Source organism: Streptomyces sp. NBC_00236, from assembly GCF_036195045.1.
Taxonomy (GTDB): Bacteria; Actinomycetota; Actinomycetes; order Streptomycetales; family Streptomycetaceae; genus Streptomyces.
Genome location: NZ_CP108100.1, coordinates 8,224,649 through 8,282,319, shown reverse-complemented (window position 1 = coordinate 8,282,319; position 57,671 = coordinate 8,224,649). Strand labels below are relative to the sequence as shown.

46 protein-coding genes and 8 pseudogenes (2 of these 54 running past the window's edge) are annotated in these 57,671 nt (G+C 68.1%); 24 read left to right on the top strand and 30 right to left on the bottom strand.

Annotated features, from left to right (window positions below):
• Positions 1-414: the final stretch of an aldo/keto reductase gene (locus OG446_RS36835; RefSeq protein WP_328898534.1), read on the top strand. 579 nt of this gene lie to the left of the window's left edge; only the last 414 of its 993 coding nucleotides appear in the window; its start codon lies off the left edge, out of view; its stop codon occupies positions 412-414.
• Here OG446_RS36835 and OG446_RS36830 read toward each other — a convergent pair.
• Positions 375-1,400: a helix-turn-helix domain-containing protein gene (locus OG446_RS36830; RefSeq protein ID WP_389262169.1), complete on the bottom strand. Its 1,026-nt coding sequence runs from the start codon at positions 1,398-1,400 to the stop codon at positions 375-377. The genes OG446_RS36835 and OG446_RS36830 overlap by 40 nt on opposite strands.
• A gap of 90 nt (positions 1,401-1,490) precedes the next feature.
• On the opposite strand from OG446_RS36830, the gene OG446_RS36825 reads away from it, so the two are divergent.
• From OG446_RS36825 to OG446_RS36810, 4 genes are all read left to right on the top strand, one after another.
• Entirely contained in the window at positions 1,491-1,886 is a 396-nt protein-coding gene (locus OG446_RS36825) for an MmcQ/YjbR family DNA-binding protein (protein ID WP_328898117.1), read from the top strand.
• Complete coding sequence (locus tag OG446_RS36820; protein WP_328898116.1) at positions 1,883-2,251, top strand: MmcQ/YjbR family DNA-binding protein; 369 nt, start codon at positions 1,883-1,885, stop codon at positions 2,249-2,251. Before OG446_RS36825 ends, OG446_RS36820 begins: the two co-directional genes overlap by 4 nt.
• A gap of 100 nt (positions 2,252-2,351) precedes the next feature.
• Entirely contained in the window at positions 2,352-3,665 is a 1,314-nt protein-coding gene (locus tag OG446_RS36815) for a replication-associated recombination protein A (protein WP_328898115.1), read from the top strand.
• Between the two features lie 1,658 nt (positions 3,666-5,323).
• The gene (locus OG446_RS36810) at positions 5,324-6,055 is read left to right on the top strand and encodes a DUF6193 family natural product biosynthesis protein (RefSeq protein ID WP_328898114.1); all 732 of its coding nucleotides are present in this window, start codon (positions 5,324-5,326) and stop codon (positions 6,053-6,055) included.
• Between the two features lie 534 nt (positions 6,056-6,589).
• Here the strand turns inward: OG446_RS36810 and OG446_RS36805 are convergent.
• Positions 6,590-8,014, bottom strand: coding sequence for a non-reducing end alpha-L-arabinofuranosidase family hydrolase (locus tag OG446_RS36805; protein WP_328898113.1), 1,425 nt, complete (start codon positions 8,012-8,014; stop codon positions 6,590-6,592).
• Positions 8,015-9,015: 1,001 nt separating this feature from the next.
• Here OG446_RS36805 and OG446_RS36800 point away from each other — a divergent pair.
• The gene (locus OG446_RS36800; RefSeq protein WP_328898112.1) at positions 9,016-10,446 is read left to right on the top strand and encodes an endo-1,4-beta-xylanase; all 1,431 of its coding nucleotides are present in this window, start codon (positions 9,016-9,018) and stop codon (positions 10,444-10,446) included.
• A 269-nt stretch (positions 10,447-10,715) separates the two neighbouring features.
• Here the strand turns inward: OG446_RS36800 and OG446_RS36795 are convergent.
• Together OG446_RS36795 and OG446_RS36790 are read right to left on the bottom strand one after the other, a co-directional pair.
• Positions 10,716-11,260 (bottom strand): annotated as a pseudogene (locus OG446_RS36795) (leucine zipper domain-containing protein); the annotation flags it as partial.
• Between the two features lie 184 nt (positions 11,261-11,444).
• Positions 11,445-12,323 carry a LysR family transcriptional regulator gene (locus OG446_RS36790; RefSeq protein WP_328898111.1) on the bottom strand — a complete coding sequence of 293 codons (879 nt, stop codon included), beginning with the start codon at positions 12,321-12,323 and terminating at the stop codon, positions 11,445-11,447.
• Between the two features lie 87 nt (positions 12,324-12,410).
• Here OG446_RS36790 and OG446_RS36785 point away from each other — a divergent pair, with 87 nt between their 5' ends.
• Positions 12,411-13,136, top strand: coding sequence for an SDR family oxidoreductase (locus OG446_RS36785; protein WP_328898110.1), 726 nt, complete (start codon positions 12,411-12,413; stop codon positions 13,134-13,136).
• Positions 13,137-13,438: 302 nt separating this feature from the next.
• Here the strand turns inward: OG446_RS36785 and OG446_RS36775 are convergent, their stop codons facing one another.
• Positions 13,439-13,846 (bottom strand): contact-dependent growth inhibition system immunity protein, encoded by a 408-nt coding sequence (locus OG446_RS36775; protein ID WP_328898109.1) that lies wholly within the window; start codon positions 13,844-13,846, stop codon positions 13,439-13,441.
• A gap of 127 nt (positions 13,847-13,973) precedes the next feature.
• Positions 13,974-14,405, bottom strand: a pseudogene (locus OG446_RS36770) (NF041680 family putative transposase); the annotation flags it as partial.
• 6 nt (positions 14,406-14,411) lie between these two features.
• On the opposite strand from OG446_RS36770, the pseudogene OG446_RS36765 reads away from it, so the two are divergent.
• Together OG446_RS36765 and OG446_RS36760 are read left to right on the top strand one after the other, a co-directional pair.
• Positions 14,412-14,639, top strand: a pseudogene (locus OG446_RS36765) (SMI1/KNR4 family protein); the annotation flags it as partial.
• A 23-nt stretch (positions 14,640-14,662) separates the two neighbouring features.
• Positions 14,663-15,208: a hypothetical protein gene (locus tag OG446_RS36760; RefSeq protein ID WP_328898108.1), complete on the top strand. Its 546-nt coding sequence runs from the start codon at positions 14,663-14,665 to the stop codon at positions 15,206-15,208.
• A gap of 96 nt (positions 15,209-15,304) precedes the next feature.
• On the opposite strand, the gene OG446_RS36755 is transcribed toward OG446_RS36760, so the two are convergent.
• The 5 genes from OG446_RS36755 to OG446_RS36735 all read right to left on the bottom strand — a co-directional run bounded on the left by OG446_RS36755 (position 15,305) and on the right by OG446_RS36735 (position 20,647).
• Complete coding sequence (locus OG446_RS36755) at positions 15,305-15,523, bottom strand: YcxB family protein (RefSeq protein ID WP_328898107.1); 219 nt, start codon at positions 15,521-15,523, stop codon at positions 15,305-15,307.
• A gap of 1,116 nt (positions 15,524-16,639) precedes the next feature.
• Positions 16,640-18,133: a sensor histidine kinase gene (locus tag OG446_RS36750; RefSeq protein ID WP_328898106.1), complete on the bottom strand. Its 1,494-nt coding sequence runs from the start codon at positions 18,131-18,133 to the stop codon at positions 16,640-16,642.
• The gene (locus OG446_RS36745) at positions 18,130-18,825 is read right to left on the bottom strand and encodes a response regulator transcription factor (RefSeq protein ID WP_328898105.1); all 696 of its coding nucleotides are present in this window, start codon (positions 18,823-18,825) and stop codon (positions 18,130-18,132) included. The genes OG446_RS36750 and OG446_RS36745 overlap by 4 nt, the downstream gene beginning before the upstream one ends.
• Positions 18,826-18,860: 35 nt before the next feature.
• On the bottom strand, positions 18,861-19,733 hold the full coding sequence (locus OG446_RS36740; protein WP_328898104.1) for an ABC transporter permease: 873 nt from the start codon (positions 19,731-19,733) through the stop codon (positions 18,861-18,863).
• Positions 19,733-20,647, bottom strand: a complete 915-nt coding sequence (locus OG446_RS36735) for an ABC transporter ATP-binding protein (protein ID WP_328898533.1) — start codon at positions 20,645-20,647, stop codon at positions 19,733-19,735. The genes OG446_RS36740 and OG446_RS36735 overlap by 1 nt, the downstream gene beginning before the upstream one ends.
• A gap of 1,027 nt (positions 20,648-21,674) precedes the next feature.
• On the opposite strand from OG446_RS36735, the gene OG446_RS36730 reads away from it, so the two are divergent.
• From OG446_RS36730 to OG446_RS36720, 3 genes are all read left to right on the top strand, one after another.
• Entirely contained in the window at positions 21,675-22,766 is a 1,092-nt protein-coding gene (locus OG446_RS36730; RefSeq protein WP_328898103.1) for a hypothetical protein, read from the top strand.
• A gap of 191 nt (positions 22,767-22,957) precedes the next feature.
• The gene (locus OG446_RS36725; RefSeq protein ID WP_328898102.1) at positions 22,958-23,818 is read left to right on the top strand and encodes a DUF3592 domain-containing protein; all 861 of its coding nucleotides are present in this window, start codon (positions 22,958-22,960) and stop codon (positions 23,816-23,818) included.
• Between the two features lie 274 nt (positions 23,819-24,092).
• Entirely contained in the window at positions 24,093-24,608 is a 516-nt protein-coding gene (locus tag OG446_RS36720; protein ID WP_328898101.1) for a hypothetical protein, read from the top strand.
• 198 nt (positions 24,609-24,806) lie between these two features.
• On the opposite strand, the gene OG446_RS36715 is transcribed toward OG446_RS36720, so the two are convergent.
• Complete coding sequence (locus tag OG446_RS36715; protein ID WP_389262175.1) at positions 24,807-25,055, bottom strand: transposase; 249 nt, start codon at positions 25,053-25,055, stop codon at positions 24,807-24,809.
• A gap of 143 nt (positions 25,056-25,198) precedes the next feature.
• On the opposite strand from OG446_RS36715, the pseudogene OG446_RS36710 reads away from it, so the two are divergent.
• Both OG446_RS36710 and OG446_RS36705 read left to right on the top strand, forming a co-directional pair.
• Positions 25,199-25,407: pseudogene (locus tag OG446_RS36710) on the top strand (hypothetical protein); the annotation flags it as partial.
• A 41-nt stretch (positions 25,408-25,448) separates the two neighbouring features.
• Positions 25,449-25,835, top strand: a complete 387-nt coding sequence (locus OG446_RS36705) for a DUF3592 domain-containing protein (RefSeq protein ID WP_328898100.1) — start codon at positions 25,449-25,451, stop codon at positions 25,833-25,835.
• Between the two features lie 110 nt (positions 25,836-25,945).
• On the opposite strand, the gene OG446_RS36700 is transcribed toward OG446_RS36705, so the two are convergent.
• The 3 genes and pseudogenes from OG446_RS36700 to OG446_RS36690 all read right to left on the bottom strand — a co-directional run.
• Complete coding sequence (locus OG446_RS36700; RefSeq protein WP_328898099.1) at positions 25,946-26,419, bottom strand: GNAT family N-acetyltransferase; 474 nt, start codon at positions 26,417-26,419, stop codon at positions 25,946-25,948.
• 244 nt (positions 26,420-26,663) lie between these two features.
• The gene (locus OG446_RS36695; protein ID WP_328898546.1) at positions 26,664-26,843 is read right to left on the bottom strand and encodes a hypothetical protein; all 180 of its coding nucleotides are present in this window, start codon (positions 26,841-26,843) and stop codon (positions 26,664-26,666) included.
• A 32-nt stretch (positions 26,844-26,875) separates the two neighbouring features.
• A pseudogene (locus OG446_RS36690) lies at positions 26,876-27,138 on the bottom strand (transcriptional regulator); the annotation flags it as partial.
• Between the two features lie 591 nt (positions 27,139-27,729).
• On the opposite strand from OG446_RS36690, the gene grpE reads away from it, so the two are divergent.
• A complete protein-coding gene (grpE, locus tag OG446_RS36685) occupies positions 27,730-28,458 on the top strand; it encodes a nucleotide exchange factor GrpE (protein WP_328898098.1) in 729 nt (242 codons plus the stop codon).
• 2,192 nt (positions 28,459-30,650) lie between these two features.
• On the opposite strand, the gene OG446_RS36680 is transcribed toward grpE, so the two are convergent.
• From OG446_RS36680 to OG446_RS36670, 3 genes are all read right to left on the bottom strand, one after another.
• On the bottom strand, positions 30,651-31,451 hold the full coding sequence (locus tag OG446_RS36680; protein ID WP_328898097.1) for a maleylpyruvate isomerase family mycothiol-dependent enzyme: 801 nt from the start codon (positions 31,449-31,451) through the stop codon (positions 30,651-30,653).
• A 1,254-nt stretch (positions 31,452-32,705) separates the two neighbouring features.
• Positions 32,706-33,506, bottom strand: coding sequence for an endonuclease/exonuclease/phosphatase family protein (locus tag OG446_RS36675; protein WP_328898532.1), 801 nt, complete (start codon positions 33,504-33,506; stop codon positions 32,706-32,708).
• 408 nt (positions 33,507-33,914) lie between these two features.
• The gene (locus OG446_RS36670) at positions 33,915-34,490 is read right to left on the bottom strand and encodes a hypothetical protein (RefSeq protein WP_328898096.1); all 576 of its coding nucleotides are present in this window, start codon (positions 34,488-34,490) and stop codon (positions 33,915-33,917) included.
• Positions 34,491-35,290: 800 nt separating this feature from the next.
• Here OG446_RS36670 and OG446_RS36665 point away from each other — a divergent pair.
• Positions 35,291-35,878, top strand: a complete 588-nt coding sequence (locus OG446_RS36665; RefSeq protein WP_389262763.1) for a sugar O-acetyltransferase — start codon at positions 35,291-35,293, stop codon at positions 35,876-35,878.
• Between the two features lie 54 nt (positions 35,879-35,932).
• On the opposite strand, the pseudogene OG446_RS36660 reads toward OG446_RS36665, so the two are convergent.
• Together OG446_RS36660 and OG446_RS36655 are read right to left on the bottom strand one after the other, a co-directional pair.
• Positions 35,933-36,106, bottom strand: a pseudogene (locus OG446_RS36660) (IS5/IS1182 family transposase); the annotation flags it as partial.
• A 97-nt stretch (positions 36,107-36,203) separates the two neighbouring features.
• Positions 36,204-36,776, bottom strand: a complete 573-nt coding sequence (locus OG446_RS36655; protein WP_328898094.1) for a sigma factor-like helix-turn-helix DNA-binding protein — start codon at positions 36,774-36,776, stop codon at positions 36,204-36,206.
• A gap of 292 nt (positions 36,777-37,068) precedes the next feature.
• Between OG446_RS36655 and OG446_RS36650 the strand changes: the two genes are divergently transcribed.
• Together OG446_RS36650 and OG446_RS36645 are read left to right on the top strand one after the other, a co-directional pair.
• Positions 37,069-37,434, top strand: coding sequence for a DoxX family protein (locus OG446_RS36650; protein WP_328898093.1), 366 nt, complete (start codon positions 37,069-37,071; stop codon positions 37,432-37,434).
• 167 nt (positions 37,435-37,601) lie between these two features.
• Positions 37,602-37,928: a hypothetical protein gene (locus tag OG446_RS36645; protein ID WP_328898092.1), complete on the top strand. Its 327-nt coding sequence runs from the start codon at positions 37,602-37,604 to the stop codon at positions 37,926-37,928.
• Positions 37,929-38,000: 72 nt separating this feature from the next.
• On the opposite strand, the gene OG446_RS36640 is transcribed toward OG446_RS36645, so the two are convergent.
• Both OG446_RS36640 and OG446_RS36635 read right to left on the bottom strand, forming a co-directional pair.
• Positions 38,001-38,809 (bottom strand): IS5 family transposase gene (locus OG446_RS36640; protein WP_328898091.1). Its coding sequence is split into 2 segments (ribosomal slippage): positions 38,001-38,470 and positions 38,470-38,809, totalling 810 coding nucleotides; the frame shifts between segments, so codons are not numbered across the junction.
• A gap of 156 nt (positions 38,810-38,965) precedes the next feature.
• The gene (locus tag OG446_RS36635) at positions 38,966-39,991 is read right to left on the bottom strand and encodes an alpha/beta fold hydrolase (protein WP_328898090.1); all 1,026 of its coding nucleotides are present in this window, start codon (positions 39,989-39,991) and stop codon (positions 38,966-38,968) included.
• Positions 39,992-40,368: 377 nt separating this feature from the next.
• Here OG446_RS36635 and OG446_RS36630 point away from each other — a divergent pair, with 377 nt between their 5' ends.
• Positions 40,369-40,986: a TetR/AcrR family transcriptional regulator gene (locus OG446_RS36630; RefSeq protein WP_328898089.1), complete on the top strand. Its 618-nt coding sequence runs from the start codon at positions 40,369-40,371 to the stop codon at positions 40,984-40,986.
• 15 nt (positions 40,987-41,001) lie between these two features.
• Here OG446_RS36630 and OG446_RS36625 read toward each other — a convergent pair whose 3' ends face one another.
• The 3 genes from OG446_RS36625 to OG446_RS36615 all read right to left on the bottom strand — a co-directional run bounded on the left by OG446_RS36625 (position 41,002) and on the right by OG446_RS36615 (position 43,834).
• The gene (locus OG446_RS36625; RefSeq protein WP_328898088.1) at positions 41,002-41,451 is read right to left on the bottom strand and encodes a hypothetical protein; all 450 of its coding nucleotides are present in this window, start codon (positions 41,449-41,451) and stop codon (positions 41,002-41,004) included.
• Positions 41,411-42,928, bottom strand: a complete 1,518-nt coding sequence (locus tag OG446_RS36620; RefSeq protein ID WP_328898087.1) for a site-specific integrase — start codon at positions 42,926-42,928, stop codon at positions 41,411-41,413. Before OG446_RS36620 ends, OG446_RS36625 begins: the two co-directional genes overlap by 41 nt.
• A 549-nt stretch (positions 42,929-43,477) precedes the next feature.
• Complete coding sequence (locus tag OG446_RS36615; RefSeq protein ID WP_269280745.1) at positions 43,478-43,834, bottom strand: MerR family transcriptional regulator; 357 nt, start codon at positions 43,832-43,834, stop codon at positions 43,478-43,480.
• Between the two features lie 243 nt (positions 43,835-44,077).
• Between OG446_RS36615 and OG446_RS36610 the strand changes: the two genes are divergently transcribed.
• On the top strand, positions 44,078-44,983 hold the full coding sequence (locus tag OG446_RS36610; protein WP_328898086.1) for an NADP-dependent oxidoreductase: 906 nt from the start codon (positions 44,078-44,080) through the stop codon (positions 44,981-44,983).
• A gap of 631 nt (positions 44,984-45,614) precedes the next feature.
• Positions 45,615-47,009, top strand: coding sequence for a DHA2 family efflux MFS transporter permease subunit (locus OG446_RS36605; RefSeq protein WP_328898085.1), 1,395 nt, complete (start codon positions 45,615-45,617; stop codon positions 47,007-47,009).
• A 416-nt stretch (positions 47,010-47,425) separates the two neighbouring features.
• On the opposite strand, the gene OG446_RS36600 is transcribed toward OG446_RS36605, so the two are convergent.
• Positions 47,426-47,959 carry a kinase gene (locus OG446_RS36600; RefSeq protein ID WP_328898531.1) on the bottom strand — a complete coding sequence of 178 codons (534 nt, stop codon included), beginning with the start codon at positions 47,957-47,959 and terminating at the stop codon, positions 47,426-47,428.
• 278 nt (positions 47,960-48,237) lie between these two features.
• Here OG446_RS36600 and OG446_RS36595 point away from each other — a divergent pair, with 278 nt between their 5' ends.
• Positions 48,238-48,756: a hypothetical protein gene (locus OG446_RS36595; RefSeq protein WP_328898084.1), complete on the top strand. Its 519-nt coding sequence runs from the start codon at positions 48,238-48,240 to the stop codon at positions 48,754-48,756.
• 62 nt (positions 48,757-48,818) lie between these two features.
• On the opposite strand, the pseudogene OG446_RS36590 reads toward OG446_RS36595, so the two are convergent.
• Positions 48,819-49,019, bottom strand: a pseudogene (locus tag OG446_RS36590) (MFS transporter); the annotation flags it as partial.
• A gap of 17 nt (positions 49,020-49,036) precedes the next feature.
• Positions 49,037-49,515 (bottom strand): annotated as a pseudogene (locus OG446_RS36585) (ArsR/SmtB family transcription factor); the annotation flags it as partial.
• A 241-nt stretch (positions 49,516-49,756) separates the two neighbouring features.
• On the opposite strand from OG446_RS36585, the gene OG446_RS36580 reads away from it, so the two are divergent.
• On the top strand, positions 49,757-51,289 hold the full coding sequence (locus tag OG446_RS36580; RefSeq protein WP_328898083.1) for an alpha/beta hydrolase domain-containing protein: 1,533 nt from the start codon (positions 49,757-49,759) through the stop codon (positions 51,287-51,289).
• Between the two features lie 391 nt (positions 51,290-51,680).
• Here the strand turns inward: OG446_RS36580 and OG446_RS36575 are convergent, their stop codons facing one another.
• Both OG446_RS36575 and OG446_RS36570 read right to left on the bottom strand, forming a co-directional pair.
• Positions 51,681-52,232, bottom strand: a complete 552-nt coding sequence (locus tag OG446_RS36575) for an AAA family ATPase (protein ID WP_328898082.1) — start codon at positions 52,230-52,232, stop codon at positions 51,681-51,683.
• 251 nt (positions 52,233-52,483) lie between these two features.
• Positions 52,484-54,304, bottom strand: a complete 1,821-nt coding sequence (locus OG446_RS36570; protein WP_328898081.1) for a CASTOR/POLLUX-related putative ion channel — start codon at positions 54,302-54,304, stop codon at positions 52,484-52,486.
• A 483-nt stretch (positions 54,305-54,787) separates the two neighbouring features.
• Between OG446_RS36570 and OG446_RS36565 the strand changes: the two genes are divergently transcribed.
• A protein-coding gene (locus OG446_RS36565; protein ID WP_328898080.1) for a discoidin domain-containing protein crosses the window boundary here: on the top strand, positions 54,788-57,671 show its 5' portion. 281 nt of this gene lie beyond the right edge of the window; the window shows 2,884 of its 3,165 coding nt (coding positions 1-2,884); it begins with the start codon at positions 54,788-54,790; its stop codon lies off the right edge, out of view.

Sequence of the window (57,671 nt, the reverse complement as noted above, 5' to 3'; positions counted from 1 at the left end):
CTGCGGGAACTCGGCATCGGTCTGGTGCCCTACTCCCCGCTCGGCCGCGGCTTCCTCGCCGGCCAGGCCAAGCCCGCGAGCGAATACCCCGCAGACGACATGCGCAGCTGGGACGAGCGCTGGCAGGGCGAGAACTACACGTACAACGTGCGCGCCATCGAACAGCTCAAGACTCTGGCCGCCACCAAGGGCATTACTACCGCCCAGCTCGCGCTGGCCTGGCTGCTCGCCCAGGGCGAGGACATCGCGCCCATCCCCGGCACCCGCAGCACCAAGCGCCTTGAGGAGAACGCCGGCGCCGCCGACCTCCAGCTCTCCGCCGCCGATCTGGCCCGCATCGCTGAGATTCTTCCCCACGGCTCGGCAGGCAGCCGCTATCCCGCTGCGCTGCTGTCCAGTTTCACCACGGACTGACCGCGCCCGGAGTCATCGCCGCCTGACGGGCAAGGGGCCTGCGCTGCGTTTCCGTCACGCGTTTCGGTCCTCACCGCGCGGGCCGCGAAGGCGGCCGGGGTGAGGCCGGTGCGGTCGCGGAAGAAGCGGCCGAAGTTCGCGGGGTCGGTGAAGCCGAGGTGGTCGGCCACGGACCGGGCATCCCATCGGGCGCTGCCCAGCAGGCGCCGGGCTTCGAGCAGGCGCCGCTGGTCGATGAGCTCACGCACTCCCTTGCCGGTGGTTTCCCGGGCGGCGCGGCTGAGGGTGCGGACCGAGCAGCCGAGCAACTCGGCGTAGTCCGCGGCCCGGTGCAGTTCGCGGAAGTGCAGCTCCAGGGCGTCCGTGAACCGTCCGTAGGCGTCCCCACGGCTCCTGCCGGCACTCGTGTCGGCGGGGGTGATCCCGGGGGCGTTGGCGAGGCGCAGCAGCAGCGATTCGAGCAGGCTGCGCCGCAGGGCGTGGTGGATGCCGAGGGGGCGGCGCCCGAGTGCGCGGTGTTCGTCCAGAAGCTGGAGTGCCGTCCGCTGGAGCCAGGCGGCGTCATCGGGGTGCGGGCTCAGCACGGCAGGAGCGTCGTGTGCGGTGAGCGGGGCCAGCAGGCGGGCGATGTCGGACCGCAGCACGTCCGGTTCGAACAGGATGAACGGGCCGCGGGCCGCGCCTGGCGGGTGCCAGCACTGCGCGTGCCCCTGGCGCACCCACAGCCACTGGCCGGGGGTGACGGTCCGCGTGATGTGGTCGACGTCGTGCCGCAATTCGCCCTCGGTGACGGCGATGAGGTAGTGGAACGTGGCGCGGCCGGGACGGGGCGGGTTCCACGGCCAGTCGTCGTGCTGGGCGAAGAAGTCCTCGACGGTACTCACCTCAAGGCCGTACGGAGTGCCGACCGGGGGCTGGAAGCCGTACAGCGAAACCGCGGTCGACGTGGCCGGTCCGCTCGGGCTGGGGTATCGCCTGTCGACCATCACGTGTCCGCAGCCTACCGCCCTATTTGTCAGCTTCAAAGGAAGAATGGGGTGAGCTGCCGCGACCACCCGTGAGGAAGGCAACGCCCCGTGAACGGAACGATCCTGCACAAGACCGCCGCCGACCGCGCTGAAGAGCTCCCCGGATCGCAGCTGGACCATCCCTTCGGCGACGACTGGGAGGTCTTCAAGGTGCGCGGCAAGGTGTTCATGCTGATGACCGAGGTCCCGGGGAGACCCGTCGTGATCCTCAAGGCGGACCCCGGCGAGGCCCACGCCCTGCGGGAGCAGTACAGCCACATCACCCCCGGTTACCACATGAACAAGAAGCACTGGATCACCCTGGAGGGCGGGGACGGCGTCGACAAGGAACTCGTCAAAGAGCTCGTCACCGACTCCTACCGACTCGTCGTCGCCCGGCTGCCCAAGACCGAGCAGCCCGTCGACCCGCACACCTACGGCACCAGCACGCGGGCGGCCCGGTGAGCGCGGCCGGCGACCGCCTCCAGGACACCGCCCGCGAGGCGGCCCTCGCGCTGCCCGGGACGGACCACGGCTACCCGTTCACCCAGCACCTGGACGTGTACAAGGTCGCGGGCAAGGTGTTCCTGATCGTCACCGACGACCCGGACGAGCAGATCGTCACGGTCAAGTGCGAACCCGAACACGCCCGGGCGCAGGTGCACGGCTATGCCTCGATCACACCAGGCCGCTACCTCGACAAACGGCACTGGATCTCGCTCGGACCGGGCCCCGGCATCACCAAGCGGCTGGTCACCAGCGCAGTCGAGGATTCCTACGACCTGGCCGTCGAGCGGCTGCCCAGGCGCGACCGCCCCCGTCCCCGATGAGAACCACAAGCGCGCCCACGAGCCGCTGAGCCCACGTCTGTCAGTGCCCCGTGCAAGGCTCGCCACGCCCGCACATCTTTGCCTGCGATCGAAGAGACCGATGGAACCGACCGAATCGCCCCTGCCACTCTTCGACGAGGAGCCCGCCCGGCCACTCGCCGACCGCCTGCGCCCCACCCAGCTGGATGAGGTCGTCGGGCAGGACCACCTCCTGGCCCCGGACGCCCCGCTGGGCCGCATGGTCGCCCAGCAGCGCCTCGGCTCCGCCATCCTGTGGGGCCCGCCGGGCGTGGGGAAGACGACCATCGCCCGCCTCCTCGCGGACGGCAGCAACCTGGCCTTCGAACCGGTGTCGGCCACCTTCTCCGGCGTGGCCGACCTGCGCAAGGTCTTCGGCGCCGCCCGCAGCCGGCGCACCATCGGCCAGGGCACCCTGCTGTTCGTCGACGAGATCCACCGCTTCAACCGCGCCCAGCAGGACAGCTTCCTGCCCTACGTCGAGGACGGCACGATCACCCTGATCGGCGCCACCACCGAGAACCCCAGCTTCGAACTCAACGGCGCCCTCCTCTCCCGCACCCAGGTCCTCGTCCTCAAACGCCTCGACGAAGCCGCCCTGTCCACCCTCCTCGACCGTGCCGAGGGCCTCACCGGCCACCGGCTGCCCCTGGCCGACGACGCCCGCCGCGCCCTGATCGCCATGGCCGACGGCGACGGCCGCTACCTCCTCAACATCGCCGAACAGCTCCAGGCCCTCCCGGACCCCGGCACCCCCCTGGACACCGCCGCCCTCGCCCACCACATCCAGCAGCGTGTCCCGCTGTACGACAAGGCGCAGGAAGGCCACTACAACCTGATCTCCGCGCTCCACAAGTCGATGCGCGGCTCCGACCCGGACGCGGCCCTGTACTGGCTCGCCCGCATGCTCGACGGCGGCGAGGACCCCCTGTTCGTCGCCCGCCGCCTGGTCCGCTTCGCCAACGAAGACATCGGCATCGCCGACCCGCACGCCATCCAGCAGGCCCTCGCCGCCTGGGACGTGTACGAGCGACTCGGCTCCCCCGAGGGCGAGTTGGCGATCGCCCAGGCCGTCGTGTACCTCGCCACCGCCCCCAAGTCCATCGCCGTCCACCGCGGCTTCAACGCGGCCCACCGCGCCGCCCGCCGCACCGGCTCACTCATGCCGCCCGCACACATCCTCAACGCCCCGACCCGGCTGATGAAGAACCTCGGCTACGGCAAGGACTACCAGTACGACCCCGACACCAAGGACGGCTTCTCCGGAGCCGACTACTTCCCCGACGACATGGACCACGAGACCTACTACCAGCCCACCCGCAACGGTTACGAAGCCCAGATCAGCGAACGGCTACGGCACTGGGCCGCACTCCGCACTCGCCGACGCAGCGGCTGACGCGGACGCGTGGGCAGCGCACAGAGTGTGCACACTGCAGATGTCGCGCACAAAGCGAAGAGGTCTTTCTCAAAAGCAGGCGTCAGCAATTGTCACCAGGCGCCGGATACGGCTGCCGCGACTTCCCTACATCGTGTTCGCAAAGTCAGGGAGCTCCTGGGCAGACAGGCGCTCAGTATCGTCGGGTCCATCACCAGCTGCGCGGCGCAGCAGGCCGCGCGGTGGCCGGCTGGTACTCAGGGTGCAGCGGGTGCGTTGACCCGTGTGGGGTTCTTGAAGTCGGTGAACGTGATCGTCGCTTCAATGTCGGAGTCGGAGACGAAGTGGATTTTCTGGCGTACGCGCACGACTCGGCCCTCGTTGTCGATCCATGCATCTGCGTCGAGGGTCGCAGGTTACGCCCGACTGTCCTGTCGACTGATTCGACGTCTTTCGGGATGAGGCGGGCCGATACGCGTAGAGGTTCGCTGTCCTGGTGCACGAAGGCGCTGTGCGCGAGCATGAGCCGCACGTACTGCGGGAGCCGGTCCGCGAGGATGCCCCCCTTTGCCGCCGACGCAGGGAACTGTTGCCATGGCCCGTGAGTTCCGGTGGCACGCCGGTACACCTTCTGGCGGGTGATCACGACGTCTTCGGTGTGCTGCTCGGTTGTGTCCGTCATGCGTCCTGTGAGGGGCGCGTTGAGGTTGACCCGCCCCTCCATGAGCTGCAGTCGTCTGGTCCCCGACTGCGTGATGGCCCTGAGCTCGGCTGAGTACACGGCGTCGCCGGCTGCGGCCAGCCGATCGCGGACCACCTGCGGGCCACTCTCCCGTGGTGCGGGCTGGCTCGAGGAGCATGCGGAGAGCACCAGCCCCAAAAGCACCAGAGTCAGGGGTGCAGTCCGGCGATGAAACACAGGTGGATCCTCTGAGTGCCGAGCCCGAGCAGGAAACACCGCTCCGGGCCTCAGGTGGATGGTGGACTCATCCTGTCCGGCCTCGGAGATCAGTCGGGGCTCAGGGGGAGGTGGCGTGATCAAGAGTGCGTCAGACAGTTACGGAATTGCCTTCTCCGCCCGCGCAACCTTCCGGTCGGCATCCGCCGCGGCCGAAGCGTTCATCGAGGCTGACCTGCACAGTCGGGCGCCAAGCAAGCACGCTCCACCGAGGTGAGGTAGTGCGCTCAGGGTCCATGTAGCACCTCGTGCGGCGGAGCCCGGCCGTTGGCCTTGACAGACAAACTGCACGTAAATGCGGGCAGGTGCCGTCTGTCAGATCTCCACGCACCACTGGGCGATCATCACAGACCGTGATCCACTTCTGGGCACACTGTCGATGAACGAGAGACCGAGGTCATGACCAACCACTGCTGCGAGGCGAATCGGAAAACGGATCCCGTCCCCGGCAGCAGACTTCGTGCATGTCTACCGATTTCAGCGGGATGGTTGAGTGCAATCCGGGAGCACATCTCGGGGTCTTGATGACGAGGACTCCGCTGGCAGTCCGCCATCGATGTCTGGCTCCTCAACTCCGGCAATGACTATGACGCTCTGGCGTCGCTCTTCGGAATCCGCAACTACTTCGGCTTCCGTCCGCTGGCGGAGGACCGCGGCCTGCGTCTACGGAAGTTGGCGAGCAGCGGTGCTGGCCGTCCGCCGTCCTGGCAATCTCGATGGTATGTACGAGCTTCCCGGCGGCGCGGCGCCGCACGACCCCATGCAGAACTACGTGACGCTCTATCCCGAGGTCGTCCAGGCGGGTTCCCTGCAGAACGCTCTGCAGGAGGTGGCCGATGGTGCGGGCCACCGGCTCCTGGTCGAGCTCACGTCCTCACCGGGCTGGCGCCACGTGGCCGCGTGTGTGGCATCCGACAGCCACTCGGCGTACGTCCTGATGGCGCTCGATGAACGTTGCTTCATCGTCGACTGCTGGACCGACGGCGTCCACATGGCTTCCGGGAGTACCCCGAATCTGACCAAGGTCGTCGGGGCACTGCACTCCTGGCTGCAGCGACCGCGAGTGGGCGAACTCATCGCCCAGTGGCCCTTCCTGCAGACCTGGGATCTGGCCAGGGCCCACGAGCGCGGCGAGGCTGTGCCGGTGCGGTGGCGCCAGCTGCGCAAGGCCGCCGCGCGCACGCCGGACACCGGGTTGCTCGACCTCGTCGAAGCCGCCTTCGAACACGAGCGGCTTCGGGCGCTGTCGCCGGGACGGAGCATGCACTGGCTCACCTTCAGCCGCCGGGCCGCGCCGCCCATCTGTCATGATTTGCCGCGAGCCATGCCGCTCGGGAACGGCCGGTACCGGGTGCGGTTGGCCGATGGACGGCTGCACGAGCTGGACAGTGCGGCAGAAGCCGTGGTGGTCATTATCGAGGGTCTTCCCGACGACGCTGCCCCACGATCTTGAAGGCCGTGGGAGGGCTCCAAGTGCGCAGCCTGGCCGTCACCCTGACCGCCGCTATCCCCACCGGCCGGCTGCGCGGAGATCGGCGATGGAGGGCATGCTGTCCATCGCTTCCTCGGCCCGTCCGTGCCTGACGTGGAGGCGTGGCCGCCTCCCACGCCTCCACGTCGGTACCTGCCCGGACCCGGCCAAGAGCTCTTCGACCTGTCCCCGACTGCTCCAGATCCACACAGTGCTGGATGTCAGTCCGTGCAGATCCGTCGGCAGCGTCGCGCGTGGGCGAGGGCTTCCTTGTACCGGTCTGCCTCATCCATCAGCCAGGAGGTTCGGGCTGCCCGCCCACTGACCGGCGCCTGACGCTGTGTCCGTCTGCCCTCGCCTTCGCCGAGGGCAGACGGACACAGCAGGCCGGCCGATCGACCGGCGTTCCCGGAAACGGTGAGCGTCATCAGCGGGGCGCTCTGGTCGTGGCGTGCCACGCCTGCCACAAGCTCGCGGACCGTACCGCATCCAGGCCGCAGCCGTTGCCCGGAAGGGTCAGCGCTGCAGGGTGAGGACCCCCGGTCGCCATGGCAGCGCGTTGTAGTCCCCGCCCGCGTTCGGAGACTTGCCCTGGTAGAGGAACTGCAGGTTGCAGGGGTCGATGGTCATGGTCTGGTCGGGGTTGTTCCGGACCAGGTCACCGTGGCTGATGTCGTTTGTCCAGTTGGCACCGCTGTTGCTCTTGCCCGCAAAGGGATTGCTCTCGCTGGCTGCCTGCGGGGTCCACGAGCCGTTGAGGCTGGAGGCCGTGAAGGAGCGGAAGTAGCGCCCGTTCGCGCCCATCGCCTCGACGATCATGAGGTACTGGTTCTGGCCCTGGACCTTGTAGACCTGCACGGCCTCGAAGAGGTTGGCCTTCGTGTCACTCATGATCGTCGTGTACGAGGAGCCGAAGTTGCCCGGGAAGTTCCCGATCGGCATGCTCGCACGGTAGATCTTGCCGTTGTCACCGGCGAAGAACAGGTACATGTTCTGACCGTCGGCGATCAGGGTCTGGTCGATCGGGCCGGTGTCGGAGCCCGAGATGGTCCCGGTGAACAGCGGCTGCGGAGAGGACCAGCCGTTCGCGTTGGTCGGATCGCTCGATGTGCGGTACACGAAGGCCGCCGAACCCCACTGGTAGGCCAGCACCCAGATGTTCTTGGGCGCGAAGTAGAACAGTGTGGGTGCCACCGCGGCCTGGCTCATCGCGTTCTGGCCGGCCGACGCCATGTCCGACCAGTTCGTGAAGGGGCTGAACACCATCGAGCCGTACGACGACCCCGACGAGGTCGACCCGTAGACCAGGTGCTTGCCGTTGTGCGTCACCGTGGTGAAGTCCTTCAGCGCGACCCACCCGCTCTTCGGCTGCGCCAGGACACCCGTCGAGGACCAACGGTACGTCGACGGAAGAGTGCATGTGCCGTCCGTCGGCGGCGTCCCGGTCAGGCCGCTCCACTTCTGATTGCTGCCACCGTTGCACGTGCCCAGCTGCACTGCCGTGCCGTTGGCCGTACCGGCGCCCGCGGCCTCCAGGCACAGCCCGGACTCCACACCACGGACCGTGCCGTCGGAGTTCACCCGCCACTGCTGGTTCGCACCGCCGGAACAGCTCCAGATCTGTAGCCGGGTACCGGCTGTGGTGGCGTGACCCGGTACATCCAGGCACTTGTTGCCGTATACGGTCAGCTGGTCGGCGTCCGTCAGCGTCCACTGCTGGTTCGTTCCGTTCCAGCAGTCGTATATCTGCAGGTACGTGCCGTCGGTCTGGACGGCGCCCGGCACATCGAGGCACCGGCCCGATCCGGCACCGCGCAAAGCGCCACTGGCAGCCGCCTGGGCCGGGGTGGCGACGAGCATGGCCGCCAACGCGGCCAGGGCCGCGACCACGGCGGCGAGTGCCGCGGACGAATGTCTGCGGCTGAAACTTCTCCTGTGCATGGGGACTTCCTAAGCTCGAGACGGTTCCGGCTGACCTCGTCGAGGCGAGGCCGCCCGGGCTGTCGGGCCCTGCGGGATGTTCGCCGGCCGGTGAGCACGACGGCATACCGGCCTTCCGAAGCAGGCCACCCGCAAATGACACGCTCATGACATTGCGCAGGCGCGACTCCTTGCATCTCAGCATTCGGGCGGTACGACCCCGAGCCATCCGGCCGCGCGAGGGGCGGACTCGGCGTGTTCGAAATACCGATCAAGGGCCGAAGTGTCGGTCAACCTGAATGATAGGGAGCCCACGAACGGCGTCAACACCTTTCGCACGTATCGCCATCGATGCCGAAACATTTTCATGAACGCCACCGCCAAACCTCCCTCCCGACCTGCCGGGAAGCGGCCTCACCTCACCTCGTCAAGGTGAAACGGTGGCGGGAGACACTCAAGAGGTGCGCGATACAGCCCAGCAGCCCAACAGTTCGCGCGAGGAGTAAGTTCCCCTCCCGACCTACCGAGGTTCGAAAGTTTCGACCTCTCGACAGAAACTTTTGTGTGTCGGGAGTATTGACGCTGCATCGTCATTACCTCAATCATTCCTGTCTGAGAAACCGACCACGGCTCGATACGTCGAACGGCACCAGCCTTGGGCAGTCCGTGCCCACGGCAATTCCACGCACGACTGCCACAGATCCCCACATCTCTGCACCCGCACTTCCCCGCCCCGTTCAGTTCCGTCCGTTCCATTCCGTTCCGGTGAGGTTCGCACCAGCGCATCCTGCTCCTTCTCGCAGTTGGAGAGGCGCAGGAGGCCGCCTGGCGGTCCCCCGGCTGAGCCGCAATGGAGTAACCGTGCCTCTCACGAAGATCGTCCCGTCCCATGACCGCGATGTCCGGTGATTCCAATCCGTCCGGGCACCGGCCCACCCCTTCCGCCCATCCGGCGAACCGGGCGGCCGGCCCGATCCCCCGCATTTCGATCCTTTCGCAATAACCACCTTGGAGGCACAGCCATGGGCTCGTATCCCCTTCCCAGACCCGCTGCACGCCGGAAGATCCGCGGCCTGCTGCCGACGCTGATCGTCGGCGCCCTCGCTGCGGCGTCTGCGCTCGTCGCACCGCCGACCGCGCACGCCGCCGAGAACACCCTCGGCGCCGCGGCGGCGCAGAGCGGCCGCTACTTCGGCACCGCCATCGCCTCCGGCAGGCTGAGCGACTCGACGTACACGACCATCGCGAACCGTGAGTTCAACATGGTGACGGCCGAGAACGAGATGAAGATCGACGCCACCGAACCGCAGCGGGGCCAGTTCAACTTCAGCTCCGCCGACCGCGTCTACAACTGGGCGGTGCAGAACGGCAAGCAGGTGCGTGGCCACACCCTGGCCTGGTACTCCCAGCAGCCCGGCTGGATGCAGAGCCTCGGCGGCAGCGATCTGCGCCAGGCGATGACCAACCACATCAACGGTGTGATGGGGCACTACAAGGGCAAGATCGCCCAGTGGGACGTGGTGAACGAGGCCTTCGCCGACGGCAGTTCGGGAGCCCGGCGGGACTCCAATCTGCAGCGCAGCGGCAACGACTGGATCGAGGTCGCCTTCCGCGCCGCGCGTGCCGCCGACCCTGCTGCCAAGCTCTGCTACAACGACTACAACGTCGAGGACTGGACCTGGGCCAAGACCCAGGCCATGTACTCCATGGTCCGGGACTTCAAGCAGCGCGGTGTGCCGATCGACTGCGTCGGCTTCCAGTCGCACTTCAACAGCGGCAGCCCCTACAACAGCAACTTCCGCACCACCCTGCAGAACTTCGCCGCCCTCGGCGTCGACGTGGCCATCACCGAACTCGACATCCAGAACGCCTCGGCCTCGACCTACGCCAACGTGACCAAGGACTGCCTGGCCGTCCCGCGCTGCCTCGGCATCACCGTCTGGGGCGTGCGCGACACCGACTCCTGGCGTTCAGAACAGAATCCGCTGCTGTTCGACGGCAACGGCAACAAGAAGTCCGCCTACACCGCTGTTCTCGACGCACTCAACGGCGGCACCACCACCACGCCGCCCACAGAGGATTCCGGACAGATCAAGGGAACCGCTTCGGGCCGCTGCCTGGACGTACCGAACGCCTCTACCACCGACGGCACCCAGCTCCAGCTTTGGGACTGTCACAGCAACTCCAACCAGCAGTGGGCATACACCGACGCAGGCGAGCTCAGGGTCTACGGCGACAAGTGCCTGGACGCCGCCGGCACCGGCAACGGCGCCAAGGTCCAGATCTACAGCTGCTGGGGCGGCGACAACCAGAAGTGGCGTCTCAACTCCGACGGATCCATCGTCGGAGTCCAGTCCGGCCTCTGCCTCGACGCCGCCGGCACCGCCAACGGAAGCCCCATCCAGATCTACTCCTGCTCCAACGGCAGCAACCAGCGCTGGACCCGCACCTGAGGGGACCTGTCACGGACGAAGGAGCGAAGCAATGACGGCCTGCGGTACGGCTTGATTCGCCCCTCCAGGAAAACATCGCTGATGGTCCCGGGTCGCCGCCGTATTGGCGGCCCGGGACCGGCATGCGCGCCGCCGCTCCGCGTCAGCTGCCGGACTTCTCGGATCGCCGAGGAGCGGCGGCTCGGGCGGGGCGAGCGCCGGGTCGCCGAGCAGCGCGCGTCCCGCATGCAGGCGTGCCCGGGCGGTGAGACCTCTCGTCGAGTATCCCGACCAAGTCGCGGTCTGCCCCATCGCGCAGATCCCTGAAGACCGCCAGGACCTGTTCTGCCGACCGTGTGCCAGCCGCCGCCGTCAGGGATGCTGCCGAGCTTCCTGATGTCGACGGCCCGGCTCGCCGGGCCGGCTGCGTTCGTAGCGGCGTATCGGCTCGCCGGTCGGCCGGTCCACCCAGGCCAGACGGTTCGGGCCGTGACGGGCCAGACGGTTCGGGCCGTGACGGGTCAGAATCCGGTGCACCGTCGAGGCGGGCAGTCCGAGGATCGGGCCGATTCAGGCAGGACCGAGCTTGCGGGACTGCCGCAGATCCCAGACAGCAGCCTCCGTTTCGGTAGCCGTCCGGTGGGGGTGCAGTGCGGCCGGCTCGAACGGTCGATGAGTCCTGAATCGACATCGGCCTGCCACCGGCGGACCCACTTGTGAGCGGTCGCCCGCGGGATCCCCCTCTCCCCGGCCACATGCGCGACCGGGCGGCCGGAACAGACACGCTGGATCAACGCCCGCCATGAACAGTCAGCCGGGCATCACGGTGGGACACGAAGTCCTCCGTGTGGTGCGTTCGTAGACTGCTCCACCATGCGGGAGGCCTTCGCCTTTGATCAGGACCCGTGTGTCAGCAACGCTCGTGATCAATACACCTGGGCGTTCTCTTCACAGAGGTTGGTGACGTAGAGCTCTGTTCGGTCCCCCGTCGACATCCCGGGATGCTGGTGGCGAGGAGTTCAGGGCGTGGGCGAAGCTGGTGGCGTGTTCCGCAGCCCCGCTGCGGCTCGGACCAGTGCGGCGAGAGCCGATGAGTGGTGGCCGGCTGGCCATGCGAGCACGGTCGTGATGTCCGGGGCGTCGACGACGGGCACCGCGACATGGTCGGGCCACTGCCAGGCGCGGCTGGAGCCAGGGATGACGAGCAAGGTCTTGCCGAGCGCGACCAGCTGAGCGAGCTGTGACTGGGTGTGCACCTCGGGGCCGGGGCCGTCAGGGTAGGAGCCGTCGAGTCGGGGCCATCGGGCGATGGGAAGATCCGGCACGTTGCTGACGTCCGCGAGGGTGAGCCGGGGACGTGCGGCAAGCGGGTGTCCCGACGGCAGGAGGGCGACTTGGCCTTCGGTGTAGAGGTCCTCGGTATCGAACCCGGCCAGGTCGTCGACCGGCCGGTGCATGAGGGCCGCATCCGCGCGCCCGCTACGCAGGAACCGTGCCTGCTCGCCGACCTCGCACAGGACGACTTCGACCGGTGCCGTGTCGGTGTCGGCTGCCGACGCGGCGACGAGTCGTTGCAGCAGCTCGTGGGATGCGCCGGCTTTCGTCACCAGTACGAGTGGCGGCTGGAGATCCGCGGCCCGCCGGGTCCGGCGCGCGGCAGCTGCGACCGCATCAAGGGCTACCCGGGCGTCGCGCAGCAGCACACCGCCGGCGCCGGTGAGGGCCACCCCTCGTCGGTCCCGGTCCAGGAGCTGGACGCCGAGCCGGCGTTCCAGCTGCCGAATGGCCCGTGACAGCGGTGGCTGCGCGATCCCCAGTCGCTGCGCCGCGCGCCCGAAGTGCAGCTCCTCGGCGACTGCAACGAAGTACCGCAGCTCACGGGTTTCCAGGTCGTCCATGCCCGTACCCTATCCACCTTGTGATACCTACCGGGTATCACGACGTACTTGATCGGTATTGGACGAAACGGACGCCACGCGCTGAGCATGGGCAGCATGAACAACACCAAGACAGCGCTGGTCACCGGCGCGAACAAGGGAATCGGCTTCGCCATCGCTCAGGGGCTCGGAACCCTTGGCTTCACCGTCGCTGTGGGGGCTCGTGACGATGCCCGACGCGCTGAGGCCGTGGCGCGGCTGTGTGCCACGGGCACAAACGCCTTCGGAGTCGCCCTCGATGTCACCTCCGAGGACAGTGCCGCCGCAGCAGCGGCGAGCATCGAGAAGGAGGCTGGGCGACTCGACGTCCTCGTCAACAACGCAGGAATCTCCGGCCGGTTCGAGGACGGGGCGCAGGACCCCACGACCCTCGACCTCGACGTCCTGCGCACGGTCCTGGAAACGAACGTCTTCGGGGTTGTACGGGTGACGAATGCGATGCTCCCGCTGCTCAGCCGCGCCGCCTCGCCCCGGATCGTCAACATGTCCAGCAACATGGGCTCGCTGACGCTGCAGGCCGGCCCTGTCATGGCCGCCTACGCACCCTCCAAGTCGATGCTCAACAGCGTCACGGCACAGTACGCCCGCCGGTTCGCCGACACGAACATCATCGTGAACGCGGCATGCCCCGGGTACGTCGCAACCGACTTCACCGGATTCGCCGGTGACCGAACACCCGACCAGGGAGCCGCGATCGCCCTTCGCCTCGCGACACTGCCCGACGAAGGCCCCCGAGGCGGCTTCTTCGACGACGAGGGAGCCGTTGCCTGGTAACTCCGTGCGCGCGGAGAGCGTCGAGGTGGCGGTGGGCGCGTCACGCACTCGCCAGGAACCGGGGTGGACTCCGAACCGACCTGCTCAGCTGGGCCGTTGAGCGGACGTTTGACTGGATGACCACACACCGACGCCCTACCCGTGACTACGAGGCCGAGCCTGCCCGGGTCTGAGACCATGATCCGGTGGGCGATGATCGGCATCATGGTCCGCTGGCTCAGCCGAAATTGCCCGGTCAACGGCTTGGTCCACGGAGTCTTCGGTGTACAGGCCCGGCGTAGGCGATAGACACCTGCAACGCGTCAGGGGTTCTGGGCGTCGCCTACGAACCGCTCGACCTTGCTCTGCAGGTCTGGCGAGAGCCCGGAGAGGCCGCCGACGATGAAGGTCAATCGCTTCGCAAGTTCCGGATGAGCGCTCCAGACAGCTGAGTTCATCGTCAGGACCGCCCGCAACAGATCGCCCTCGTACATGTCGCCTTCGGCCAGCGGGTTGTCATGAAGCACCTCCATCGCGAGCGGAAGAAGCACTGGCAGCCCAATGTCCTGGCCGATCAGCAGCCGGAGTTCCTCAACGGTCAGAGTCCCGACAGGCCGACCCCGCAAGGCATGCGCCGTCGCAATGAGATAGGTGGCGCCAGGCGGGGGCGCCGGCCAGCGATCACGTTCCAGCTCTTCAAGGGACCGACGACGGTCGATAGATACAGTCACCAAACGATTCTCCCGTGAAGCCATGTGATCGGGTGCCGGAGATCATTGCTGATCTCCGGCACCCGATCACAACGCGAGATCTCAACACGATCTGAGCTTGATCCTTATCTACCAGGGGCTTCCGGCAGGAGCTTCCAGGCCTGCCGATGGCCTTGAGGGTCTCGGGGCCTTCGACGGTCTCGCCGACGTCGTAGCGGGGTGCCCGGTGTTTGTTCTTGGCGCCGGGTGGTCGTCCGGGTCCGGTGCCTCGGGGTTTGGGAACACGCGCCGGGCAGGCGAGGTGAGCGCGAATGTTCCTGAACCCCCGGCGGACCCGGGCCGGGGTGAGCCGGTCGGAGACGGTGGGTTTCTCCCGGGGCGGCGGAGGTCGATGGCAGGGGGCGGGCGAGCCGGAGCTGGGTGTGGGCGACGATCATGATCCAGGTCCAGCGGTCCGCCGCTTCGGGAGTGCGGAGTTTCGGGGCGGTCCAGCCGAGGGTCTGCTTCGCGAAGCGAAAGGTGTGCTCCAAGTCGAGCGGCGGAGGAATGCCTGCCAGAAGCGGTCCACGTCGTCAGGGGTTTCACCGGCCCGGGCTCCAGCATCGCCGACGAGTACCTGACGCGGCGTGTGGCGTCTCTCGGAGTGGAGCACCCGCAGTGACCCGAAGGCATCGTGCCGATCCTCACCTGGGGCTGCGCCATGTACGCAGGCGTTGACTGTCTCAGTGAGGACGGTCAAGTCCTGCTCTTCGAGCCGAACCCGTACAGCGGCGGAACGTGGGAGCAGTGCTGGTTCCTCGACTCCGCCAGCCTTTTGACTGGACCGATCACGCCGCCGTGCTGAAACGCGTCCTGCCGCAGTTCGCCCCGGCACTGGTCGCCGGTCGCGCGGATCCTCTGTTCGGACTGGAGGAGGCCGGGTATTCCTTCGCCCGAGGCCGCTGGCAGCAGTGGCCCGACGACCACGCCGCTTGCGTACGCGAGTTTCTGCACGCCTGGTGGGAGCACAGTCTCACCGATCCGAATGCGGTCGTCCCGGCGCACCAGGTCTTCGTCCTGTGTGCCGAGGCATCTGGAACGGTCGGCCCCTGGCTCGCCGATTGGGAGAAGCGGACCGGCGACCTCAGCGACCTCCGCCTGGCCGAGACCGCCGCAGCATGGGAGTACGAGCTCCTGGGAGACAACGTGCCGTGGCACATCGGATGGTACGAGCACGACGAGGAGAAGATGCGCGCCGAACTGGTCGCCTGGCTCCTCGGCCACGCTGCGGTACGGCTTCATGAGTCGGGCGCAGGGGTAGATCTGCAGCACCGGATACGGCTGCTCGGGCTCACTGGTGAAGACCGGTGGACGGATCCGCACTGGCCCGGCCACTGCTACTGACGACTACCAGCGGCAGCGCAGCACAAAGCCTTAAAGCCTTGCGGCAGCGGATTCAGCCGACTCGACCGGCCGATGCGGGGGTTCCCTTCACGTTCTTCACACTTGAGGGGTGTGCTGGTCCAGGATGGCCCGCAGCCGGTCGAGGTCCTCGGCCTCACGCACGCCCTGTTTGGGCAGGACAGCGAGGTACATGATGTTGGGGTCCCGACTCAGCAGGACGAAGTGGCCGACGGTCTCACGGTAGCCCTGGAAGACGGTCCACTCCAGGACCTGCGTGCTGTGGTCAGTCCGGCAGGTGATCCCCGCCGGGGACACAGTGGCGCGGTATTCGCCCTGCCAACCGACGAGTCGCTGCACACTGGCGGCCTGCAGGCGGGGGTACCCGCACACAATCAGAACGACGAACAAGAACAAAGCGGTCGAGACCAAGTCGACTCTTCCGCGACCCACGGTGGGGAGCAACCATTGCCCTACCCACAGAGTGAGAAACACACCTCGCAGCAGCCACCCGGTCCGCTTGATCCGCCACGGACCCGCAGGCCGACCAGTGTGTCGGCAGACCGGGGCCGGTACACCACTTGGACGGCGGTCTGCTCGTCCACGACATCGTCAGACGACTGCGCGCTGTGCACGGCTTCGGCGCTGTGGCCCTCAACCATCGTTTCTCCCCCGCTAGAAGGACTGTGGACCTTACCGGACCTCAGCGCTGGGGCGGACGTCCGCCGTGGCGGGGTAGGTGGTGGTCGAATAGGCTGCACAGCTGGTTGGTGTCGTCCCTGCCCGATTCGCGCTTGGGCAGATAGTGCGCGACGAGCAGGTACGGCGCATCTCCATGTGCGTACCCATGAGGCACACATGGTCATGGGACTCGTCGACGTTGACGGTCCAAGGCCCAAGCAGGGAAACCATCTTGGCGTGCCGTGCGGTCAGGACGCCCCTCCTGACTATGAAGCCGGACAGGCTGCTGAGGAAGGCGCCTCCCGCTGCCAGAACGCCTTCGGGAAGCAACCACACCGCCACTGCGAAGCGCAACGGCAAGAGCAGCTCTTGCAGCCGGACCTTGACCCTCCGCACCCGCCCGCTTGCGCAGAACACGTCGGCCCAATCCGGCTGTCTCAACTCGAATCTCAGCTCGACGACAGCACCTGCCGCCAGGCCTGAGCCACTTGGCCAACGGCTCGGCGACGGTGAAGCCCGCAGTGCATCCAGCCCGTGCTCGAAGTGCTCTGCATCTGGGAGGACGCCGACCGACGGCCTCCGCACGCGTATCGAAAACCTGCAGGCCCGGCTACGGAAGGCCGCGATCCACCTCGAACACCGCGCGATTCCCCCGGAAGACCGTCACCGCTCTCACTGACCGGCTCCCTGCCCAGAACTCCACGGCCGGCCGGTCGGCCCGTACACCCGTACACCACCTCTCGAACCGCCCTCTCATGGGTGCAGAGGCAGCACGATGCGGAAGTTCGCACCCTTACCGAGGGTCGTCTCGATCTCGACGCGGCCACCATGAGCGCGTACGAGGGAGTCGACGATGGCCAGCCCCAAGCCGGCGCCGCCGCCGGGCCGGCCACGGGCGCGGGCCCTGTCCGCCCGGTAGAACCGGTCGAAGGCCCGCTCTGCCTGGTCGGCAGTCATGCCGGGCCCCTCGTCGTGGAATTCCAGGATGGCGCATCCGTCTTTCGTGCCGACGCCGATACGCACCGGAGTGCCGGTCGGAGTGTGCGCGACGGCGTTGCCGACCAGGTTGGAGGTGACCTGATGAAGCCTGGCCTCATCGCCGACGACAGGGGCGGCGGCGGGTGGTCCGCCGCCGGGGCCGGTGAGGGTCACGGGGCGCTGCGGGTCGAGGGCGCGCAGATCGTGCAGGGCGTCGGCGGCCAGCGTGCGTAGGTCCATGGGGGTGACCTGCAGGGTGCGCGCGGCAGCGGCAGTTGCCGCGTCCTCGTCGAGGCGGGCCAGAAGCAACAGTTCCTCCACCAGCCCGACCAGCCGTCCGGCTTCCCGTTCGATGCGGCTCATCGAGGCGTCGACGTCGGCGCGCGCGGGCATGCCGCCCATCCGGTACAGCTCGGTGAAGCCCTTGATGCCGGCCATCGGGGTGCGCAGTTCGTGGCTGACGTCGGCGATGAAGCGGCGCATGCGGTGCTCGGTCTCGGCGCGGGCGGCGTTGCCCTCCTCGATCCGGTCGAGCATGCCGTTGAGCGAGGTGGACAGCCGGCCGAGCTCGGTGCGAGGAGCAGCCAGCTGCGGGACCCGACGGGAGAGGTCGCCGGAGGCGATGGCGCCGGCTGTGGCCTCGATCCGGCGCAGTGGCCGCAGCCCGCCGCGCACCGCGAACCATCCGGCCAGGCCCAGCAGGACCAGGACCGCGGCGTCGATCAGGAGGACCTTCCTGGTGAGCCGGCTCATGGCGTCATCGACGTCGCGATGGGAGCCCGCCACAACCACGCTTCCTTCCGAACCGCCGCTCTCGCCGGCCGTCGTCGGTACGGCGACGGCTCTCCAGGTACCGCCCCCGCTCGCCGCGTCCGCGGTGAAAGGCCTGCCGCCGCGCCCGGCCACCGCCACGGTATCGAGACGGGGCAGCTCGGGCGCGGGACCCGTGGCGGGCCGGATGACCCGGGTGACCCGGCCGTCAGGGCCGAGGACGGCGACGTAGACGTCGGGGAGCCACAGTTGTTCGACGCTCTCGCGGACCTGGGAGGCGTCCTTGCCGATGACGTCCGGCAGCCCGGGAAGTCGTGCGGTGACGGCGGCGACGCCTTCGACCCGCTCGTCCAGTTGGCGGACGAGTTCGCGCTGGAGCTGGTCGATCACCAGGCCGGTACTGGCGAGCAGCGCGGCGACCAACAGCGCGAGGGTGATCGCCAGGAGCCGGCTGCGCAGCGAGAGGCCACGGCTGGGGCGAGCGTCGGCACCCTTCACTGCGGCGGCCTGCGCAGCACGTACCCGGTGCCGCGCACCGTGTGGATGAGCTTGGGCTCAGCATCGTCCAGTTTGCGGCGCAGATAGCTGATGTAGGAGGCGACGATGGTGTCGTCGCCTCCGAAGTCGTAGTGCCACACCAGGTCCAGGATCTGTTCCTTGGACAACACCTGGCCGACGTGTTCCATCAGTACTCGCAGCAGGCTGAACTCGGTGGGCGACAGCGCAACGGTCTCGCCTGCGCGGGTCACCTGGTGACTGTCCGGGTCCAGCATCAGGTCGCCGACCGTCAGCCGGCCGTCCGGAGACCGGCCGCTGGTGCGGCGCAAAATGGCGCGAATGCGCAGGATCAGCTCTTCCAGGCTGAACGGCTTGGTGACGTAGTCGTCGCCGCCGGCGCTCAGCCCGCTGATCCGGTCCTTGGCCGCATCCAGCGCGGTCAGGAACAGCACCGGTGGCGGACCGCTCGGGCCGAGTGAGCTGTCCCGCAGCCGCCGCACGACTTCGAAGCCGTCGAAGTCCGGCAGCATGACATCAAGGACGATCAGGTCGGGGCGCGCGTGCTGCACCGCGGTCAGCGCGTCCGCTCCGGTGGCCACCGACGTCACGGCGAAGCCGGCCAGCTGCAGGCTCGCGGCCAGCAGCTCTCGCAGCGTGGCGTCGTCCTCCACCACCAGCAGTTGCTCTGTCATGGCCGTCCCGTTCATGATCGCCCCGTCCCATCTTCCTACGCGTCCCGCTTGCGGAAGGTGAGAAACGCGGCGGCCAGCAGCGCGGCCACACACCCGGCCATTACCGCGAGCCCGGCCCACGGTGCCAGTAGCGATGGATCCTGATAGCTCGTCATGATCTGGCCGCCGGCGGACGGCGGCCAGTACTTCGCGGTCCAGTCCGACGCCGGCCCCGGCAGTGCCGGACCGAAGGCGGGCACGATCAGCAGGACGGCAAACAGAGTGGTCACCGTAGCCGTGGTGGAGCGGATCAGCGTGCCCACGGCCAGGCCCATGAGCCCGGCCAGAGCCAGGAACAGGCCGCCGCCCAGGATGGCGCGCACGGATTGCGAGTCGGACAGCGCCAGGTGCGGCGCGCCGGCGCCCTTGAGTGCCGCCTGTCCGACGAGGAATCCGCTGAACGTGGTCGCCCATCCGGCGACCAGCGCGATCGAGGAGAGCACGATCGCCTTGGCTGCCAGGACCCGGTTGCGGTGAGGGACGGCGCTGAGTGTGCTGACGATGGTCCGGCTGCCGTACTCGGCCGTGATCACCATGCCCCCCAGGAGCGCGATGGTGACCTGCGCCAGGACGTAGCCCTTCAAGCTGGTGGCCAGTGGGTCGAAAGTCGCCTTGTCCGCCGCCGTCATGACCGCGAACTCGTCGCCCGAGGAGGAGCCGTTGAGCGCGGCGAGGGCGCCCGCCATGAGGAGAGTGCCGAGGATGACGTAGGACGTGGAGCGCATCGTCCGAATCTTGATCCACTCGGCGTGGAGGGCGTGCCGAAACCTGGCCCGGCCGGTCTCCCCCTCGGTGGGCGCGGGGCGCTGCTGTCGGCGTGTCTGTGCCGGCGTGAAGCGGGGGCGGATGGAGGTGAGAGCCTTGCTCATCAGGCTGCTTCCTTCTCGGAGGAGTACTCGATGCTGTCCTGCGTGAGCTTCATGAAGACCTGCTCGAGGGACGTCTGGCGCAGCGTCAGCTCATGGAGTTCGATGCCTCCGGCCGCGGCGAGGGCACCGACCTCGACGGCGCCGGTGCCGGTGACGATCAGCCCGTTCTCGCCGTCAGGACGGGCGTCGGCCCCTGCTTCGACGAGCCGCCGGCCGAGCTCGGCGGCCTGCGGAGTGCGCACCACGACTTCCCGGTCGGTGTGCCCGGCAATGAACGCGGCCATGCTGGTGTCGGCGATCAGGCGGCCCCGGCCGATCACTACGAGGTGGTCAACGGTGAGTTCGGTCTCGCTCATCAGATGGCTGGACATCATCACGGCCCGGCCTTCGGCAGCCATCCGCCGCATCAGCTTGCGCATCCATACGATCCCCTCGGGATCCAGCCCGTTGAGCGGCTCGTCCAGCACGAGCACGGGTGGGTCGCCCAACAGTGCCGCGGCAATGCCGAGCCGTTGTTTCATGCCGAGCGAGTAGGTGCCGGCCGGGCGGCGTGCAACGTCTGACAGCCCGACTTCGTCCAGGACGACCGAGACACGATCGCGACCCAGCCCGTTGCTGGCGGCCAGGGCCAGCAGATGGTGGTAGGCGCTGCGGCTGGGCAGCACGGCGCCGGCGTCCAACAGCGCTCCGAGGACCTTCAGCGGCGCGGGCTGCGCAGCCACGGGCAGCCCGTTGACGCCGGCGGTGCCGGAGGTTGGTACGTCCAGCCCCAGGATCATCCGCATCGTCGTCGACTTGCCCGCACCGTTCGGACCCAAGAAGCCCGTAACCTCTCCGGGCCGGATGGTGAAGCTCAGGTCGTCGACGGCCAGCACGTCGCCGTAGCGCTTGGTGAGCCCGTTCACCTCGATCATCAGATCCTCCAGCATGCGTTTCGATGAGACCGCCACCGTGACCGGCGCGTCCGAGATCCACACTGCGCAAGGCTTCTCGGGCCCATTGAGCAAACATAGGAGCCTTATGTGAGCCGGGCGCCGCGCGATGCCACAACCGTGCAGGTCAGCCGGTCAGGCCCCGAATTCCAAGCGCTGCGTGGCCGGCGGACTCACAGAGAACTCCCATAAAGCCGCCACCCGGTCCCTGCGCTGCCCGACGGGATCCGCAGGACGCGTGTGAAGGACCCGCGTGAGGGATGCGGACCGTACTCGCCGTTCGGCAGGTGCGGCTCGCGGCGCTCCCACTCCAAGTACGTCAGCCGCTCCCGCTCCACGCATGACGGACTACCCGACGTTGTGAACCGGTCCTTACGTGACGGTCCGTCCGGTCCGAGGGGTTCGCTGTGGCACCAGCATTGGCCCCACACCGAACCCCTCGTTTCAGCTCAGGACCCGTCAATCAGTTTCCGCACCTCGGGCGGGAGCGCGGAGCCGGATTGACAGCGAAGCCTGCGGTGAGGCCCTCCCGTTCCGATCACCGATGTCGGCAACTCGATTCAGGTTCCGTAGTTGCTCGTGCACGCGTAGTGGTGGGGCGTCGGCCCCTCTGGATCCGGGCTGAAGCCCGATGCACTGCGATGAGTCCCGGTAGCGGCAGACGGCCGCGACCCCGACGCCGAGGCCCTGCGGCGGGCCTGGGCCCGTTCCTAGCAGTGCCTGGCGGTCCGGCGCCATGCGCCGCCACCGGGCCCCGATCTCGCGAGGTGTCGAGCAGCCGAGCGGCAGACGAGGCGTCACAGATCGACCATCGATGGGTGAACAAGCACACGAAGGTCTTGGCCGACGCGGGAGCTCTCGGTCGTGACTGCGTCTGCCAGGAACTGTGTCAGTTCGTACACCGTCCCAACTGCACGCCCAAGCACCCGGGTCGGGAAGAAACTCACGGTCTGGCGAATGGGCTCCAGGAGCCTACCGGCCGTTACCCGAGACAGGCACAATCGCCTGTGTGACGACCACCAAGGGTGCATTGCCACCCACGACCAACACTCCCGCCACGTTTGTCCTCGGGGTCTTGGCCGGGGGTGCGATCGGGGGGGCGTTGGCCGGTTTCGTCGTCGGCTGCATCATCCAGAACGTGCTGCTGTGCGTCATGAGTGTGGGCCTGCCTGCAGCCTACGGTCTGCTCGTCCTCCTTGCCGGAGTGCCGGGGCGCGCCCGGAGGGCAGCTGTCGCGCCCTGCACAGCGCTCGCGCTGGTGGAGAGTTCGGAGGCTGTTGGGGGCGAGGCGACGAGCGATGTAGCGGTTCGATTCGATCTCTCCATCGTTCCGGACGACGCACCGGCGTTCCGCGTGGAGGTCACGCAGAGCATCAACCTCGTCGCCCTGTCCGACTACCGGGCGGGCAGCATCGCGGTGGTTCAGTACCCGCCCGACCGGCTGTGGCAGGTGAGAATCGTGAAGCGGCCGACACCTGCCTGGGAAGAGCGGGCGGCCGGGGCCTGCCTCGACTCGGTGCCGGGTCCGGCCATGGTGAGTGAGCCCTCCGAGGGCAGTGCCGTCGGCTTCGTCAGGCTGTTCGCCCTGCTACTGGCCGCAGCAGGTGTGGTCCTGCTGTTTCGCGCCGACCTGTTCGGCTCGGACACCCCCACGAAGCCGTCTGCCTCTGTGCGGCCGTCGGGATCCTCCACGTCCTCGACCATGGTTGTGTCGTCGGCGACCGGAACGGTCACCCTTGGCCCCGGCCAGTCGTTTCTCGACAAGGGCGAACTGCGCCGGGCCGTTGACCTGCTGACCAAGGACGCCGGCCAGGCGCTCACCGTGGTGGTGCAGGAACGCCTGCTCTCCGTCGTGTTCGCCCCCACGGGCTCTCATGCACCACGATTCGACCCGGGTTCAGTGCCCTACGAACGGCTCCCTGCCCTGGTCGAGGAGGCCGGCTCCACCCTCGTCGGCCGATCTCCGCAGACGTGGCAGATCACTGTCGACCGCCTCAGCGGCTCCCTCATCATCCGGGTAGGTGTGACCGGCTCCCACGGTTCGGCTTCGCTGGAGGCGAATGAGCGGGGCGAGCCGGTGCGGAACGCCCTGGGCCGCTGAATACAGGCCCCGGCCGGCAACCACGGGCCGTGTCGAATGGATCATCCACGCAATGGGCCTGATGGCCGGGCAAAGCCTTGCGGTGTTGTCAGTCCGCATGTCATGCCTCATCGTCAGCCGATCTCCCGCACCCTGCTTCGGGCCGGAGACGGGTGCGGGCGAGGGTCCAAGAGTTGGCAGGAGAGAGGCATATGGACATACACGGATACCTGACGCTGTTGTGCGCGGTCTTGGGTGCGATGGCGCTGATCGGGTACGGCATGTCGCTGGCCGGGGTGACCCGGGCCCAGCGCACGGTCCGGGTCATGGGCCGGATCGAGCGGGTGCGTGAACCCCGGCACGGAAGCTCTCAGCACGATGGCATACCCGTGGTCGTCTCCTTCTGTGACCCATCCACCGGGCAGGAGTTCACCGTGACGAACGACGATGAGCACGGTGACCGGATCTCCACGGCCTGGACCGGCCGGGAGATCGGTGTCCGCTACCAGCAGGGGAGACCGCACACCTATCGGTTCACCCATGACCTCTGGGCCAACAGGCACGGTCGCGCATGGCCGAACTCCGCGGTCTTCCTGCTCTATGCCGGTCTGGTGGTCCTCGTCGCGATCGACTGGGGCTGGCCGTGGGCCCTGCTCGGCTTCGCCGGACCCTGGAGCGTCGCCGCCGCCCGCTACCTCCCCCGGAATGCACGCGCGACGAGGCGCCGCATCGATGCGCTCACCTCCCAGCCCGTCGTTCAGGGCCGAGTGGTCGCCGTCCTCACGGACACCAGCGCCGACGAAGACGGCCACACCTCCACCAGCCACACACCAGTCATCGCCTTCACCACCCATGAGGGCACGTCCGTCACCGCCTACTGCGCTCATGGGCTGCCAGACCCCGTGAACTCGTACGGTCGGACCGTCACGATCCACTACTCGCCCGAGGATCCAGCCGTCTTCACCCCGGATCTCGCGTCCGAACACAGTTCCCGGAAATTCGACATGATCTGCAGCGCCGTGGTCATTGCCGTTGCAGTGTCAGCCATTGCCGTGGGAGCGGTCATGCTGTGAGCCCGGGTGAGCTGTGTGCGTGATGACGGTCATCGGAATGGCGAACTGGTCCTCCGCATGCGGTCAGCAGAATCGTTACTGGTGGGCAACCCTGATCACAGCGGCACTCCCGGATCCGCGGCCCCCTCCAGGTTGCGCTCCCCGTCCTGCGTCGTGCGCTCCGCCGTTCCGGCGAATTATGAGTGCGGGGCGATCCGTTCCGTTCTGAAGGCCGTTTAGCTGTGAGGCGCAAGCGCGCCCAGGCACACGACGGACGAGGACGTGAGGCAGACAAATGACCGACATGGATCGCAGGAGCATTCTGCAGCTGACATCGGCGGCGGCGATCGCTGGAGGGCTGGTCGTGGGAGCGGGCGGGGCCGCCCACGCGGCGCGCAAGGCCGCCGGCCAGATCGTTCTGCGTGGCAGGCGCACGGGTTCGAACATCCCGGACGTACTCACAGTTGGCGTCCCCTACTTCGTACGGTACGACCTGTCGGACGCGCAGGGTCGCAGCGTGGGCACCGAGAACGCTCACTGCCTGCCCGTCGCCGTGGGGCTGGACGGATCGTTCGTCATCGCAACTCTGGTCCTGAGCCTGGACGACGGCATGATCACGGCTGCCACCGCCTTCCAGCGGCCGCTTCCCGCGGTGACCGAACCGCCGGTCGACGCCCGGCAGTGGTCCCACGTCTTCGCGATCACGGGAGGTACCGGAGCTTACGTCGGCGCCGCAGGCTCGATCACGATCGAGCATCCCGCGAGCGACGAAGACGTACTCACCATCGACCTGACCGAACCTACGTCGTAGGCAGGCCAGGCTGTGGACGAGCAGCAGGGGGAACAGGGAACGAGCTGCGCAGCTTCGATTTCGACGACGGTGTCGCCGAAGTCAGTCTGGTGTTCTGCCGCCTTTCCCCTCTGGCGCCGGTGGTAGGGCAGCGCGGGCGCCAGCCGCGTTTTGGTGGGCGCGTACGACGGTGAGGTCCGGTCGACCGAGATGCCCCAGTCAAATCTCGCCCACCACGTCGGCTGCGGTCTGAGCCTCCGCCAGGAGGCGCTCCCAGGCGCCGTCCGCCGACCACAGCCGACGGCACTCGTGCACCATCCGCCAAGGACCGAACCGCTCCGGTGGATCTCGCCACTGAACCCCGGCCCGCACCCTGTACAGGATCCCGTCGATCACTTGCCGGTGATCACGCCACCGCCCGCACCGCCCATTGCTCACCGGCAAGAACGATTCCGCAACCGCTCCCACTCTGCATCCGTCAGATCACCCCGCCCCATGCCCAACCCAACAAGGTGGAGCGGGTCCTGGGCCGAGTCCGCAAAGTGGTTTGTCCGTTGGCAAGTCGTGGTGCGTCGTCATGAGTTGACCGAAGGCCAACGCCTGCGGCGAGGGGCGGCAGACCGCCGACCTTCGACCGTGAGCTGTATACACCCGCAATGTGGTCGAACGCTGCTTCGCCCGTCTCAAGCAGTTCCGGGCGATCGCGACCCGCTTCGACAAGCTCGCCGCTCGCCACCACGCCGGGCTTCACCTCGCCTCACTCATCCGCTGGCTTCGCGAGCCGGTAACGCAGCCATGGAGGGTCTCGACGGCTGGTTGAATGCTCACCAGTGGCACTGCGAAACTGGGGGAGCTTTGAGGGTGCAGGACACGATCGCTTACGACGGCGTCGCAATTTTTCTGATGCTGGTCGTGGTCTGGCAGATGCGGCGACGGCTGACGCTTCGTTCCCGGGGCGTCGAGGTCACCGCTCGGTGCTTCGATCGTGATTGGCGTGGGAAGGGCGGCCCGCAGTTCCTTCTGAGCTACACGACGCCAGACGGTGTCAAGCGGACACACAGTGCAGGTGAAAACCACGTCCCCGCCGGCACCCGCGAAGGGGACAGCGTTGCAGTCCTCTATGACCCTGTGTCCCCTGGGCGCGCGGAGACGGCACTCGCTTCCCGCAAACCATTCTGGAAGCACTACGACATGGCGGGCCTGGTGGGAGTTGCTCTCAGTATCGTGCTGATGGTGCACGTCCTCTAGATCGGCTGCTACGCGTCGAAAGCGGTCCAGGCCCGCCCTCACACAACGGGGCCAGCGCACATCCGATACATCAGAGCCCTCTCACTCACGCAGTACTTGTCAGACAGGGCCTAGCTCACGGGAAGCGCCACCACGATCTCCTCGTCCTCGAAGTCCCCGGTCGGCTGGAAGCCGAACGAGGTGTAGAGGCGGCCGGCGGACGTATTGTCCGGGTGGTAGGAGAGGCGGATCTCCCGGCACTCCGGCAGCGCAGACAGGCGCTCGATCACGGCGCCCAGGGTTGCGCGGCGCACGCCCTTGCCCTGTTCGGCCTTGCTCACCAACATGCCGCCGATCCAGTGGCTGCCGTCCTCGTCCCCGTACGCCCACATGACGTGGCCCACGACGTCGTCACCAGCGCGGACGCCGAGGGACGTCCACACCTCGCTGTGCTGGGAAAGCAGGAGATAGCGCGCCGCGAGCGCGGCCACGTACCGGCGCTGCTCGTCGGCGGGCGCCACGTCGGCGACATCGCGCCAGTTGTCCTCCGTGATCTCCTCGAGCACCACGGCCCGGCCCTGGAGGTCGATGAACTGCTGCGTCATGCGGTCCCCACATCTGTGTTGGTCGGCGGGGGGGGGTGAGCGTAGCCAGTCACACAGGGGCCCGGGTAGCGGTTTTCCGGTGTCTTACAGTGCGCCCGGAGGTCACCGACCACGCCAGCAACAAAGAGCAGGGCAGCACGATCCGTCGCTACACCATCTGACGGAACAATCATGCCGCCGACGAACGCCTCCGTGAGGTCGTCAACAAGCGAACACCGCCTGAGCCGGGTCGAGCGACGGTCATTCACGTCCCAGACAGACAGGCGTCCTGGGACTGTGGATCCCAGATGACCAGCCGGAATTCCCCAGCGAGCTCCTCGATCGCCTTGAGCGCCGCGTCACTCCGCGAGGAGAAGCTCAGGTTCATGATCACGTGGTCAATGCCGACCGCCTCGCCGGGGGCGAACGTCGCCTGATGCGACACTTGCTGATCTCCCGACAGGGGAAGGTAGCGCGTCCGGCCGGCCGGAACAGTCGGTCGCGCTCATCGAAGGAGAGATGAAGACCTTGCTGGAGAAGATCGTCTGCTCCGAGGCCCGGGGTCCTCGCTCCCGCTCAAGACGGGCGTAGCAGTCGGTCGACAGGTGAGAGAGCGAGGCCACTTCTTCCCGCCGTCGCCCGCCTGTTCTGCGGCGCCCTTCGCGAGGGAGGCCGACGCCTTCGGGTTGCAGCGGCTCCCAGCGGCGGGGGAATTCCGCCGGTCCGGTCCGGTCGATCACCAAGCGGCGTCTACTTCGGTTGCGCACCCCTTTTGCCGCATAATCCGGACCTTGTCCACCCGTGACATCCTCATCGGGACGGCCCAGACCGAGCCACCACCCGACCTGTACGCCGTCACCTCTCCGCAGCCAAGCGTGGCGGGTTCTACGGACCGCGCGGGCTGGGACATACGGGCGGCCCTTCCGACCGGCAGAGGCTCTGCCCCTGCCTCCGCAACAGCGCCGAGGAGGGGCCTACGCGCCCAACGAGCCTCCGAAGAGCTCACGATGGCTACCTTCCCCCCGCAGCTGAGGCATTCGACTCGCCTCCCCTTCCCTCTCTCCCTCAGATCCTGGACAGCCCGCATTCCCAGCGGGACGTGCTGCCAGGCGCCCCCGGCGCCTTCCGTAGGCTCCTGGCATGCCATACGGGGGGGTGCGCGCGAACTGTACGAAGCTCTGACACGGTACGACAGAGAAGAGTCCTACAGAACGATCGTCACACCGTGGCTTGATCGGGCCCAGGACGGCTACCGCTCCTGGCTGGCCACGGCGGCCGAAGACAGCTCGTGGTGGGCCGAGAAGGAATCAGAGCCGGACGGCCGGGAGCTCATGTGGGAGCTCTACGCTCTGCACCGGGTCAGCGACCGACTGCTGCTCACCATCCAGTCTGCCTTCGAGGAGCCCGGCTCCCCGGATTCGCAGCCCTTGCTCTCGGAGCGCCAGTATCTCAGCGTGTTCGCCTCTCTCGGCATGACATGGTTCGAGGACGGCGACGCATTTGACCCGTTCCTTCACGAGATCGTCGACGTCGAGCAGGCCGATGACCCGTACGCGCCGATCGAGATCATCGAGGTCGTCCGGACCGGCCTGACGCTGGGCGGGCTGCTGTTCAATCGGGCCAGCGTACGCATCCGTGCCGGCGTCGAACACGCCCAACGCGGTGTCGCGGACCGCTCTCCGCTGTACTGGGCCTTCCTGCGCCGCCACCGGCCCACGGTCGACCTGTCCCAGGGTTGGGGCAGCAATTCCCAGTGGCGCACCGACTTCCGTCTCGACTACCGAACCCCGGCCGGCGATCGGCTCAACGTCGCGGGGTATCGCCCGATCGACGGCGACGCGGACCTGCACCCCGACCACCCGAACAATCTCAGCCGCGAGGAAAGACTTCTGACGCCCGGTGAGCGGCGCGAGCTGTTGCGCCACCGCTGTCTCCTGCGCGCGCCCGTGGCCGCCGGCGCCCTGTTCGGTTCACCCGGCTGGGAGCGGGATCTGATGCCCTTCGACTGGCAGCTCCCCGGCCCGGGGACTGACGCCGCGCGGCAAGCCCAGGAACCGTGATCGCGACGTTGCCACGCTCTGGAATCACCGCAGAGACCTGTAGGCCGCGCATGACGATACGTGTTTCCGCGACGGCGGGTTGGTTAAGACCCTCTTCTCGAGGTCGGTCTCCCTGTGCACCCTGGTTGTCCAGTTGGCGAGCAGCCGTGAGACGGACGGCGTTCCATGGCCGCCCCACCGCAAATGCCTCGTCCGGCAGGGATACCGCCCACAGAGCCCGGCCTTGTCGTGGTGGTCACGATGAGACCCATCCGGTCCTCGGCACCCGGCGGCAGCTCCGCGAGATGAACGCGGCAGTCCCCTCTTACGGCCACCGGATCGGAGGTTGGAGACGGCTCCGCGCTCAATCTCCTCCGGATGAGGCACCCGTTCGAGCCGGTGCGGACCGGTTGTCGCACCCCGTTGCGATCCAGAACGAGGGATTGGGACGGTGCGGAGCCGTAGCCGGCGTCGAGGGCCACCGTGAGCTCGTCCGGCCGCCGGCCGAGATCCTTCAGGAAATCGGAACGGGAACAGCAGTCGCGAGTCGTGGCGGTTCGCACCGGTCGGGACTCTGTCGAGAGCAAACTGATGGGCGCGGCAGACGGTGGAGTCGACGCTCGGGTGCCACACGATCTCCCCGCCCCATGAACCTTGATCATTCACGACTCAAGATCCACTTTCGATACACGGCGCAGGCCTCCGGGCTCACGGCATACCCTGCGTTCCATGGACTTGGATGCTGAACTCAGTGCTCTAGCAACCCAAGATGACCTGCCCCATGACCTGGTGCGGCGCCTACTCCAACACCCGAGCGCTCGGCACTCGGCAGCACTACTGCGTCGGGATCTGACTGATGAGCTGATCGCGGAGATCATCGAGCTCGGCTCCGTGCGGACTCTCGCCGCGAATTCTTCCGTGCCCGCCCCGATCAGAGCTCGCTTTGCGGAACATCCGGAGCCGGCCGTTCGGTGCGCGGTCGCGGCAAGCGTCAGGGACGAGCCGCTGGGACTGCTGGCCCGCCTGGCGGCTGACCCGGACCCTTCCGTGCGGTCGTTCCTTGCGATGAACGAGCACCTGCCGACGGAGCTGCTCGCCTGCCTGGCCTCGGACTCGGAGACCAGTGTGCGGTCGTCGGTGATCCAGCGCTGGCGCGATGCCCCGGACGACGTCCGCAGGATGTTGCTGACGGATGCCGACGCGGGGATCCGCATCAGCAGTGTTCAGGCAGGCGCTCCTCCGGCAGACCTCCTGCCCGGACTGCTGGCAGATCCAGCCACCCGTGCTGCCGCGGTCGCGTACGCCGTGCCGACCCCTGAGCTGGCGGCCGACCCTGACTCAGATGTCCGTACAGCCGTCGCCGTACATCCGGACCTTCCACCCGGTCTGCGCGATCTGCTGGCGGAAGACGGGGACACCTTCGTCAGGAACTCAATCGCGGCCCGGGGGGACACCCCTCCGGCATTGCGTGAACGCCTTGTGGCCGCCATGGAGCCCAGCGGTCCTCTTACGGAGTGGAGTCTGTCGTTCGGTCTCGGCACCCACACTTGTCCCCCACCAGCACCAGCCCCGCCGAATCGCTCACGGAGGCGGAATCCTTGCTCGCCGAGGCCGGGCTGTAAGCGTGGACGGACGCATCGTCCGGCGCGACCCCACCATCAGCGGTTCACCGCGCCTCCCTTTTGCGAGATCCCGCAGCAGGGTCGTCCCCCCGATGGCCGAGGCCTGGCATCGGCACCCTGTTCGGACATCGTCCCGTCCCCACACTGTGGCGGATGACCGGCCTGGCCTGTGACGCGACAGCCAGACTGTCATCCAGCCTCGGAGGCTGTTGTCTTTCCGAGTCTGGTGACTGCGTTTCCGCTGGTCAGGGGTAGGGGTGGTGCTTGTGTGGGAGTGATGGATCGTCGTTTCGTCGCTCTCGTAGAGGTCGCGGATGCCGTCGGTTGTCGGACTGCTGGAAGAGCAGGAGCTTGCCGCCCGTCGTCGTGTGGACGGGCTGCGCGAGGAAGCCGACCGTATCCAGGCCGAGCTCACGGCGGCCGAGCAGGGGTGGCTGGAGTGGACAATTGCCCGTGCGTGTGTGGGTGCGGTGCTGTCCGCACCGGGGGGCGATTCAGCCGACGCGGCGGCCGCCGGACGACCGGGCAGTGCCGGGAACGACAACAGCTGCTTACCGGCTCGAGGCGCGGCACAACCGCCCCCGCTACGTACTACTTCTCCTCCGGCTCCCAGGCGCGGAGCAGGTCGAGCAACCCTGCGTCTCCGTCAACGTGCAAGGAGTCGGCCTGGATCCGGTCGTACAGGTAGAGGACCAGCTCACTGGCCGTTCCGTGGACGCAGGCGCCGGCTGCGTCCGAGTCCTCGCCGGTCGCGGCGGTGGGCTCGGGGATGCGGGTGGTGCGTGCGCCGTCGCCGTCGACGGTGAGGCGCCAGGAGCGGCCCTCGGCGGCGTGGAAGTCGAAGGCCGTGGGCGTGTGCGGCCAGGCACTCGGCGTTGCGCAGACGGTGAACAGGAACTCCTCCACACCGTCGAGTGCCGGTTCGACCGGCAGCGGCTGCGGGGTGCCCCCGGCGAGCTGGGCGTCGTAGGTATGCACCGCGGTCTCCTGGACCCGGTGCCGGGCGGTCCCGCCGGCGGTCTGCGGTGACTGCGACGCGGGCCACCACGTCCAGCAACCGCTCTCCGGTCCCGCCGCGCGCAGGGCGTCCAGCAGAAGCTGCGTCGACGAGTCCAGCCAGGCCAGCAGGGCCTCACGCTCCTGCGGCACTTCCAGAGCGGCGCGCGCGGCGACGGCCTCTGCCGGGGGCGCGTCGGCGGGCCCCGCGCCGACGATGGCGGCCCAGAAACGGTCTCCCCCACCCAGATGCTTCACCAGATCGAACAGCGTCCACCCAGGGCAGGTCGGCACCTGTGCGTCGAGACCGGGCGCGGCAGCGACCACGGCGCGGAAGGCGGTCGACCGTTCATCGATCAGTCGCAACAGGTCGGGGAACTCAAGATTCTTTTCCACGCCGGATGTCTATCACCGTGCTCCGGTGACCGGACAGCGTTTTTCACAGTCGCCGCCGGTTGGCCATTGCGGACGTCCTCGCCTCCCACCGCTCGGGTGACAAGCTGCGCACTGCTGCGAGGACGACGGTGGTGACGGTACGCCAGGCGTCGTGCCTGTGGGTTCTCTGGTCTCGCCGTGTGGCCAGGCACCTCGGCGACGTGACGCCCCCCAGTGTGCGCGGTCATGCTGCCGCTCGATGTGATGGACGCGGAGGTCACGACGGCGGGGGAAGACCGGTCGGGTCGGGAGTTCAGGTGACTCCCGTTCGACCAGCACTCCTCAAGTTCGGAACGACAACAGCCACTCAGCGCGAGATGAGGCGAGCGAGTGACTCTGTGGGCCGGCAGAACCATCCAAGAAGAGGGTTGGTGACCACGAACCAGTGGACACTGACTCGGCCCTGTTCCTTCTCGAGGATCAATGGGGCGCCATCCCGGTAGACGTAGCGGAGATATTGGCGGCGGACCGGCGCTCCGGCCAACAGCAGCACCGGTGAGGCAGCAAGGAGGGTCACGGGGACCAGAACTCTCGCCGCGGTGAGCTTCGCCCTCTCCTCGTATCGCATACGCCCAGTTTGCTGATGCTCGATGCCGCGTGTCAGCCGGTCCTGGGGGACGGTACCCACCTGATGTGGGCCCGCTCAACGCCTCGGCGGTGGCCGTCAGCCTGCCCACGCCTTGCAGGGCGGCCGGGCCGCGGATTTCGAACCGTGCGCCTGACCTTGCGCAGGGATGCCCCCTCAAAGAACGAGGCAAGGTCAGGCCGTGCCTCGGGCGGTTCGGACCGAGGGTGTCTGCAGCGTCCCTGCTCGGGTTCGGCCCGGATTCCTCGGTCGATCAGCCGTTGGACTTGGGGCGGCAGCACGTCCCCTCTCCCGGACCGACTCCGCCTGCACTCCGATCTCCCCTTCCCCCCCAGGGCAGCCCAGGTGGAGCGTCAGTCACACCACATGTGACTGCGCGCCCATACTGGCCCGTCCGATGAGATGGGTGCTCGCTCTCTCTCCCCGTGGAGCGCCCACGGGACGCGGCGACAGCGCCGAACCTCGCTAAGGGCTGTCCCGCAATTCCTGGCGGGCGCGCGACGCCAGCTACGCCACCTCGCCGCGTTGTCGAAACGCCCGAATACATCCAGTATGCGGGCGCCTCTCCGCCTTGCGATGCACCGCATCTGACGCCGCGCGCTGATCCACCAGGAATTGCGGGACAGCCCTTAGGTCCGCCTCAGATCGGCCTGCACCAGATCATGGTCGGAGTACGGAGTGAGATGCACACCTTGCTTGAGCGGAACGAAACCGCGCAGAAAGACGTAGTCGAACTTGCTGCGCCAATCCGTGGTCGGCTCGCACACTCCGGTTGCCGACGGACCGCAATCGGAGTCCGCGTCCTCGGCCAGGCTCCACATTCCGCTGAGTTCTGCGGCATCCGGCACCGCGTTGAAGTCACCCAGAACGATCGTGCGGTCATGACGGGCGATCGCCTTCGCCAGTACGCCGGTCTGCTTCGCGCGGACTGATTCCTGACGCCGCTGGGCCAGGTGCGTGTTGAAGACCCGGGCGGGCCGGCCGTCCACGAGGGTCGTGACGGCCATGTACCCGCGGTCCTCGGAACCGCCATCGGGGTACTCCACGTTCACGTGGTCGGTCATCGGAGCGGCAGAGAGGATTGCCTGGCCAAAGCCCCCCGGGCTCCACGGCACTCCCCCGCAGCGGCTCCAACTCTGCAGAACCGATCCGTACTCGACGTGGTAGACCAGCCCGTACTGATACCGCAGATGGTCCCTGATCCTCTCGACATCGCCCACGCACGCTTCCTGCAGGCCGATGACCTGAGGCGCGTATGTGGCGATCTCCGCCGCCCGGCCGATGTTCTGGTCGCTCCCCTTGCAGGGATTGCAGATGTTCCACGTCATAACGCGGTTCGGCACAGCCTTCTTGGGGGCGTCGGCCGGCAACGGCTTGGCGCTGTAGGCATCGCTCGACGCGCTGGGGCCGGCAAGCAGCACGCAGGCCATGATCAGCAAGCCCGCGAGCCACCGCGCGCCGGATCCGGTCACCCTCGCCTCCTCGAAGCAGCATCACGCACCATCATGTGCGGTCTTCCCGCACGAGGTTATGCGACGGGTCGTAAGCGGCACATGAAGTGCCTGGATCTCCTACGAGGTGAAGCGCGCCACGAACGCAAGGTGTCGCCGGAACAGGCAGGAGGTCTGCGGCAGACTGCTGCCGCAGTAGTTCCGGGGCAGACTGCCGCACCCCTACGGAAGGGTCGCAGTTGTGGACGGAGCGACAGTCGACGGCTCTTGAGAATCACGAGGGGCGGACCCCATACGCCCCCGGCCTCTTCTGAGCGTTCCTGGCCGGCAACCCTGACCACATGCGCGCGACGGTCCTTGACCATGCCGATCACATGGCGTTCCTGCTCAGGGCTGCAGCTTCTTCTGTTGACCGACCCAGGTCTCAAACCGTGCGGGATCTCGGACGCCGTCATCGAGAACCGCGCGGTAGACGTCGAAGCTCTTCACAGTGGTGCCGTACCCGGAACGATCGGCCCAAGCGGGCTTGATTTCGATGATGGCCGCGCGGCTCTCGTCCGTCAGACGTGGGAGCAGGGTGGTCAGGCGGGCGGTCGAGGGCTGGCGTTCGGGCTCGTCGAGGAACCAAATGTCGAGGTTCCAGGTGGCCCCGGACGATATGCACTCCACACCGAGGTACGGGCGGTCGGGGTAGACGTCCGGCTCCCGGTTCCACGCTCCGGAGTCATTGCGGAAGGTCACAAGGCGGACGTGCGGTTGGGTCGCGAGCCGGGCACCGACCGCGGCGACGGCCACCACGGCAGCATCATCCAGACGCTCGCACACCCCATCCAGATCCAGATCCAGGTCCCGACGGACCATCAGGCCCAGGGCCGCGGTCCCTACGATGCTCGGAGTGCCGACATCGGCCAGCAGCTTGTCCAGCCGGAGTTCCCGGTATACGCCCTCCGCTTCAGCTCGCACGCATCCTGCTCCCCCAAGACCCCGTCCACGCGCTCGCCCTACGGCGCCCGGGGGATCACGTGGCCGGCCTGGTGAACCGGCTCCGGAGTCGAGGGTGGGACCACCGACTCGCCGGGAGCACTTCGTCGTTCCGCCGAACGCCGCTGCCCATGCCGCGGCGGCACAGCCGTGTCCCTGCCACGGCAGGAGCAGGTGGCCGAGTTCGGCCTCTCCCGCAGCCGGACGGAACGGAATGGGCTGCGCCGCTCCGCGTCACATCGCGACGGTTGAGCTCGGTGGTTTCGATTCATCGCTGGCCCGAGGTCGATCACTACAGGGACTGGGACTCCTCGCGCACGTCGCAGGCAACGTGCTCCGCGCTCATCACGCGGTCGAGGTCCACCCAGATGGGGCGCCTGCCCACCTCCGGCGAGCTGAACAACTCAATGAACGCGCAACCGGTCCTGGGCACGCGGTCTCTCGCAGCACCAGCGGCTCGGTCCTGATCAGGTCAAGTAGCCAGGCGGTGTTGCTGGGTTCAGTCTTGTACGAGGAGCCCGGCGCACGCTCGCCAAGGCGTTCGGCGCTGTGCACGGATTCCGGGGCAGAGGGGTGGAAGAGCATTCGTTCTCGCGCGAGGTGGCCCGGCGCCCAAGATGGTCGGTGGATGGTACCGGGCGCGTCTCGTGTCCCGCAGACCCGCACGGTGGCTGCGTACCGCACATAGGATCTGGCACACGGTCAGTCAGGGGCACGTCAAGCGTGCCCAGGGAATCGGATGAACGGAGCTTTCCGCCGTGACGGACATGCACAACGAGGAAGTGCTCGCCCGGATCGCCAAAGGGTTCGTCTACACCGAGTCGGAGGCAGCCTTTCAGGCCCCTCTGCGCCGCACGGAGCAAGTCTTCGAGTACAACCTGACGCCCCCGAGCAAGCCGGAGAGGCGCCGGCAGCTGCTCGTCGAGATCCTCGGCTCCGTCGGTGAACGCACCGTGCTGTTGCCTCCGTTCCATGCCGGGTTCGGCAGCAACGTTCACATCGGCGACGACTTCTTCGGAAACGTGAACCTGACGTTCGTCGATGACGTGGAGATCCGCATAGGTGACGGCGTCATGATCGCTCCCAGCGTGACGCTGACCACGACGGGACATCCGGTCCATCCCGCGCGCCGAGCTGACTTCGGTCGCTTCTCGGAGCCGATCGTGATCGAGGACAAGGTCTGGATCGGCAGCAACGTTGTGGTCCTGCCCGGTGTTCGCATCGGATATGGATCGGTCATCGGCGCGGGCAGCGTCGTCAGCCGGAGCATTCCGCCGATGACCGTGGCACTCGGAACACCGTGTCGAGTGGTCCGCGACATCACGGACGAAGACCTCACCGCACGCTCCGCCGGACGCGACGTCGTCTAGATGGTGAGGCTGACCTTCCTGCGCACTGCCTTGAAGGTGGTTCTGAGCAGGGCCCGGTGCTCCGGCCGCCCGAAGGTCAGCCCCTCGTGGAGGTAGTGGTAGGCGGTGGAAACCGAGAGGTCGTTGTCGCAGGCGAGCCGAGAAGGCCGGGTGCCACCGATCAACCAGGGCAGGGACGAGCACCGCGTGGCTGAAGCAACCGAGTGCACGCCTTCCCCTGCGGGTCCGGCCGTACTCGATCGGAGTGAGTGACGCCTGTCCGCAGGAAGGGCTCACTGCCTCTGCTCGCCTCCGCCTTCCGCCCTCCGCCCTCCGCCCTCCGCAGCTACAAACGATGCGCGCGGGTCACCACCCGGTTGTTGCGGGTCGGGGACGTTGACCGTAGGGCGGCCGCGAATCGGTCGTCGGCCTGGGCCGATCGCACCGCGATTCTCGTGACCTTCCCCTTGGCTGTACTGATCTCGATCGTGGCGAGGGGATGTCCGCCCGGGGCGATGAGGTACACCGACTTGTCGTTGACAGTGAGCCTGCAGGCCGACCGAATGCGATCACGGAAGTGCACGGTCTCGTTGGCGATGTCGACAGCACCGAGGACTGCGGTACGGGCACCGCGAGGCAGGAGCGCAGCGTCGGCGTCACGGACGCTGTCGGGCGCGAGCAGCTGGATCATCCTGCGCGTATCTCCGGTCCGGGCTGCTGTCAGGAAGGCCTCGACGATCCGTTGGTCCGGTCCGCTGTTCCGCTCCGAGGCATCCTGGGCGCCGTCGAGGCGTTGTCGAGCCCTGCTGGCGTGCTTCTTGGCACTGGGCACCGTCCCGCCCAGCACGTGCGCGATCCGGTCGAAGGGGACGGAGAACAGGTCATGCAGGACGTACGCGACCCGTTGGGACGGGGTCAACTGGCCTCAACAGGACCATGAGCGCCCGGGAGACGTCCTCTCTTCGGAGGACCGCTTCGTGCTTGAGAGGGTGTGTGCCGATCTCCGGACCGCAGTACCCCAGAACGTGGTCTGCAAGGCGTTCTCCAGTGAGCCGGGGCCGGACTTCATCCGGGCCCTCAAGTGGGAGGAGGCAGCGGCGAATCCGTTGGTGGGGCTGCCGCAGGCCGCTCAGCCGCAAGACCCGATCAGCCGCGTCGTACGAGCGCCGGTTCCAGCAGAGCCGGTCTGCCGTCGTGGGGGCGTGCCGCCCATGAGCTCCGTACTGCTCATCGCCACTGTTGCCTGCGTCGTCGCGAACGCATTCATCGCGGTCGCGGACTACGCGCGGGCACCGTTCGTGCTGGCCAACTCCGTGAAGGTTGGACTCCCGGCAGCTGCGGTGCCCTACCTGGCGACCCTCGAACTCGCGGGCGCCGCCGGCCTTCTCCTGGGGCTTCTCGGGGTGCATCGGCTGGGCCTGGCGGCGGGAATCGGCTTGATCGCGCTCTTCGTCGGCGCGGTCCTGGCGCATGTACGCGCACGCGTCTTCTCCAACATCGCCCTCCCCGGCGGCTACCTGCTGCTCGCAGTCGCCGGCACCAGCTTCTTCGTCGGCAGACTTTTCCGGACTAACTGATGGTTTCAGAATGAGGTCACGGGGCTGCGAAGGCGTACGGGGTGCCCGCCGGATGAAGCGGGGACCCGCCCGGTCTGCCCCAGAGGTTCTGTGTCGCGGGCTGCCCCACGACGGTCGGCAGCCGTGCAGGCTCGCCCGGTCAGCCTGCACAGTTGCATAGTGTGCCCATGGATCGATTCGTGGATCAGGGCCGCCTCGAATGGTGGGCTAATCAGTCGATTTGCCTTGAGATATACGACATCAACATCACTGCCGCTGTCGACGCGGTCGGCAAGTGGCGGGCGACCGGTCGGCATGCCAATGTCCTTGACGCGCCCCAGCGCGAGGGCTGGGACTTCCTCATGGAGATGGATCCCCACTTCTCCATTGCGTTTCCAGGTGAGGACCGCGGCGGGCTCACGGTGCGAGTCGTCGAGGCCCAGGATGGAACCCTCACGCTCGTGGAGGCACCGAACTGGGACGGCTCCGCGAGTGTCACCTACGACCTCACCTGAGTGCAGCTCGCAAGAGCAGGAACCCGCCTTCGCTACCCTGCCACCAACTGCGGGGCGCCCCTTCCCGATCTTTCAGAATGAAGTTCGGAGGCGGCGCAGGCATATGAGGCTGCAGGCCAGTTCGAGCAGGCCCTGGTGGAGATCGGCACGGCGCTCGTAGCGGGTGCGGAGCCGTTTGAACTGGTGCAGCCAGGCGAAGGCGCGTTCGACCACCCAGCGCACCTTGCCCAGTCCGGAGCCGTGAGCAACGCCGCGTCGCGCGATCATCGGCTTGATGCCCCGCTTCCACAGCAGGCGGCGGTACTTGTCGAAGTCATAGCCCCGGTCGGCATACAGGCGCCGGGGCTTGCGGCGGGGACGCCCCCGCAGACCCCGGATCGACGGAACGGCGTCGAGCAGGGGAAGGAGCTGGGTGACGTCGTGCCGGTTGCCACCGGTGAGGGTGACGGCGAGCGGGGTTCCGTGACGGTCGACGATCAGGTGGTGCTTCGAGCCAGAGCGGGCCCGATCGACGGGCGAGGGTCCGACGTGGTCCCCCCTTTGAGTGCCCGCACATGCGATCCATCCACGGAGCAGTCGTCTAGGTCCAGCAGGCTGGAGCGACGAAGCTCGGTCAACAGGACGGTGTGCAGGCGCGGCCAGACGCCGGCCTCGGTCCAGTCCCGCAGTCGGCGCCAAGCCGTTACCCCGGAACAGCCCACCGCCTCTGCGGGGACGTCACACCACGCGACACCGGTCCGCAGCACATGCATGATGCCGGCGACCGCCACTCGATCGGGGACACGCAGCCGCCCCGGGTGGCGATGGCGCCGTTCGGGGGCGAGCGGCAGCAGCGGGACCACCCGCTCCCACAGGTCATCAGGAACAAGATCAGCACGCACCCGGACACCACGCCGACCACGATCCTCGAGCGCAAGACCCACGGCTCAACTCATTCTGAAACGATCAGTAAGAGATCGCCCTTAGCTGTACTTCGCGCAGGGCCCGGGCGGCTTCGAGGGTTCGCCCGCCGTTGCTGGTGACGGGCTACAACGTCTTCATTTGTGGTCGCGCAGGAAGGCAGGGATCTCGTCACGGGTCGGGTAGTTCGGCAGGGGGGCTGGCATGTCCTGAAGGAACGCAGTGATGACGGCGGCGGCTCGGTCGTTGTTGTCGTCCAGGCCGTTCCACATGTGGTGTCCGACTCCGGGCATGTACTGCGTGCGCTGGATGGCGGGGTCATTGGCAAGGACGGTGGTCTCCCATTGACGAAGCTGGGAGGAGCACTCAGCGATCATCAGCATCGCGGGAGTCCGGGAGCGCCTCAGCTTCGAGGCGATGGAGGGGGAGTCCTTGACCGTCTGCTGGATGCGGAGGCTGGCGGCGGGGCTGAAGGAGAAGTTCTGTGCTGTGTCCTCGGCGGGGATGCGGTGCGCGTCGCGAGCGCAGTAGGCGGACGCGGTGTCGCTGCCGAGGTCTGCGGCGGTGAAGGCATTGTCGCCTTCGGCCTGTCCGATCAGTCCGGTGTCGGGGGTGAGGAGTCCGAGTCGCATAAGGCCGAACGCCACGGCGTACCGGGGGACGTGCGTCGATCGCGGTCCGGTCATGGCCGGCGCGAGGCCCCGTGCGGATTTTCGGCCCTTGTGCCCGGCGATGCGTGCGGTGGGGCCGTCCATGGGGCCGGGCTCAGCGAGGATCGCCCGGTGCAAGCGTGCGGCGATGCTCGGGTCGGCCAGGGCTCGGGTGAGCACGGCCCCGCCTGAGGAGAATCCGAGGATGTCGACCTTGCCCTTGTTCAGGCGGTCGACAAAGGCTGCGAGGTCGCGGACCGGCCTGGAGATCGTGTACTGGCTCATGGGGAGCAGGTCGCTTCGTCCGCCACCGGCCTGTTCGTAGGCGTAGACGTCGTAGCCCTGGCGTGCCAGGAGTTGCAGGAACCGGTGGTCGAGCACCGAGATGCCGCGGACCGGTCCGCCGTTGAGGTACACGAGCGGGATGGGATGCCGGGTGCCGGGGTTCGCGGGCGGGTAGTGGTACACCGCTACCCGGCTGCCTGTGGCCAGGCTCCAGTGCTGCGTGGTCACGAACGGTAGGGCGGGCGGGTATCGCCGGGCCGTCGGCACGGTCGGGATACAGACCGACGCCGTCAATGCTGCCGCGACAACCACCGGCAGGAACGGCACAAGCCTCGCCGGCCAAGTGCGGCGCCGCCCCAGCCACATCGCCAGGACAGCTCCGACTCCAAGGGTCGTCAACCATGCGGGGAGCCCCGAGCCTGCTCCATCTGTGAGGGCGATCAGTGCGAGAAAGACGACGACCAGCGTCGTGACGGCGGCCAGGGCCAGCAGTAAGCGTCCGGTGAAGCGGACGAGACGTATGGCGGACGTGGGCACGGCGGACCTCCGACAGTTTCGGAACACTGTTTCAAAACGACGTTATCAGAGGGGGTAGGCTGCTGGCCGTGGGTAGGCCGAGAACAAACGACGAGGCCGTCAAAGAGCGGCTTGTGGAATGCGCGACCGAGATGCTCGCCACCCGTCCGCGGGAGTCGCTCACGGTTCGCGCTGTGGCGGCTGCCGCCGAGGCGTCGACGACGGCGGTGTACTCCCTGTTCGGCGGTAAGGACGGGCTGATCGGTGCGGTCCGCGACAGAGCCGTCGGCGGCCTGTTCCAGGACGTGTCGGCGGTGCAGACCTCCGCGGACCCGCTCGCCGACCTCTACGCACTGGCCGTCGCCTACCGTCGCTGGGGGCGAGGACACACCCACCTGTACACGGTGCTGTTCGGTGGTGTGCAGTCCTTCGACCCGTCGGGGGAGGTCGGTGCCAGCGACCCGATCCGTCCGCTCCTCGCGGCGATCGATCGAGCCGTGACAGCGTCCGTCCTCGTCGGCGAGGCAACGTCGATCGCCCTGTCGATCTGGGCCACCCTCCACGGGCTGGTGACTCTTGAACTGGCTGGGGCCTTCGACGCCGCGACGGCCGAGGCCGCATTCCGCTCGGCGATTCACGCCACGTTGCGCGGATGGACGACCCCGGCGGTGTTCCACAGCCTTCGCCAAGCAGAACTCGCTCATTGACAGGATCAGGGTCGGTTATCGGGGCCCTCCCGGTCCCTGCCGGGGCGAGGGTGCGTGGTCGGTGAAGACCGGCATGCCAAGGTCGACCAGCTGCGGCCGACCATCGGTCGGAGATCTCTTGAGGCTGTTGAGCTTGGCCATCGCAGCGTCGAAGCTGACCTGGAGTCCCTCGACCTCGCCGAGCCAGCCGTTGGCGCGGGCTTCGCGGATGCGCTCTCGGAGGTTCTGGATGATCTCGATGAGGCGTGGTCTCTGGCGGGGATCCATCTGGAGGACGGGGCAGCGGATGCAGGCGTGTTCGTGCTTGCAAGGGGTTCCGTAGGGTCGCCCACAGCTGCCCAGTGACACCTTGCGGCGCTCGAAGTGCTGCTGGAACTCGTGCCACTCCTGCTCGGTGGGCTCGCGGTACTCGTCCTGCGGTCGGTCAGCCCGGCGCCGGTCGAGGAAGCCGCGGTAGGTCCGCACCAGCTCGTCCTGGAAGACCGCAAGGTAATGCCTGAGTGGTGGTCAGTGTCTTGTGTCCGAGGATGCGGGCGGCGATGTGGACGGGCAACCCGCCGGTGACGGCCTCGGTGGCGAACATCCGGCGGAAGTCGTGCGGGGTGTAGGTCAGGGGCTGACCTGCCTGGTCGCGTAGGCCGGTGGCTTCCAGCGTTCGATCGAGTCGGTGTTTGACTGCGGCCTCGCTCATGACCTGCGGCTGCCAGTAGGGCCGTCGCTGGAAGAGGTGGGGCAGCAGCGGGCCGGTGACGCGCTCGTGGGAGTCATAGCGGGCGACGAGCGGGATTTTGCCGCCGTTGGCGTCGTGAAGGCGCTTGATGATGGTGGCCAGGACGCTGGCGAGTTCGGGGCTGACCAGTAGGAGTCGTTCCTCGTTGCTCTTGGACGGAATGATCTGAAGCAGCGGAACAACTTCTCCGGTCTCGGGCAGCCGGTAGGAGACCAGCTCCAGATGCGTCAGTTCCGTGAGTTCCTCGGCTCGAACTCCGGTATGGCGCAAGGTCTCGATGACTGCCCAGGACCAGAAGGCGTCGTCCTCCACCAGGCTCTGGTTGATCCGCCGGCCGGTGGCACCGACCGGCCGGATGTAGACGTGCGGCGATCCGTGGTCCAGCCGGCTGGGAACCTGGTTCACCTTCAGCAGCTCCCGCACGTAGCTCGTCCCGCCGTGCTCGAAGATCCCGTTGGGCGGGGTGGCGCGAGCGGCTTCCAGCAGGGCGGCGGCCTCACGGTGGACTCGCTCGGCCGTCTGGGTCAGCAGCGGGAGGTGAGGGAGCCGCTCGCGCACCCGCTGGTGCATGCGTGCGGTGGTCTGCTTGTAGATCCTGTGGTTTCCGGCTCCATCGCCCCGGGTGATGGGGCTGGGGACGGCCCACTGTGCCCAGAACGGGTCCTCGTGCGCCCATTCCTGGATGTCGAGGTAGAAGCCTCGGACGCGCATCATCACGGCGATGCGGCCACGTCGCTCTTCGACCTCCCCGCTCTTGCTGTGAACGTAGGTCACGAGCCGCTGCTTCCAGCCGTCAATGACGTCGTCAGGGAGCCGGAGGGTGTCGATGCCGGGATGACGGGCCTCGATGTCCGCCCAGAAGACACCGGCCAGTTCCCGAACCAGTCCGCGGAAACTGCCGTAGTCGACACCGGGACGGCGTTCGTCGAGATACCGCACCAGCACGTTCCGGATCGCCGTCGACTGGATGTTGTAGGAGTCGACCAGCTCGTTCGTCGGCCGCTGGCCATATCGCAGAGCGTCTTTGAGGGTCTCCTTGGACTGGATAACGCCGACGCCTCGCAGCAGTTCCCAGGCCGTGTGGGTCCCGATGAACGCCTCACCTCGCAGCCGGCGACCCAGGGCCCGGACATGGAAGATGTCCTCAGCAGTCAGTTCATGCAGGTCACGGCCGGCGTGCAGGATCAGCCACGCCCGGGTTCGCGGCCACATACCCCCACCGTGGCAGGCGAATCGATCGGACATCGCGCGAGAACTCGTCCAACTTTGCTGCGCTCCTTGCTCGTTCGGATGCGCAACATCTACCGACTAGGCCGGCTGGGGGATGCGCCGTGGCCCGGCGAGTCGCTCGGTAGTCCGGTCAACACCTCTATGACCCACGCCAGCACATCCCATGCCGTGCGAGATGGCCGTGGCGAAGTCCAGGTAAGCGGCCATGCGGATCCAGGCTGATGGCCTCAGGAAGTCACTGTCCCCACTCCGGAATCGATGGCGTGGTCGATCCAGCAGCAGGCCGCCCGGCCCCTCGGTGTCCGCTCGTGGACGTCGTCCGGGCGGAGAGGTTGCGGCTGACCGGTCCTGCCGTGTGCCGGCATCGTGGTCAGCGGCGGCCTTCTCTGCCACCGCTGCCCGGCGGTGCCCGGGGTAGCGAGAGCGACGAACGCTTTCGACGGTCTCCGGATACGCCTGGGGCTTCCCGTGGCTGGCCAGTGCCCGGTAGAGGCTGGACAGGCCGGAGCCCGCTTCCCCGCGATGGACTGATCAGTCCTGCGCCACGTTCGCCGCGGTCACATTCTCGATCACGCGGCCGAGTTTGGTCTTGGCCCGGGTCAGGTCCTGAATGCGTGCGGCAATGCGGTCGCGTTCGATGATGAGCTGGTCGAGCATGGCCGGGGTCGCGACGCCAGTACTCACGCACGGCAGGAGTTCGACGACCGTACGGCTGGAGAGGCCGGCCGCGAAGAGGTCCTGGATGAGCTGGACCCGCTCCAGGGCTTCGTCCGGATAGTCACGCTGCCCACCGGACGTTCGCGCCGATTCCAGGAGCCGCTGTTCCTCGTAGTAGCGCAGGGCCCGCACGCTGACCCCTGACCGCCTGGCAAGCTGTCCGATGCGCATGCCGCAGGGCACTCCCTTCGTGCTCGTACCTCACGTTGACGTCAAGTTCAGGCTAGCGATGCCGACTCATGGGGCAGACCTGGGGGGGGCGCCCCCGCCCGCTCGATAACCTCACCCATCCGCGCCTGCCCTTCACCGGCCGGGCGGCAGTGGCGACTTGCACCTCACGTCAACGTCAGGTTCTACAGTGACGAGCGTCCGATGAACACGTCGTTCCGGCCCGTCAAAGTGAGGCAGACCATCATGCGCGCAGCCCGGTTCCACGCATACGGCGGAGCAGAGAGCCTGGTGATCGAGCAGGCCCCCGACCCTCACCCGGGCCCCGGTGAGATCCGTGTCCGCGTCGCGGCGGCCAGCGTCAATCCCATCGACTGGAAGCTGCGCGCCGGCGCCCTGCGCCAACTGATTCCCCTGGAGCTGCCCGCCATTCCCGGGCGCGACGGCGCCGGTGTGGTCGACGAGATCGGCGACGGGGTGCAGGGAGTGAGCATCGGCGACCGTGTCTTCGGGCTGGGCGGTGTCACCGGGGCGACGGCAGAGCTGCTCATCCTCTCGGCCTGGGCACACACCCCAGCCGCCTGGAACGACGAGCAGGCCGCTGGTGCCGGTCTCGCGTCGGTGACCGCGATGGGTGGGCTGAACGCGCTCGGTTCCCTCGCGGGGCGCACCCTTCTCGTCGAGGGCGCCGCCGGAGGCGTGGGCAGCGCGGCGGTCGAGATCGCGGCAGCGCAAGGTGCCACGGTGATCGGGACAGCCAGTGAGCGTAACCACGAGTTGCTCACCGCACTCGGCGCCGTTCCCACCACCTACGGCCCCGGCCTCGCGCAGCGTCTGTCCACTCTCGCCCCGCGCGGAGTCGACATCGCGCTCGACACCGCGGCCTCCGGATCGCTGGACGACCTCGTCGCGATCACAGGCGACCCGAAGCGCGTCGCGACGGTCGCCGACCATGCGGGCGGTCAGCGCCTGGGCACGCATGTGGTCAACGCGGAGAACGATTCTGCTCTCCTGTCCGCGGCGGCGGAGCTGGGCGGGCAAGGCCGCTACACACCCCGCATCGAACAGACTTACCCCCTGGAGCGGATCGCCGAAGCGCACGCGCACGCCGAGCGTGGACGCACCCGAGGAAAGATCGTGATCTGCATCTGAACAGGCCGCTCTGCATCTGAACACGCTCACGAGGTAGGCAACCCGCAACCTACGGGCCTACCTGGCGAGCGGGCCGTCGATCGGGTCCGGCAAGTGGGGGGGGGCGGGGCGAGCCGATCGCCACGGCGCCTCGTCAAGCGGGCCGATCGCCACGGCGCCTCCGTCGAGCACGCCGCCCCCACTCGGGCACCGCACCTGGCACGTGAGGCGTCGTCCACGGGCACCAGCCTCGTCCAGCCGCAGCAGCCCCGACAGATGTTCACGTAAGCCGTGATCACGCAGCCTCGCGCCCCTAGTCATTCCCAGCCTCATGCCGGCGCAACAGGGGGTGGTACGGTCCTGCCCCATAAATGTTCATCAGTATTCCGAACCATCATGTAGTCCGGTGTGAGGGTGGGGGCGCCCGGTTGCATTGCGACCTGAGCAGGGTTGAAGTCTCCCGTTCGAATAAGGCTCCACGACCGTCGCGGCCACCCGGCAGCTCCAGGGCGTGGACGGACCAGACGACCGGGATGGTTCAGTCTTTCCCTGGAAGGGTTGAGAAGTGACCGCTTCACAACAGAGCGAGAGCAGTCCCCCCGAGGCCACGTCCCGAGACCGGCTGGACAAGGGGGTTCTCCTCGTAGCCGGTGTGATCGTGCTGGGCGGGATCATGTCCATCCTCGACATCACGGTGGTGTCGGTCGGACTGCAGACGTTCCAGAAGGAGTTCCACGCGACCTCGGCCCAGGTGGCCTGGACGATGACGGGTTACACCCTGGCGCTGGCAAGCGTCATCCCGCTCACCGGCTGGGCGGCCGACAGGTTCGGTACCAAACGTCTCTACCTCCTTGCGATCGTCCTGTTCGCCGCCGGTTCCGCACTGTGCGCTGCTGCCACCTCGCTCGAGATGCTCGTGACGTTCCGCGTCCTCCAGGGCCTCGGCGGCGGCATGTTGATGCCTCTGGGCATGACGATCCTGACGCGTGCCGCAGGCCCTGAGCGCGTCGGCCGGGTGATGGCAGTGCTCGGTATCCCGATGCTGCTCGGCCCGATCTTCGGTCCCATCCTCGGTGGCTGGCTGATCGACGCCGCCTCCTGGCACTGGATCTTCCTGATCAACGTACCGATCGGTGCGATCGCGCTGGCCTATGCCGCGATCGTTCTTCCAAAGGACCGTGTGCAGCCGTCCGAGACCTTTGACTGGCTGGGCATGGTCATGCTTTCGCCGGGGCTGGCAACCTTCCTGTACGGCGTCTCCTCCATACCCGAGACGGGAACGGTCTGGGCTGCCAAGGTGCTCGTTCCCGCGGGCATAGGGCTGGTTCTCATCATCGCGTTCGTGCCGTGGGCCCTGCATCGGCGCAACATTCACCCGCTGGTCGACCTGCGCCTGTTCCTCAATCGGGACATGAGCATCTCGGTGATCGCGATGTCCCTGTTCGCCGTGGCGTTCTTCGGCGCCAGCCTGCTGTTCCCGCTCTACTTCCAGCAGGTGCGCGGCGAGTCGGCGCTGGACTCCGGGCTTCTCCTCGCACCGCAGGGTGTGGGGGCGATGATCACGATGCCGATTGCCGGCATGCTCGCCGACCGCATCGGACCGGGCAAGATCGTGTTGACCGGCATCGCCGTGATCACGGTGGGCATGGGTATGTTCACGCAGCTGACCTCTGACACGTCCTACACGTACATCATCGCCGCGCTCTTCGTGATGGGCCTCGGAATGGGCGCCTCGATGATGCCGATCATGGCATCAGCGCTGGCCACTCTCACGGACCACAACGTCGCCCGTGGCTCGACGCTGATGAACATCGTCCAGCAGGTCGCGGCCTCGATCGGCACTGCCCTCTTCTCGGTGCTCCTCACCAACGGCCTGAAGGACGTCGACGCGACCTCGCCCGCCGGGGTGCAGACACAGATGGGTGAGGCGTTCGCCTCGGTGTTCCTGGTAGCGACCATCCTGATCGCCTTCTGTCTGGCCCCCGCCGCCCTCCTGCCTCGGAGGAAGGTCAAGGACGCAGACCCCACGGTGCTGATGGGCCACTGAGCGGGCGGCGGATCGTCGACGCCGTCCGTTCCTGTCCACGCAGATCCGGTCACGTGGTGCTCGCAGCTTCTCGCCCCATCACCCCGACCGGCACTCCGAGCACGAGCGCGACGCACCACACCCCCGGAGGGGACGGTCGACCAGGCCGTTGCACGGGCGGCACGCACCGCCCAGCGCGTGGGCGGCGGGGCCGGCAGCGGCACGTGGGATTCGGGCGGGGCGGGACCGTTCGTCGTCAAGACGCGAACCTCTCGCACCGCCCGGCCCGGCACGTCGTTATTCGCCGTGTGACGCTCACCGGCCAGCACTTGGTCGAGAGGGAAGGTGGGGTGGGGGCATCCGGACCTGCACCAGATCGTCTGCTTGATCCTGTTGCCTCGTCCGGACACACGTCTTCGCACTCACGACCCGGCTGATCAGTGGTCCCAGGAGGGGAGCCGTGCGAGGTCGGTGTCGTGCATGATGCGGTCGACGGTGTCCGCCAGGATGCTGTCGCCGTCGATGACGGTCTCGATGCCGCCGGGCAGCAGATCGAGCGGCCGGTACCACTCGCGCAGCTGCCTCTCGCCGACCTCGTCCGCGATGGGTTTGGTCGCGTGCCGGGCCAGGGTCTCCGGGAAGGGGACGTCCAGGTAGTAGCAGTGGGTGTGCCCGCGATGGTCGGCACGCAGTTGCTGAAGCATCTGCCCGTAGCGGTCCGCGTACAGAATTCCTTCGAGGACGACGTGATACCCGGCATCGAGGCTGTAGCGGGCGACGGTATCGATGAGCCCGATATTCGCACCGCCAGGAAGGTCGTGCTCGCGCAGGACGACCCGGCGAAGGTTGTCCTGGCCGACCAGGGCCAGCCCGCGGCCGAAGCGCTCCCGGATGCCGGCGGCGACCGAGGACTTGCCCGAAGCGCTGTTCCCACGCAGAACAATGAGCCTGGTCTCTGTGGCACCCACCATCATCCGCCCCACGGTACCGGCGGACACTGCCCCATCGAGGAACCTCGGCCGGGTTGCAACACGGTGGTGCCAGACGCGCACCAGCAGCCCTCTCTGGCGTATCCGCAGGTCATGAGGGCTTGCGTGGGGTGTTCCACCTGCTGTCCCACCACACCGGCGCGACCCTCGCACAGTCAGTGCCGGAATCTCCGCCGCCGGGGGCATGGCCCGCATGACCTTGCCGCGATGGGCTGCTCAAGGATTTCTCCTGCATGTCGTTCTCTCATTACGGTTGCCTCATGACTGATGACGGCGTGGTCGCGGATGAGGCGATCCGTGCAGCGTGGGACTCGTACCGAGTTCTGGAGAAGCGAGTTTCCGCAGAAGAACGCCGGCAGGCGCAGCAGCGGGTCCAGGCAGCGACGGACGCCTACGGGCGCGACGAGGTATCCCGGGGAACGGTCTTCCTGGTGGGTGTGCTGACCGGATACCTGATGGTCGAGCGGGATGGCAGAGAGGACCGCCTGGATCCCCTCAGCGATCTGATCCCCGCTGTGGTCCGCAGGCTCCCCGGCTTCAAGATGGCTGACCCGGCTCAGGTGCCGATGGTCACCGGTGTCCTCATGGCCGCGGCGATGGGGATGGACACAGTGGCGTGGCGCGATCAGTTCGGGCCGATCCCGTCGGCGGAAGCACTGGTGCACAGCTTCGTGCTGTGGTTGCTCGCTGATCTCTTCGACTCCATGACGGACCGGCCCGGCACGATCGACCAGCTGATGCGGGAGACCTTCGACTCCATGACCGCCGAACCCGGCTGACGTGCGGACGCGCAAACGACTCGCCCGACTCACCACGTAGCACCCTGTCTGGAGGGCACCCTCCGCCGACGGTCCCACCGGTCCACCAGCGCACCGCCGAGCACCCCGAAGAGCAGCCACGGCAGTGTGCCGGCGGCCGTGACGACGGCGAGTGCCATCGGGTCCCACGTCAGGGCGAGGAGCAGCAGAGCCGCGTGCGACACCCCGTCGCCGAGCGAGGACACCGTCTGTGCGGTCCAAAGCCGTCCGAAACCGGTCGGCAACTTTTCAGCTGCTGACGTCACTTGGTGCCCCCTTCGGCCCGCTTGCGCGGTGTCGGGTGAAACAGTGCGAAACGAGTGACGCGTCCGGCAGCGACGGGTCGGAGAGTTCCCGGTACTCGTCCGCCAGCGCCTGCAGCCGTGCCCCCAGCTCCGCGAACTGGTCCTCGGTGAGCCGCAGATGCGCCATCCGCACATGCCGCTCGCCATCCGCCGGCGCTGCCTCCAGGTCCGCCACCGCATGCCGCATCAGCACATCCGGCCCGCCCTCGGCCGGGTCCGGCAGCACGATCGACTGCGCGGCCATGGCGTAGTACCGCTCGGTGACGCCCCGGACCTTCCGCGTTCGCACCACCTTCACCAGTCCGGCCCGCCCGAGCAGCCGTACGCGGTAGCTGGAACTCCCCTTCGCCAGGCCCACCCGCTCGGCGATCTGCGTGATCGTCGCGGGCTCGAAGCGGAGCACGGCCATGACCCGGTGCCGCGTGAGGCTGGAAAGGGTGTTCGTCCGTGGGGAAGGTCGTCGGTAGACGCGGGCTCAATGGTCAATACTTCTTGACTACTGGTCAAGGGGGGTTGCCCAGCCTCTCTCTGATCCGTCAAGGGGCCCCGGATTCCCCGGGACCGGTCACCGCTCCCGGGACACCGGTGGATTCGCCGATGGCGGCCCGTCGCGATGCGTGGAAACTGCGGTCTCAACGCACTCGACCCACTGAGACACGCATTCACGGAGGCAATCCATGCGCATGCTTTCTCGGTTACCCCGGCGGTCCGTCACCGCCACCGCGCTGTGGGCGCTGCTCTGCGGCGCCCTCACCGCCACACCCCTGGCCGTCCCGGCCGCAGCTTCCCCCGCCGCGGCCGCGAGCCCCACGGTCACTGTCCCGCCCGCCGGCAGTCACGGCTTTCCGTTCCTCGCAGCGGCGGAGGACCTCGGCTCGTTCGGCTACACGGAGAGCGAGTACTTCGTTTCGGGCACGGCCACGTCATACGCCAAGTCCGGCTTGTGGAAGTCGGACGGCCGGTGGAACGTCCGCGCGTCCGGCACCGCCGCGTACAAGAGCCGCCTGCTGGTGCGCCGCCCTGCCGATCCCGCGAAGTTCAACGGCACGGTGGTCGTGGAGTGGCTCAACGTCAGCGGGCAGTTCGACCTCTCCCCGGACTACTGGTTCCAGCGGGACGAGCTGCTGCGCCAGGGATACGCCTGGGTCGGCGTCTCGGCACAGGCCGTCGGGGTGAACGGCGGGCTGGGTGAGATCAAGGGGCTCAAGGGCTGGGACCCGGCCCGGTACGGAAGCCTGGTCCACCCCGGCGACGCCTTCGCCTACGACATCTTCTCCCAGGCCGGCCAGGCGCTGCGCACTCCCGAAGGGGCGGACCCGCTCGGCGGACTTCCGGTCCGGACGCTGCTCGCCGACGGCGAGTCGCAGTCGGCGGGGTTCATGACGACGTACGTCAACGCCGTCCAGCCGGTGTCCCAGGTCTACGACGGCTTCATGGTGCACAGCAACAGCGCGATCGCCTCTCCGATCAGCGGCGTGCTCGCCGACACGCTGCTGATGCCGAACCCGTCCCGGATCAGGACCGACCTGCCGGTTCCGACGTTCGTCGTGCTCACCGAGACCGATGTGCCGGGCGCCGCGACGGCACGACAGCCGGACACCAGCAGTGTCGTGCACTGGGAACTGGCCGGCACCGCGCACGGCGACCAGTGGGCCTTCGACCTCGGCGACGCGACGGTGCAGAAGTCGGCGGGCTCCGCCGCGCCGTCGCCCGACTGCGCCGCCGGGTCGGCCCCCTTCAACGACGGGCCCGGCCACTGGGCGATGAACTCGGCGCTGCGCCACCTGGCCACCTGGGCGCGGGGCGGTACGCGGCCGCCGAGCGGTCAGCCGCTGAGCACCCTCCTGCGTGACCCGGCCACCGGCCTGGCCACCGGCGGCGTCCGCCTGCCGGACGTCACGGTGCCCACCCGTACGCTCACCGGCTCCCGCGACACCACCGGCAGCGGCGTGTTCTGCGGCCTGTACGGTGCCCGCGACCCGTGGAACGGCGATGCTGACGCCTGGGACCGGCACGACGACGGCGACCCGTCCGACCCCCGTTTCCCGGCCACCGCGGAACCGGTGCTCGCCCGGCTCTACCCGACCCACGCCGACTACGTGAACAAGGTACGCAACGCCGCGCAGACGTCCGTCAATGCCGGCTATCTGCTCCCGGAGGACGCGACGACGATCATCGCCGCCGCGCAGGACTCGGGCATAGGCGGCTGACCCACCGGGCCGTCTCACCGGCCGTGACCCCGCCCCGGCACCAGCTCGGCGCGGGGTCGCGGTCGCGGTCGCGGTCGCGGTCGGCAGACCGTGGACCGTCGGCGCATCGAACACCGGCGCAGGCACCGGTGGGACGGTTCCCTGTGGGTGGCCACGTCCGTGTCGCGCAGGACCATGCCGGTGCCCGCCGTTTCCTCGCCACGTGGCGCGGCGGGGAGACGCGCGTGCACGTTCTCCGGCGAGACGCGCGTGCACGTTCTCCGGCCGCAGGCGGGCACCGGCGGAACAGGCTCCGTGGCTCTCTGCACACGACTCATCGTGGTGCGGTCTCCCCCGCCGGGTGCCGCCCGGGCGACGGTTGCGGATGAGGTCGCGGTGACGCCGGCCAAGCTCAGCCGGTCTGCACGCGTGCGGCGGACAGGTTGCCGAGAATCGATGAGACCGTCTGGGCCGGCGTCTGCCAAGAGGTGTCCAGCCAGAGCCCGATGCGCGGCGTCTCCTCGCGCAGGGTCCGGTCGAGGGCCTCGACCGTCCACCCGGCGCCGTAACCTGTCTTCGAGCGCTCGGCCTCTCTGCTGTGCACGGTTGTCGTGGAAGGAGCCAGCACGACGACGTACAAGGGTCGCGTGTGCACCCTGGCGACATACCGGACCAGATCCTCCCCCAGGACGATGTCCTGGACGACCGCGGTCCAGCCGTGGTGCGCGTACTCGTCGGCCACCAGCGCGGACAGCCGGTGGCGCAGGTCCAGTTGGGCCCTGGCCTCGACGGTCTCGTCAGGCAGCAGCTCCTCCCGGCCGGATACCACCATCCGCCGGAACACGTCGCCGCGCACGTGGGCGGCTCGGGGCAGCCGCCCCGCCAGCAGTTCGGCCACGGTGGACTTCCCCGCCGCCATCACGCCGGTGATCAGGACGACTGCGGAACCCAGTTCGGTGCTCACGGGGACCTCTCGTGTGCGGGCGCCGTGCCGGACGCGTGCCCCTCTTCGGGGAGCCGACGTGCAGCCCCTGGTCGAACAGGTCTCACGTCGAGATCATGTCCGTCACGACCAGAGGCTCCTTGTCGGTCAGCCATGTTGCCATGCCCGCTGTCCCGTGCCGTTGCGTTCCCTGCTGTGGACCGCCTGTACGGCCGACTGCCGTGCTTCGCCGTCCGGCGCCCCGCCTTTCGCGTCGGAGCCCGGCCGTCACGTCAGCGCTCGGCCATCACGATCACCTCGTCATCCGCGCCCCAGTACCGGACCTCCGCCTTGGCCGGGTTGATGCGCACCTCATGGTCGTTCCCTGCTCGTGCCGTGCCGCTGGTGCGGTATCCGAGGGCGCACTCCCCCCGGCGCGAGGCGGCCTCGACGACGGTGGAGAAGGAGGCCCGGTGTCCTGGGCGGACGTAGTCTCCGACGGGCTTGAGGTGGATTCCGTTGCCCTGCGGAGCCAGTAGCTCTCCGAAGAGGCCGGCGAGATGCCAGTTCTGGGAGATCTGAGCCATCAGAAGACCGACCAGTTTTCCGCTCACGATGAAGTCGGCGCCGACTCCGGCGGGTGCGAGGGCTCTGTTGCGGTCGTCGGTCATCTCGGTGACCACCCGGACCGGGACCCCTGACGCGCGCTCACGGTCACGCAGGAGCAGCAGCGTGACCAGGGTCCGGTCGTCCGGGGAGGTACAACCGGGCCCGTGGTCGGGGCCGAGCACAATGACGCCGTCGTGGGCGGAGAGGTCCAGCTCGTTCACCGTGCCCGGAAGGGTGGGGTCGCCCGGTCCGAAGGTGACGGTCAGTGCGGGAGCGGCTTGCGCGGCGGCTCGTACCTCTGCTGCCAGGCTCTCGCTGCCTCGGGCCACGACATGGAGGACGGAGCCGGCCGCGACATGGCCGGAGAGGTGGCGGACGATGTGCCGGGCGCGGCTGTTCCACCCCAGGAGAAGCACCCGTTCGGGACGGGCTGCTGCCGGTGCCCGGTTCACCATGGCCGACTCGTCGAATGCGGCGGGTTCGTGGGTGGTGACCGTGGTGTCGTCGTCCTGGGCGATCACCACGAGCCGGTCGCCCGGGTTCAGGACCGAGGTGGCCGGCGGATTGAGACGGAGGGCCCCGTCCGCCCGTACGACCCCGACCACGCTGGACGTGGGGCATGCCCGCAGCACTTCGGCGAACACACGGCCGGTCTGGGCCGGTGCGTCGACGACGTAGAACTCGTCGCCGGCGAAGTCGAGCAACTCCTGGTAGACGAGGGACAGCCCGGGCTGCCTCGCGCACTGGGCGACCAGCCGGGCGGTGACGTCGTCGATCTCGAGCACGACTGCGTCCGGGCCGGCCGCGAGTTCGGCGGCAAGGCGGTAGTGGGCATCTCGCACCACCGCCACGGTCCGCACCCGGCTGTCGCCGTCCACCGCGGTCCGCAGGGCCAGCAGGTTCTTGACGATCTCCGCGTCCTCCTGCGGGTGGTCACGTGGCAGGACCAGGACGACATCCGCCGTGGCGGGGCTGACCCGCGTGAGTGCGGCCGGATCGGTGGGGCGTCCGTTGCGGCAGATGACCCTGGTCCGGCCGGTGCCGCCCACCTCGCTGCGCAGTTCCTCCTCCATCTCGGTCACGTCCCGGTCGGCCAGGATCGCGATGGCACCTCGGCGCTGGTTGGCGTTTGCCGCGACGAGCTCGGCCACCACGGTGAAGATCTGGTCCGACCAGCCGAGCACTACGGTGTGACCGCTCTCCAGCACCGTGGAGTGGCCACGCCGCAGGGCGATCAGCTCCTCGGTGATCGCCGTGGTGATGAGGCCCACGATGGTGGAGACGTAGAAGAGCGCCATCAACGCCAGCAGGACCGACAGAATGACGCGCAGCGGTGAACCGACCTCTCCGCCCAGCCTGAGGGTCTGCCCGACGCTCCGCCACACCGCCGCCGTCTTGGCCCATGCCGTGTCCGGGGCCTTGTCGTCCGTCCACACCAGCAGTGCGCTGACCGGGATCACAACGGCCAGGCATGCGACGGCCAGCCATCCGATGAGCGCGGTCACCCCTCTCGCCAGCGTGTTGTCGAACCAGTACCGGGCGCGCTCGTGCAACGGAGCCCGTGACGGCGGTGTCTCCTGCGCCGGGCCCGGGTCCGGCGGCGCTGTGCTCCGTGGCTGTCTCTGCTTCCCCACGCGGGCGCCGGACGCGCTCCGGCGCCGGCCCTGATCCTTGATCATCCTGTACACAGCAGCAGCGTGCGGAATCGGCTCCGACGCCACACGGGTATCGGGCGGCGTTTCATCCGATAGGGATCGGATCCGGGGAACCGGCAGTCTGCCGACCCTGCGGCACGCCCGCCCGGACGGCCGGGCCCTCGTGCTCGCCGCCACCCCTGGCCTGCCAGTTCTTCCACCCGTTCGGTCCGGCAGCCGTGATTCCGTTCTTCCCTCCCACACTGCCCGGACACAGCAGAACCCTTGACGTGCGACGGGCCGCAGGCAAGGATGACCGGAATCTGACAACGTTGTCATTCTTGCGGAGGACCCATGCCCGACAACCCGGCCTACTACGACAGACGCAGGTTCGTCCAACTCGCCGGCCTGGCAGGACTGTTGACCGCGGGTTCGCTGGCTCTCCCGGGCATGGCGTCAGCCGTGGAGCCGTCGGTTGCCCCCGGCACGCTTCACGACGACGTGGAACCGGACAGCATCGCGGACACCTATTACCAGGTGCTGCTGACGCACACGCGCTGGGCGGAGACGCAGTGGGACTCCGCTCTCGGGCACTACACGGCCAAGGACTTCGGCTTCGCGGTGGTGCTCGGCAATGCCGTGCTCCTGACCCAGGGAACGTACGACTCCGGGCGCGCCGGCATCGGCCGGGACGAGCTGCTTTCCCGCACGCTTGCCACGATCAAGCACTTCGCGGCGTCCAATCGCCTCACGGGCGGCACGGAGTGGGGCCGCACGCTGTTCTTCGACACGACCTTCCAGTTGTACTTCGTGCTCGCCGCCCGGTTGCTCTGGGATCAGCTGGACGACGTCACGCGGCAGAACGTCGACACGATCGCCCGCGAGCAGGCGCAGTACACCACCGCCCTCGGCACCAAGAACGACCCCGCCTCCGGGAGCTGGACGCCGAACGGCCTGAAGGGCGGCTTCGTCGGGGACACGAAGCTTGAGGAGATGGGCGTCTACGCCCAGTCCCTGGCACCGGGCCTTGCCTGGGCCCCCGATGACTCCCGTCACGGCGAGTGGTCGGCGGCCTTCGGCCGGTGGACGCGGAACGAGGCGGGGCTGCCCGCGGCGGATCTGGCCAATCCCGCCCCGGTCGACGGAGTCGCCGTGCGGGAGAACACCGCGACGAACCTCTACGACACCTTCATCGTCGAGAACCACAACTCCTTCGGCCCGCACTACCAGGAGGAACTGTGGCGTACCTCCGGCCGTAACGCCGCCCACTTCATCGCCGCGGGCCGTCCCATGCCGCAGGTCCTCACCGCGCAGCCGAACGCGGGTCCGCTGTGGCGCACGCTGCTCATGGTGATGAGCGACGCCGGCGAACCACTGATGCCGATGGTCGCGGACCGCGAGCACCTCTACGGCCGCGATGTGATCCCGCTGGCCTTCCTGGCCCAGGTGACCGGGGACCGCGCCGCCGCCTGGGCGGAGGCGGCGATGGCCAAGCGGCTGGCGCCCTACCAGGCGTACGCGCCGGAGTACCGGCTCGCCAAGTTCTCGGGTGAGGCGAAGTACGAACCGGAGGCCCGGGCCGAGATCGCCATCAGCTATCTGCTGCACCGGTGGCGGGCGGCGCACGGTGGTGTCGTGGCACCGCTGTCCGACGAGGAGTTCTACGCACAGGCCTCCGGCGTACGGGACTTCGCCGACGGCCCCGGTCTGGTGGTCCAGCAGACGCCGGCGGCCTGGGCGGCCGCGGTGAGCAAGCCGGGTTTCGTGAAGTTCGCCTGGCAGCCCGCCCATGACGACTGGCTGTTCGCACTGAGCGGCAGCACCCCGATGTTCCTGCCCTCGACCGCGAGCAAGGTGCTGCGGCGCTCGGTCACTACCTACCGGCAGGTCCGCGACGGTATCGACGCGACCGCCTCGGTACTCGAACTCGAGACCGGAATCGCCGGATTCACCACTCTCCCGTCGGGCGCGGTCGTCTACGCGACGAGCGGTACGGCCGCCGGTGAGGGACACCTGCAGATACACAACCTGACGATGCCGGGGCTGGCAGGCCTGGACGGCAGTCGTACGTACACCGCGGCCGAGGGATCGGTCCAGGTGGCGTCGAAGGACAGCGGGAACACCTCGGGCGGGTCCGGGCCCCGGGTGGACACCCTTGCGCTCCCCCGCGGTTCCCACCGGTTCGTCCGGATGCAGGGCGTCTCCGGACATCCGCAGTACGGGTACTCCCTGTACTCCTTCTCCGTCCGGGACGGTGCGGACGGAGCCGATCTCGCCCGCGCCGCCGTCGCCACCGCCTCGTCTGCGACACCCGGCCGCGAGGCGGCATGTGTGGTGGACGGGGACGGCAGCACCCGCTGGGCCGTCGCCGTCGCCGAACGGGGCCGTCAGGACAGCTGGCTGACCATCGACCTCGGCAGCGCCGTCGCCTTCGACCACGTCACCCTGGCCTGGGAGTCGGCGGCTGCGAGCAGATACCAGGTACAGGGTTCCGACGACGGGGAGAACTGGACCGAACTGACGCGCTTCCCGGAGGCCGAGCTGACGAGCCGCGGCGGCTGGCTCTCCGTGGACAAAAGGGCCGGGCTGGTGGTGCGTGACTCCGCGCATCCGATTGCCGTCTACGGGGACATGGTGGTGCTGTCCGACGGTCCTGCCGAGGCACTCACCGTGGAGGGACTTCCGAACGGAGATCCCGCAGCACTGCGGGCGGCGGCGTCCCAGGAGGCACCACGGGCCGATGAGCCCGCCGTTCACGCCAGCACCGCCGGCGGACACCTGAGCCTGTTCAACCTCTCCCCCGGCTCCGTGAAGACCGTGGTGACTCTGCCCCGGCAGGGCGCCGACATCGTTCTCTACGCCGGTTCGCAGACGGTGACCGACTCCGGCACTGGCTTCGCGGCCGAACTGGGCGGCGCGAGCGCCGCTGTCGCCCCGGCCCGTTTCACCCTGCGGCCGGCGACGGGGCGGACGGTGCCGCCGGGTGTCCGGGCGGATGTGGTCGACGCCGCGACCGTGCGGCTGACCGGGCCGTCCTGCGAACTGCTCGTGACTTCGGCCGGCGGACGGCGCACGAAGGTCCGGCTGCGCCGCGGCCGGACCGCGACCGTGTCGGTGCGCGATGTCGCCCCGTATCCGCTCGACGATGCCGCGCTCGGATGCGACACGTTCCCGAACGCACCGCGCCCCGCGGGCATGTCGGACCCGTCAGCCGCAGTGGACGGCGACCCCCACACGG

What these genes read in the sequence shown, in the direction of transcription:
- OG446_RS36830 (WP_389262169.1), bottom strand. Translation starts at nt 1,400, where the DNA reads ATGGTCGACAGGCGATACCCCAGCCCGAGCGGACCGGCCACGTCGACC.
- OG446_RS36815 (WP_328898115.1), top strand. Translation starts at nt 2,352, where the DNA reads ATGGAACCGACCGAATCGCCCCTGCCACTCTTCGACGAGGAGCCCGCC.
- OG446_RS36810 (WP_328898114.1), top strand. Translation starts at nt 5,324, where the DNA reads ATGTACGAGCTTCCCGGCGGCGCGGCGCCGCACGACCCCATGCAGAAC.
- OG446_RS36805 (WP_328898113.1), bottom strand. Translation starts at nt 8,014, where the DNA reads ATGCACAGGAGAAGTTTCAGCCGCAGACATTCGTCCGCGGCACTCGCC.
- OG446_RS36800 (WP_328898112.1), top strand. Translation starts at nt 9,016, where the DNA reads ATGGGCTCGTATCCCCTTCCCAGACCCGCTGCACGCCGGAAGATCCGC.
- OG446_RS36790 (WP_328898111.1), bottom strand. Translation starts at nt 12,323, where the DNA reads ATGGACGACCTGGAAACCCGTGAGCTGCGGTACTTCGTTGCAGTCGCC.
- OG446_RS36785 (WP_328898110.1), top strand. Translation starts at nt 12,411, where the DNA reads ATGGGCAGCATGAACAACACCAAGACAGCGCTGGTCACCGGCGCGAAC.
- OG446_RS36745 (WP_328898105.1), bottom strand. Translation starts at nt 18,825, where the DNA reads ATGACAGAGCAACTGCTGGTGGTGGAGGACGACGCCACGCTGCGAGAG.
- OG446_RS36740 (WP_328898104.1), bottom strand. Translation starts at nt 19,733, where the DNA reads ATGAGCAAGGCTCTCACCTCCATCCGCCCCCGCTTCACGCCGGCACAG.
- OG446_RS36735 (WP_328898533.1), bottom strand. Translation starts at nt 20,647, where the DNA reads ATGATCGAGGTGAACGGGCTCACCAAGCGCTACGGCGACGTGCTGGCC.
- OG446_RS36725 (WP_328898102.1), top strand. Translation starts at nt 22,958, where the DNA reads ATGGACATACACGGATACCTGACGCTGTTGTGCGCGGTCTTGGGTGCG.
- OG446_RS36720 (WP_328898101.1), top strand. Translation starts at nt 24,093, where the DNA reads ATGACCGACATGGATCGCAGGAGCATTCTGCAGCTGACATCGGCGGCG.
- OG446_RS36700 (WP_328898099.1), bottom strand. Translation starts at nt 26,419, where the DNA reads ATGACGCAGCAGTTCATCGACCTCCAGGGCCGGGCCGTGGTGCTCGAG.
- grpE (WP_328898098.1), top strand. Translation starts at nt 27,730, where the DNA reads ATGTGGGAGCTCTACGCTCTGCACCGGGTCAGCGACCGACTGCTGCTC.
- OG446_RS36675 (WP_328898532.1), bottom strand. Translation starts at nt 33,506, where the DNA reads ATGGCCTGCGTGCTGCTTGCCGGCCCCAGCGCGTCGAGCGATGCCTAC.
- OG446_RS36650 (WP_328898093.1), top strand. Translation starts at nt 37,069, where the DNA reads ATGAGCTCCGTACTGCTCATCGCCACTGTTGCCTGCGTCGTCGCGAAC.
- OG446_RS36645 (WP_328898092.1), top strand. Translation starts at nt 37,602, where the DNA reads ATGGATCGATTCGTGGATCAGGGCCGCCTCGAATGGTGGGCTAATCAG.
- OG446_RS36620 (WP_328898087.1), bottom strand. Translation starts at nt 42,928, where the DNA reads ATGTGGCCGCGAACCCGGGCGTGGCTGATCCTGCACGCCGGCCGTGAC.
- OG446_RS36615 (WP_269280745.1), bottom strand. Translation starts at nt 43,834, where the DNA reads ATGCGCATCGGACAGCTTGCCAGGCGGTCAGGGGTCAGCGTGCGGGCC.
- OG446_RS36610 (WP_328898086.1), top strand. Translation starts at nt 44,078, where the DNA reads ATGCGCGCAGCCCGGTTCCACGCATACGGCGGAGCAGAGAGCCTGGTG.
- OG446_RS36600 (WP_328898531.1), bottom strand. Translation starts at nt 47,959, where the DNA reads ATGGTGGGTGCCACAGAGACCAGGCTCATTGTTCTGCGTGGGAACAGC.
- OG446_RS36595 (WP_328898084.1), top strand. Translation starts at nt 48,238, where the DNA reads ATGACTGATGACGGCGTGGTCGCGGATGAGGCGATCCGTGCAGCGTGG.
- OG446_RS36580 (WP_328898083.1), top strand. Translation starts at nt 49,757, where the DNA reads ATGCGCATGCTTTCTCGGTTACCCCGGCGGTCCGTCACCGCCACCGCG.